This window comes from Pseudoalteromonas sp. CH_XMU1449-3 (assembly GCF_037027245.1).
GTDB lineage: Bacteria > Pseudomonadota > Gammaproteobacteria > Enterobacterales > Alteromonadaceae > Pseudoalteromonas > Pseudoalteromonas shioyasakiensis.
In genome coordinates this window covers 1-57,671 of the sequence record NZ_JAYMDY010000001.1, presented here as the reverse complement: position 1 = coordinate 57,671, position 57,671 = coordinate 1, and the positions used below count along the sequence as shown (strand labels likewise).

The 57,671-nt window shown below is 41.3% G+C and carries 53 protein-coding genes (1 of these 53 running past the window's edge); 27 read left to right on the top strand and 26 right to left on the bottom strand.

The window, feature by feature from the left end:
* Positions 1 to 598: the 3' portion of a methylenetetrahydrofolate reductase gene (locus WA256_RS00265; RefSeq protein ID WP_335988146.1), read on the top strand. Its footprint begins 359 nt before the window's first position; the window shows 598 of its 957 coding nt (coding positions 360-957); its start codon lies off the left edge, out of view; its stop codon occupies positions 596 to 598.
* Here WA256_RS00265 and WA256_RS00260 read toward each other — a convergent pair.
* The 3 genes from WA256_RS00260 to WA256_RS00250 form a co-directional block, all read right to left on the bottom strand.
* Positions 595 to 1,563, bottom strand: a complete 969-nt coding sequence (locus WA256_RS00260; protein WP_335988144.1) for a sensor domain-containing diguanylate cyclase — start codon at positions 1,561 to 1,563, stop codon at positions 595 to 597. The genes WA256_RS00265 and WA256_RS00260 overlap by 4 nt on opposite strands.
* A gap of 48 nt (positions 1,564 to 1,611) precedes the next feature.
* Positions 1,612 to 2,847 carry a DEAD/DEAH box helicase gene (locus WA256_RS00255; protein ID WP_175080314.1) on the bottom strand — a complete coding sequence of 412 codons (1,236 nt, stop codon included), beginning with the start codon at positions 2,845 to 2,847 and terminating at the stop codon, positions 1,612 to 1,614.
* A gap of 94 nt (positions 2,848 to 2,941) precedes the next feature.
* A complete protein-coding gene (locus WA256_RS00250; protein ID WP_130166539.1) occupies positions 2,942 to 3,643 on the bottom strand; it encodes a DUF3581 domain-containing protein in 702 nt (233 codons plus the stop codon).
* Positions 3,644 to 4,181: 538 nt separating this feature from the next.
* On the opposite strand from WA256_RS00250, the gene WA256_RS00245 reads away from it, so the two are divergent.
* Genes WA256_RS00245 through WA256_RS00235 form a run of 3 tightly spaced genes read left to right on the top strand, consistent with a single transcriptional unit; the run spans position 4,182 to position 6,459 of the window.
* A complete protein-coding gene (locus WA256_RS00245; protein ID WP_062564876.1) occupies positions 4,182 to 4,583 on the top strand; it encodes a DUF3019 domain-containing protein in 402 nt (133 codons plus the stop codon).
* Complete coding sequence (locus WA256_RS00240) at positions 4,583 to 5,272, top strand: response regulator transcription factor (RefSeq protein ID WP_054560845.1); 690 nt, start codon at positions 4,583 to 4,585, stop codon at positions 5,270 to 5,272. The genes WA256_RS00245 and WA256_RS00240 overlap by 1 nt, the downstream gene beginning before the upstream one ends.
* Positions 5,269 to 6,459 (top strand): ATP-binding protein, encoded by a 1,191-nt coding sequence (locus WA256_RS00235; RefSeq protein WP_335988135.1) that lies wholly within the window; start codon positions 5,269 to 5,271, stop codon positions 6,457 to 6,459. Before WA256_RS00240 ends, WA256_RS00235 begins: the two co-directional genes overlap by 4 nt.
* Here the strand turns inward: WA256_RS00235 and WA256_RS00230 are convergent.
* Entirely contained in the window at positions 6,443 to 7,285 is an 843-nt protein-coding gene (locus tag WA256_RS00230; protein WP_335988133.1) for a MipA/OmpV family protein, read from the bottom strand. The genes WA256_RS00235 and WA256_RS00230 overlap by 17 nt on opposite strands.
* 332 nt (positions 7,286 to 7,617) lie before the next feature.
* Positions 7,618 to 12,939: a S8 family serine peptidase gene (locus tag WA256_RS00225; protein WP_335988130.1), complete on the bottom strand. Its 5,322-nt coding sequence runs from the start codon at positions 12,937 to 12,939 to the stop codon at positions 7,618 to 7,620.
* Between the two features lie 262 nt (positions 12,940 to 13,201).
* On the opposite strand from WA256_RS00225, the gene WA256_RS00220 reads away from it, so the two are divergent.
* Positions 13,202 to 13,330, top strand: a complete 129-nt coding sequence (locus tag WA256_RS00220; RefSeq protein ID WP_269407463.1) for a hypothetical protein — start codon at positions 13,202 to 13,204, stop codon at positions 13,328 to 13,330.
* Positions 13,331 to 13,454: 124 nt separating this feature from the next.
* Here WA256_RS00220 and gltX read toward each other — a convergent pair whose 3' ends face one another.
* The 4 genes from gltX to proB all read right to left on the bottom strand — a co-directional run bounded on the left by gltX (position 13,455) and on the right by proB (position 17,585).
* On the bottom strand, positions 13,455 to 14,939 hold the full coding sequence (gene gltX / locus WA256_RS00215) for a glutamate--tRNA ligase (protein ID WP_054551203.1): 1,485 nt from the start codon (positions 14,937 to 14,939) through the stop codon (positions 13,455 to 13,457).
* A gap of 80 nt (positions 14,940 to 15,019) precedes the next feature.
* Positions 15,020 to 15,379, bottom strand: a complete 360-nt coding sequence (locus WA256_RS00210) for a glutathione S-transferase N-terminal domain-containing protein (protein ID WP_054560852.1) — start codon at positions 15,377 to 15,379, stop codon at positions 15,020 to 15,022.
* Positions 15,380 to 15,445: 66 nt separating this feature from the next.
* Complete coding sequence (locus WA256_RS00205; RefSeq protein WP_058585731.1) at positions 15,446 to 16,417, bottom strand: GGDEF domain-containing protein; 972 nt, start codon at positions 16,415 to 16,417, stop codon at positions 15,446 to 15,448.
* Positions 16,418 to 16,481: 64 nt separating this feature from the next.
* The gene (gene proB / locus WA256_RS00200) at positions 16,482 to 17,585 is read right to left on the bottom strand and encodes a glutamate 5-kinase (RefSeq protein ID WP_054560854.1); all 1,104 of its coding nucleotides are present in this window, start codon (positions 17,583 to 17,585) and stop codon (positions 16,482 to 16,484) included.
* Positions 17,586 to 17,970: 385 nt separating this feature from the next.
* Between proB and WA256_RS00195 the strand changes: the two genes are divergently transcribed.
* Entirely contained in the window at positions 17,971 to 18,918 is a 948-nt protein-coding gene (locus tag WA256_RS00195; protein WP_335988120.1) for a DMT family transporter, read from the top strand.
* Here the strand turns inward: WA256_RS00195 and WA256_RS00190 are convergent.
* The 3 genes from WA256_RS00190 to pdsO are packed head-to-tail and all read right to left on the bottom strand — an operon-like array spanning position 18,825 to position 22,164.
* Positions 18,825 to 19,412 (bottom strand): class GN sortase, encoded by a 588-nt coding sequence (locus WA256_RS00190; RefSeq protein WP_119852359.1) that lies wholly within the window; start codon positions 19,410 to 19,412, stop codon positions 18,825 to 18,827. The two genes, WA256_RS00195 and WA256_RS00190, sit on opposite strands and share 94 nt — an antisense overlap.
* A complete protein-coding gene (locus WA256_RS00185) occupies positions 19,400 to 21,400 on the bottom strand; it encodes a marine proteobacterial sortase target protein (RefSeq protein ID WP_335988116.1) in 2,001 nt (666 codons plus the stop codon). Before WA256_RS00185 ends, WA256_RS00190 begins: the two co-directional genes overlap by 13 nt.
* 26 nt (positions 21,401 to 21,426) lie before the next feature.
* Positions 21,427 to 22,164, bottom strand: a complete 738-nt coding sequence (pdsO, locus tag WA256_RS00180) for a sortase-associated OmpA-like protein PdsO (protein WP_054560857.1) — start codon at positions 22,162 to 22,164, stop codon at positions 21,427 to 21,429.
* Between the two features lie 219 nt (positions 22,165 to 22,383).
* Between pdsO and pdsR the strand changes: the two genes are divergently transcribed.
* From pdsR to WA256_RS00160, 4 genes are all read left to right on the top strand, one after another.
* Complete coding sequence (gene pdsR / locus WA256_RS00175) at positions 22,384 to 23,073, top strand: proteobacterial dedicated sortase system response regulator (protein ID WP_054551197.1); 690 nt, start codon at positions 22,384 to 22,386, stop codon at positions 23,071 to 23,073.
* Positions 23,073 to 25,199, top strand: a complete 2,127-nt coding sequence (gene pdsS / locus WA256_RS00170; protein ID WP_335988114.1) for a proteobacterial dedicated sortase system histidine kinase — start codon at positions 23,073 to 23,075, stop codon at positions 25,197 to 25,199. Before pdsR ends, pdsS begins: the two co-directional genes overlap by 1 nt.
* Before the next feature lie 113 nt (positions 25,200 to 25,312).
* On the top strand, positions 25,313 to 25,483 hold the full coding sequence (locus WA256_RS00165) for a hypothetical protein (protein ID WP_156426462.1): 171 nt from the start codon (positions 25,313 to 25,315) through the stop codon (positions 25,481 to 25,483).
* Positions 25,484 to 25,533: 50 nt separating this feature from the next.
* On the top strand, positions 25,534 to 25,743 hold the full coding sequence (locus tag WA256_RS00160) for a hypothetical protein (RefSeq protein WP_054551195.1): 210 nt from the start codon (positions 25,534 to 25,536) through the stop codon (positions 25,741 to 25,743).
* A 211-nt stretch (positions 25,744 to 25,954) separates the two neighbouring features.
* Here the strand turns inward: WA256_RS00160 and WA256_RS00155 are convergent, their stop codons facing one another.
* From WA256_RS00155 to WA256_RS00140, 4 genes are read right to left on the bottom strand one after another with little or no spacing between them, the layout of a single operon-like run.
* Positions 25,955 to 26,455 carry a DUF1543 domain-containing protein gene (locus WA256_RS00155; protein WP_105181249.1) on the bottom strand — a complete coding sequence of 167 codons (501 nt, stop codon included), beginning with the start codon at positions 26,453 to 26,455 and terminating at the stop codon, positions 25,955 to 25,957.
* An 8-nt stretch (positions 26,456 to 26,463) separates the two neighbouring features.
* Positions 26,464 to 27,807, bottom strand: coding sequence for a sigma 54-interacting transcriptional regulator (locus WA256_RS00150; RefSeq protein ID WP_335988107.1), 1,344 nt, complete (start codon positions 27,805 to 27,807; stop codon positions 26,464 to 26,466).
* A gap of 2 nt (positions 27,808 to 27,809) precedes the next feature.
* On the bottom strand, positions 27,810 to 28,337 hold the full coding sequence (locus tag WA256_RS00145; RefSeq protein ID WP_335988106.1) for a hypothetical protein: 528 nt from the start codon (positions 28,335 to 28,337) through the stop codon (positions 27,810 to 27,812).
* 1 nt (position 28,338) lies between these two features.
* Positions 28,339 to 29,796, bottom strand: a complete 1,458-nt coding sequence (locus WA256_RS00140; protein WP_304636796.1) for a HAMP domain-containing sensor histidine kinase — start codon at positions 29,794 to 29,796, stop codon at positions 28,339 to 28,341.
* A gap of 312 nt (positions 29,797 to 30,108) precedes the next feature.
* Between WA256_RS00140 and WA256_RS00135 the strand changes: the two genes are divergently transcribed.
* The 5 genes from WA256_RS00135 (at position 30,109) to WA256_RS00115 (ending at position 32,882) form a co-directional block, all read left to right on the top strand.
* Complete coding sequence (locus WA256_RS00135; protein ID WP_335988101.1) at positions 30,109 to 30,336, top strand: EF-hand domain-containing protein; 228 nt, start codon at positions 30,109 to 30,111, stop codon at positions 30,334 to 30,336.
* Positions 30,337 to 30,345: 9 nt separating this feature from the next.
* Complete coding sequence (locus tag WA256_RS00130; protein ID WP_054551189.1) at positions 30,346 to 30,573, top strand: hypothetical protein; 228 nt, start codon at positions 30,346 to 30,348, stop codon at positions 30,571 to 30,573.
* 103 nt (positions 30,574 to 30,676) lie between these two features.
* Positions 30,677 to 30,910: an EF-hand domain-containing protein gene (locus WA256_RS00125; RefSeq protein WP_054560866.1), complete on the top strand. Its 234-nt coding sequence runs from the start codon at positions 30,677 to 30,679 to the stop codon at positions 30,908 to 30,910.
* 4 nt (positions 30,911 to 30,914) lie between these two features.
* A complete protein-coding gene (locus WA256_RS00120) occupies positions 30,915 to 31,148 on the top strand; it encodes an EF-hand domain-containing protein (RefSeq protein ID WP_054560867.1) in 234 nt (77 codons plus the stop codon).
* A 93-nt stretch (positions 31,149 to 31,241) separates the two neighbouring features.
* Positions 31,242 to 32,882, top strand: coding sequence for an amidohydrolase (locus tag WA256_RS00115; protein ID WP_335988093.1), 1,641 nt, complete (start codon positions 31,242 to 31,244; stop codon positions 32,880 to 32,882).
* A 2-nt stretch (positions 32,883 to 32,884) separates the two neighbouring features.
* Here the strand turns inward: WA256_RS00115 and WA256_RS00110 are convergent, their stop codons facing one another.
* Complete coding sequence (locus tag WA256_RS00110; protein WP_063529621.1) at positions 32,885 to 33,115, bottom strand: YgjV family protein; 231 nt, start codon at positions 33,113 to 33,115, stop codon at positions 32,885 to 32,887.
* Positions 33,116 to 33,383: 268 nt separating this feature from the next.
* Between WA256_RS00110 and WA256_RS00105 the strand changes: the two genes are divergently transcribed.
* Together WA256_RS00105 and WA256_RS00100 are read left to right on the top strand one after the other, a co-directional pair.
* Entirely contained in the window at positions 33,384 to 34,040 is a 657-nt protein-coding gene (locus tag WA256_RS00105) for a Crp/Fnr family transcriptional regulator (RefSeq protein ID WP_054560870.1), read from the top strand.
* 361 nt (positions 34,041 to 34,401) lie between these two features.
* A complete protein-coding gene (locus WA256_RS00100) occupies positions 34,402 to 36,321 on the top strand; it encodes a hypothetical protein (protein WP_335988089.1) in 1,920 nt (639 codons plus the stop codon).
* A gap of 214 nt (positions 36,322 to 36,535) precedes the next feature.
* On the opposite strand, the gene WA256_RS00095 is transcribed toward WA256_RS00100, so the two are convergent.
* A complete protein-coding gene (locus tag WA256_RS00095) occupies positions 36,536 to 37,102 on the bottom strand; it encodes a phosphoribosyltransferase (RefSeq protein WP_054560872.1) in 567 nt (188 codons plus the stop codon).
* A gap of 207 nt (positions 37,103 to 37,309) precedes the next feature.
* Positions 37,310 to 38,605 (bottom strand): aminopeptidase PepB, encoded by a 1,296-nt coding sequence (gene pepB / locus WA256_RS00090; RefSeq protein WP_054560873.1) that lies wholly within the window; start codon positions 38,603 to 38,605, stop codon positions 37,310 to 37,312.
* Between the two features lie 149 nt (positions 38,606 to 38,754).
* On the opposite strand from pepB, the gene sfsA reads away from it, so the two are divergent.
* From sfsA to mdoH, 10 genes are all read left to right on the top strand, one after another.
* The gene (gene sfsA / locus WA256_RS00085; protein WP_335988802.1) at positions 38,755 to 39,474 is read left to right on the top strand and encodes a DNA/RNA nuclease SfsA; all 720 of its coding nucleotides are present in this window, start codon (positions 38,755 to 38,757) and stop codon (positions 39,472 to 39,474) included.
* 252 nt (positions 39,475 to 39,726) lie between these two features.
* Positions 39,727 to 40,170, top strand: coding sequence for an RNA polymerase-binding protein DksA (dksA, locus tag WA256_RS00080; protein ID WP_054551179.1), 444 nt, complete (start codon positions 39,727 to 39,729; stop codon positions 40,168 to 40,170).
* A gap of 20 nt (positions 40,171 to 40,190) precedes the next feature.
* The gene (gene gluQRS / locus WA256_RS00075; protein ID WP_335988083.1) at positions 40,191 to 41,135 is read left to right on the top strand and encodes a tRNA glutamyl-Q(34) synthetase GluQRS; all 945 of its coding nucleotides are present in this window, start codon (positions 40,191 to 40,193) and stop codon (positions 41,133 to 41,135) included.
* 292 nt (positions 41,136 to 41,427) lie between these two features.
* Complete coding sequence (pcnB, locus tag WA256_RS00070; RefSeq protein ID WP_335988800.1) at positions 41,428 to 42,714, top strand: polynucleotide adenylyltransferase PcnB; 1,287 nt, start codon at positions 41,428 to 41,430, stop codon at positions 42,712 to 42,714.
* Positions 42,715 to 42,716: 2 nt separating this feature from the next.
* Positions 42,717 to 43,205 (top strand): 2-amino-4-hydroxy-6-hydroxymethyldihydropteridine diphosphokinase, encoded by a 489-nt coding sequence (folK, locus tag WA256_RS00065; protein WP_335988081.1) that lies wholly within the window; start codon positions 42,717 to 42,719, stop codon positions 43,203 to 43,205.
* A 29-nt stretch (positions 43,206 to 43,234) separates the two neighbouring features.
* Entirely contained in the window at positions 43,235 to 44,029 is a 795-nt protein-coding gene (panB, locus tag WA256_RS00060; protein ID WP_063530220.1) for a 3-methyl-2-oxobutanoate hydroxymethyltransferase, read from the top strand.
* A complete protein-coding gene (gene panC, locus WA256_RS00055) occupies positions 44,030 to 44,881 on the top strand; it encodes a pantoate--beta-alanine ligase (RefSeq protein ID WP_335988077.1) in 852 nt (283 codons plus the stop codon).
* A gap of 96 nt (positions 44,882 to 44,977) precedes the next feature.
* Positions 44,978 to 45,178 carry a hypothetical protein gene (locus WA256_RS00050; RefSeq protein ID WP_372799652.1) on the top strand — a complete coding sequence of 67 codons (201 nt, stop codon included), beginning with the start codon at positions 44,978 to 44,980 and terminating at the stop codon, positions 45,176 to 45,178.
* 346 nt (positions 45,179 to 45,524) lie between these two features.
* Positions 45,525 to 47,243, top strand: coding sequence for a glucan biosynthesis protein (locus WA256_RS00045; RefSeq protein ID WP_063530218.1), 1,719 nt, complete (start codon positions 45,525 to 45,527; stop codon positions 47,241 to 47,243).
* Positions 47,215 to 49,212: a glucans biosynthesis glucosyltransferase MdoH gene (gene mdoH, locus WA256_RS00040; protein WP_335988072.1), complete on the top strand. Its 1,998-nt coding sequence runs from the start codon at positions 47,215 to 47,217 to the stop codon at positions 49,210 to 49,212. The genes WA256_RS00045 and mdoH overlap by 29 nt, the downstream gene beginning before the upstream one ends.
* Before the next feature lie 30 nt (positions 49,213 to 49,242).
* On the opposite strand, the gene WA256_RS00035 is transcribed toward mdoH, so the two are convergent.
* The 7 genes from WA256_RS00035 to epd all read right to left on the bottom strand — a co-directional run bounded on the left by WA256_RS00035 (position 49,243) and on the right by epd (position 57,372).
* The gene (locus WA256_RS00035; RefSeq protein ID WP_063530216.1) at positions 49,243 to 50,211 is read right to left on the bottom strand and encodes a PstS family phosphate ABC transporter substrate-binding protein; all 969 of its coding nucleotides are present in this window, start codon (positions 50,209 to 50,211) and stop codon (positions 49,243 to 49,245) included.
* Positions 50,212 to 50,302: 91 nt separating this feature from the next.
* Positions 50,303 to 51,634 carry a phosphate regulon sensor histidine kinase PhoR gene (gene phoR / locus WA256_RS00030; RefSeq protein WP_058585754.1) on the bottom strand — a complete coding sequence of 444 codons (1,332 nt, stop codon included), beginning with the start codon at positions 51,632 to 51,634 and terminating at the stop codon, positions 50,303 to 50,305.
* A 56-nt stretch (positions 51,635 to 51,690) separates the two neighbouring features.
* Positions 51,691 to 52,380, bottom strand: a complete 690-nt coding sequence (phoB, locus tag WA256_RS00025; protein ID WP_054551169.1) for a phosphate regulon transcriptional regulator PhoB — start codon at positions 52,378 to 52,380, stop codon at positions 51,691 to 51,693.
* A 146-nt stretch (positions 52,381 to 52,526) separates the two neighbouring features.
* Positions 52,527 to 53,477: a porin gene (locus WA256_RS00020; RefSeq protein WP_287243528.1), complete on the bottom strand. Its 951-nt coding sequence runs from the start codon at positions 53,475 to 53,477 to the stop codon at positions 52,527 to 52,529.
* Positions 53,478 to 53,876: 399 nt separating this feature from the next.
* Positions 53,877 to 54,941, bottom strand: coding sequence for a class II fructose-bisphosphate aldolase (gene fba, locus WA256_RS00015; RefSeq protein ID WP_187490641.1), 1,065 nt, complete (start codon positions 54,939 to 54,941; stop codon positions 53,877 to 53,879).
* Positions 54,942 to 55,137: 196 nt separating this feature from the next.
* Positions 55,138 to 56,313 carry a phosphoglycerate kinase gene (locus WA256_RS00010; protein ID WP_105174837.1) on the bottom strand — a complete coding sequence of 392 codons (1,176 nt, stop codon included), beginning with the start codon at positions 56,311 to 56,313 and terminating at the stop codon, positions 55,138 to 55,140.
* Between the two features lie 42 nt (positions 56,314 to 56,355).
* Complete coding sequence (epd, locus tag WA256_RS00005) at positions 56,356 to 57,372, bottom strand: erythrose-4-phosphate dehydrogenase (protein ID WP_054551164.1); 1,017 nt, start codon at positions 57,370 to 57,372, stop codon at positions 56,356 to 56,358.
* Positions 57,373 to 57,671: the final 299 nt, after the last annotated feature.

Below are 57,671 nucleotides of genomic sequence, written 5' to 3'. Positions count from 1 at the left end.
AAAAAACTTAGTGTTAGTGGGTAGTCCATCATCTCATGGCGATATCAAATTAAGCCTACCTGATGCATATAAAGCGCTTGCTAAGCAGAACAATGATGTATTTTTAGGTGGCGTTACTATTGCAGAGCGTCATGCCAGCAAACGCAATGAACATGAGCGTTTAGTTGAAAAAACAGCACAAGGTTGTAAGTTTTTCATCTCACAAGCGGTTTACAATGCTCAAGCAACGATTGATTTAATCACCAGCTATGCGCGTAGCTGTAAAGCACAAGGCACAACACCAAAACGCATTATTCTAACGTTTACCCCTTGTGGTGGTGAAAAAACCTTAGAGTTTATGGAATGGTTAGGTATCTCAGTACCAGAAGCAACTAAGTACCGTATGTTAGATTCGGCAAATACATTGAGTGAATCAGTGCGTATTTGCCGTGAGAATCTCGACTTAATTTTACAAAGCTGCGCACATTTAGATGTACCGCTAGGTTTAAATATTGAGAGCTTAACCAATCGTAAAGAAGAAATTGATGCGTCAATTAACCTTTATCGTTTACTTAAAGCAACCATGGAATTAAACCTAGCTGAGAAGCAAATAGCTTAACGTGCAGCCTTAGAGGCTTGCTTTTTCTCATACATGTCTTCATCTGCTCGTTTTAATAGCTCAGCAAAGTTTTCTTTTGGCTGAGCTATTACCCCTGAACCAATACTTAAGCTCGTGACAGGAATGCCCCGCTTCTCTAAATTAGATTGATAGGTGGTGTTGAGCTTATCAGTGATGCTGTCTATGCAATCACCGGGCTGAACTTGCAATAACGCAATAAACTCATCACCCCCTAAGCGGCCGATAATATCGGTTTCACGTAGGCATTCTTTCATCGTGTCAGCTAAACAAATCAGTGCGAGATCGCCCACTTCATGGCCATACGTATCATTGAGTGGTTTAAAGCTATTTATATCGATAAATAAACAACTAATATCAAAACCAAGACGTTTCGATATATTTAATTTATGTTGGCAAAGTAGGTCTATTGCACGGCGGTTATAAATATTAGTGAGTGAATCGAGCATAGCAATTTCACGCATCTGCGTAAAGTTGTCTAACAGTGCAAGGTCATCTTCAACCATATCGCGAAGCTGCTCGATTAGTTCTAAAAAGTTCTGTTGATAATGGGTTTGTTTAAAATCCATAACACAAAAGGTGCCAAACGGATCACCACTTGGCCAGCTAATTGGCACCCCAAGATAAGACTCAAAACCATCTTTTACCAGTGGGCTGTCATCCCATTGACTATCTTGACTGGCGTGATCAACATAAAGCGGTGCCATGTCACGCAGTACTTTTTTGCAGAAGATATTATCGTCGGCGCTTAATTCAGCCCCGGCATCATAGGGATTTTCTTGTTGCTCACTGGAGACGATAATACGATATACATCATCTGTTTTATGAACGATGAAGCCTGCGGGAGCAGAAAACAACTCGGTCATGAGATTAATTGTTTTCTGCCACTTTTCTAAGGAGAACTGTTTATCAGCGCGGCGGAACGTCCATTTATTCTCTTCTAACATACTAAACTCTCAACTTTAGCCGGAGGATAGTATAAATATATGCCAGATTTAGGAACGTCTCCTACTTTTTTGCCCTAAAATACGTTTTTTATCACGAGAGCGGCGTGCCTTATTAGTATTTTTACGAACTTGCTTTGGCTCTTTGGTTAAATCAGGCTCATACCCTGGTAACCACTGCGGCGTGAGCCTTGTGTCGAGTAAGATATCTATTTCGTCCAATAGCCACTGCTCATCGATGCTAACCAGCGACATCGCCATCCCTTTCTCGCCAGCACGCCCTGTTCGACCAATACGGTGTACGTAGTCCTCAGCCACATAAGGCAACTCATAGTTAATCACATACTTGAGTGAGGCAATATCAAGACCTCGGGCAGCAACATCTGTCGCAACCAGTACTCTTGTCGCACCTGATTTAAAATTTTGCAGTGCTTTATCACGCGCACCTTGGCTTTTATCGCCATGAATAGATTCGGTTTTTAAGCCGTCTTTACACATTTCTTTAGCAAGCACATCGGCGGTTTGTTTAGTACGAGTGAATATCAGTACTTGCTGCCAATTTTTCATGCCAATCATGTGTGATACCAGCTCGCGTTTACGGTCTTCATCAACCGCATATACTAGCTGCTCAACTTCAACCGCTGCTGAGTTGCGTTTATTCACTTCAACTAATTTAGGATCATTTAATAACTGCTTACTGAGTTTAAAGATGCTGTCGTCAAATGTGGCTGAAAAAAGTAAAGTTTGACGTTCTTTTGGCACATGGCGCAAGATGCGTTTAATTTCGTCAATAAAGCCCATATCAAGCATGCGATCAGCTTCATCAAATACCAAGGCATTAATACTTGAAAGCTTAATACTGCCCTTGATCACATGATCAAGTAAGCGCCCAGGTGTTGCCACTACAACCTGCGCTCCTTTTATGGCTTTAATTTGTGGGCCAATACTAGCACCACCATAAGCCAGTGCTGCTTTTATTTCAGTATGCGCTGCATAACGCTCTACACTTGCAAATACTTGCTGAGCGAGCTCACGGGTCGGCGTTAAAATTAGGACTTTAACGGCATCAGGGAGTACTTCAGCAGATAACAAATTATGCAGTAGTGGTAAAACAAACGCGGCGGTTTTGCCCGTTCCCGTCTGTGCACTGCCCATTACATCAGCACCCGCTAAAATAAGGGGGATTGTTTGCGCTTGAATTGCTGTGGGAGTGTGATAATTCTCTTCTTGCAAGGCTGTTAGCAATGCAGGGGCAAGATTTAATTCTGAAAAGGTCGCTACTGACATAGTCTGAAGTACATTTGGCTATAAAAGCGCTATTGTACGCGGAAGATCAGCAACAAAAAAGCGCAATGAGCGCCCTTTGTAGCAATTGTAAAGATTACGCTGGTTTAAGTGATTCTTTACGTTGATTATAAAAACTAATTAGGTCATCAACTGTTGCTTGGCAATAATCACGAATGCCAGACACAAGCATGTGTTTTTCACCCGACCCTACTTTTTCGCCATTTTCTAACAGGTTGAAGCGAAGCGTGATTTTGCCGCGTTTGCCAGTAAACTCAAAATCAGGCTCAGCAAATTGTAATTCAGGTGCGCTGATATCAAGGCGGTCAAGGTTAATCAGCATTGATTCGTAAATCACCATTGGGCGGGCTGGGTTGATCATCACATCCTGCTTCCCCATCAATGGAATAATCACGTGCGGGAAAGTCGTGCCAGAGAACTCAACATAGTTTTTGATTAAGCTATTTGTTAACTCAGGACATTGGCTAACAGCCCCTTCTCGTTTCACTTTTAGCATGACTTTTTCGCCATCGGTGATCGCAAACTCATCAGCCCCTTCAGGGAAAGTCAGCTTTGAATTTTCATCAACCATGCCTGCAAACGTGAATTCCATTTTTTCACTGATGCCATAGCGGTTTAAAACCAGCGAAAAAAGTAAATCGCCCGGCACACAAAACTTTTTGGCATCTTTATCATGTAACGGATTGAAATCATCAGCCACTAACTTGGCAAAACGACAGCCTTGCTCACGTGAGATAGAAACGTAATCAGCATGTTGCTGATAATAAGGACTTAACATAATTGTTCACTGCTTAAACTACTTATAACCTGACTATACTACCAGAAAAAATGAAAATAGAGGTCGAATCTGTTAATTATTAATCACGCGCTCAGCATATGTTTAAATGCATGAGCTAAAATAGTGGTTTTGATAGGCTAAATTTAAATTGTATCAATTTGTACGAAACAATTAACAAATAACGCAGAATAGTAAAGACTAAGGCCCAACTAAATTTAGTGAAAAACTATTAGCTAAAACTAAATATAAATTCAGTTTCCCTTTTAAAACAACAAGCTAACTTTAGAATATAAAGAAAATACGCCAATAGGTTGAAATTACTGGCTTTGCATAGCACCTATTTGTAGCTATAACGATAAATGAGGTATGATAGACACGCTTTTTTATCGTGTAATCGCCACTCATAGGCTGCATAAATAATAATTAAAAAAAACGGCAAAAAAATGAGTACTCAAAGTGAGTTGGGCAGGTTACATCAGCTTTCGATGGTTATTGTTACTTTGAAGAAAAGACTTCTAAAAAACAGAGACTTGGTTAAATGATAAACCGATTTAGTTGGCTATTACTGTTTTTTTGTCTTTGCTTTTCGTCGCTTTGTTTAAGCGATGACAGTCCCGAGCAACCTTTTTTTAAAGTCTCACCCACCGTGTGTGTGACAGATGCAAAACAAAAAGCCTGTGAGTTTAATATACAGATTCATTTTCGTGTTGCTCCCTTTAAAGAACTTTGTTTAGAAATAACTCAGCGTCCTCAGTATACGCAGTGTTACAAACAAGGTGGTTTAATTATCGAGAAATTAACGGTTAAGACTGAGCATCCGCTTACAGTGAAATTAATTGATCCATTAAGCAATCAAGTTGTTAAGCAACAACTACTGTCAATAGCAAGCTATGAAGCTAAAGATTACCGAATAAAACGGCGCTTTGGCTGGAGTTTATAATGCAGCATATTTTTTTAATTGAAGATGATGTGAAATTAGCAAGCTTAATACAAACGTTTTTGTTAAAGCATGGCTATACCATAGATGTATTTAATACTGCCGAGGCGTACCGTAGCAGTGAAATCACCTTTATGCCTTCATTGATCATTTGTGATGTGATGCTACCGGATGGCAATGGCTTTGAGCTAATTTCTCAATTGAAAGAAAAGTACAGTTGCCCTGTTATTTTTCTAACGGCTCTGGATTCTGTGCAATCACAAATCAAGGGCTTAAACCTAGGTGCTTACGACTACCTTGTAAAACCCATTAAGCCTGAACTGTTACTCGCCAAAGTTAAAACGATTATCGCCCACACTGTTGGCCAAGATAACTTTTCGCACCAAATTGATATTTTGCGTATCGATAGTAAAAAACGCGATATCTATTTTCATAACACAGCATTGAATCTCAATGAAAGTGAATTTGAGATCATTGCCTACCTTGCGAAAAACACCCCTGAACCGGTTTCTCGTGAGGTATTATTCAAGCATGTTATTGGCCGTGAGTATGACGGACTTGACCGAGCGATTGATTTAAAAATTAGCCGTTTACGTAAAAAGCTTAAAGAAACCATTAGCGAGCAAAAAGAAACGCTAGATATCAAGTCTGTACGAGGTAAAGGATACAGCTTGGATATTTCAAAAATATGAAGCAACAATTTTTTAAGCTGTACTTAATTATCACGGTAAGCTTAATTGCCTTAGTTTTAGCTTTTGGCCAGCTTTATAATCAGTTTTTTTCTGAGCAGATACCGAGTGTGCAAATAAGTGTTGCTGAACTTGCTCAAATAGCTGAGCAAAAAGAAACGAGGATCAGCTCCTTTAACCAAAACGAACTTTTTTTACCTGCTTCATTACAAGCTAAATTCGATAAAGATGGCATTATCAGCGTCACCGAAAACAATCAGCAGTATATATACCTCAAAGGCAATAACGGCAGCATCCAAAAAGTTGGCCCCATTTCTTTGATTTCGCAAGCCAAAACTGACTGGCTTGCTTTTTTTGCGTTTTACTTTTTACTTGGTTCGATGATCTTATTATTCATTCGCCCAGTATTTCGCGATTTGAGCTTATTACAACGCGCAGCTCATCGCTTTAGTAAAAAACCGCAACGCATAGAGCTTGATATAAAACCAAATTCATCTATTGCGCCATTAGCCAGCACCTTCACTCATATGTCTGAGCGCATCAATAAGTTTGTTCAGCTACATAATGACTTATCGCGTATTATTTCTCATGAAATTCGCACTCCCCTTACCCGTATGCGATTTGCTTTGTCGATTGCCGATTTGGAATCTCAAGAAAGTAGCCAAATAGAACGCGATATCGATGAGATTGAATTACGTCTAGAGCAGTACTTATCGTTCGCTCGCTTAGAGCACCAACAAAGTGTGTTTAATCAGGAGAAAGTTAACTTAGCTAAACTGATCAACACAGAAATTGCTAAATTTGATTTATACAAAGAACTCAAATTCATTCCTGCGCTTGAAGTAGACACAGCCTATTGCGAAGCAAGCTTTATGGCAATCGCGGTACAAAACTTACTGATCAACGCCACAAAATACGCAAAACACACTATCCATATAAGTAGCACAGAACAAGCGGGCTATTACAGTATAAGCATTACAGACGATGGACCTGGCTTACCAATTAATGCGGATGCGTTAATTGAGCCTTTTAAACAAGGTGAAGGAGATAAACTAGCGAGTGGTTATGGATTAGGACTTTATATTGTGTATCGTATTGCCAGTTGGCATGGCGGTAAAATTAGCTTGGCTAACAGTTCGCAAACAGGCGGTGCAGAGATCACCATTCGTTGGCCTAAAAGTGGTAAGTAATTCCCGTAAAACCTGAGAAATAACCGTTTTTATTGATCATATGTGAGTTAGCTAAGTTACTATCAAGCCATGTGTGCTTAAGTTTGAAGTCAAGGCTGAAACTGTCGCTAATAGGATATTCGTAACTTACTTTTAAGTAGTAGTTCGTGGCACTTTCTAAATTGTAGCTTAGTAAACGCGTTTTGCTTTCTGATGGACTCACCCTGTAGTAATAATCGATCAGCTCTTCATTTTTATAATTAATACCCGCCTCAATGCCAGCAGTACCAGAAAACAGTTCAAATACTTGATAGCCGTTTAGCAAAATTTCATAACCATTATGAACATTGGTTACATCATGGACATACGCAGCACTTAACCAGATATTATCATACACGTTTACTGCCGATGACAGCCCCGCCATGTAAGAAAGGTCACGCTCTATAGGCGTTAGGTTAATCGGTGATGCGGTAGGTAATGTAGGTCGCCCAGAGCTCGAACGAACAACACCGGTGGCATAGAGTTTATCTACCCCATCCAGCTCAAAGAAAAAACCATCATCATTAAAGCGCCCAAGTAAATCAACGTAGAAGTTCTCTGTTTCATAGAGGCTATAGCCAACAGAGAAATCATCGAAATACCAGTTATCACCGTAATAAGCAAAGCTTGGCAGAATTGGCGAAGTGACATCGTCTGCATCTAGTACCGGGTTTTCAATGCCCCCGTAACCCACAGTGATACTGGCATGTATTGTCGACTTTTTAATTAATTGAGGTTGTTTAACATCAGCCTGCGCAAACGCAGTGGATGCAGTTAAACAACATACTAAGCCAAACAATTTCTTCATTAACGCAATTCACCTTTATGTCATAAATAACAATTACTATGACAACTTAATACTACCAAAGAGTCTTTAGTCTTTACTTAATCCGGGACGATCATATCGCTTGCGCGCTTTATTGTATAATTTTTTTGACCAACAAAGCGGCGTAGACTGTTAATTTACGCCCTATCTTCAAACTAACACACTGAAAAAAATATAAAATAGCCTGTACATTTTGCTACATAGGTTTTCAGTTGTTAGTTATTCTTTTTGGTTATTAAAATATACAACACGATTTTCTAGGCCAAAAAAAAGGGCCCGAAGGCCCTTTGTCACATAACATACTTAGGGAGTACTTAGCCTCGTTTTACGCGGCGACGAACACCTGCAAAACCAGCTAATAGAACAGTTAACCAAGCAAGTGAACCACTTGATGATTTCGCTTTTTCTTCAGGAACAACGGTTGTCTCTTGTGCCGTTACCGTCACTGCTACACCTAGCTCCATCGGTTCAACACCATCACTTACCGTTACAGTAAACTGATGCTCACCAGCCGTTAAACCTGATACTTCAGTGATTGCTGATGTTGGACTTGCGATTGTACCTGGGCCTTCCCATGAGAAAGTTAACTCATCGTTATCTAAATCATGTGATGCTGATGCATCTAGGGTAATAACGCTGCCCTCAGTCACTTGTTGAGCACTCGCCTCAACGGCAACGACTGGTGCATCGTTAACTGCTTCAACCGTTAACATAAAGGTTGTACTTGCAGCATCTGATGGGTATTCAATATCAGATACCATTACAGTTACTTCGGTCTCACCAGAGAAGTTATCATTTGGTGTAATCGTTACTGTATCGCCATCAACTTCATAGGTTACGTCGTCAGAAATTACCGAGATTTCATTCTTCGAGTTCTTTTCATCAATGTGATGAACATCAAAGCTAATCGGTGTTTCTTCTGTTGTTACCATGTCATCAAGCGCTACCACTGTGATGTTGCCAGGAATGGCCAGTGTTGCTGTTGAAGTCATGTCATTCAGACCAGAGATTGCTGCTTTAGCTACAACTTCAAGTGTTTGACCTGCTGCAGACGGCGTAACTTCAGCCCAAGCAGTCACTTCAAATTGTGATGACTCTGGACCTACATAGTCCATACACACCACGTAACCATCGCTGATAACTTCATCTAGATTGTTATAAGCGATTTGGATACCACGGTAGTTTTCAAGTGGACCATATTGATACTGTGCACCACGGAAACCTTGCAGGCCAATACTACCGGCAGGACGTGTAGACCCATAGTCTAGGTTATCGTATGCATAGTAAATTTCATGCTCACCTTTACCAAAGCGTGTATTTGCATTAAACAACACTTGGAAGTCAAATGAGTTATCACGTTTAGTGTAAGTGTATTTGCCCGTTGTACGGTCATATACAGGGTTATCGTAGTCTGATGCATTATCCCACTCAATAATACCCCAGCCAGTTGAAGTACTTGCTAGTGAAATACCTTCATTTGACGATAAGCCAACTGACATTACAGAGCGTAATAAGCCATTATCAGTGAACTCCCAGCCACGCCATAATGGACCCATGTTCTCATATGGGAATGAGTTATAAGGGAACGGGTTATGTACTGGGTAGAAGTAACGGCTACCATTAGTATTTACTGTACCCATACCACGAATTTGAATAATCGAGTTTTGGATATTAGTATTTTCAGCATTGTTATAAAGGCTAAATGTGTCATATGCGCCATTATAGAAACTTGCGATTGGTAATGAATAACCACTGCGAGAGTTATAAAGGTTGTTCTCATCGAAACCAGATAGAATTGGCGTGATACCAAACTCTGATAAATCGACATAACCACCTGGGTTAGAGTTACCAAAATCAGGCGTACGACACATTTCATCAGTGATGTTATCTGTCACGATATAATCAGGTTCAACATCACGAGTATCCGCTTGTGTGCCTGTTACAATCACTTTACCGTCAGCAATTTCAACGTTGATTTCTGATGCTGTTGAAACCATGACATTTTCTGCTTTGATATCCAAACCTGCAGGGATATCAAGCTCTAGTGAGAACTCACGGTCTACACCTGAGTTATTCGCTAACACTTCAAATGTGTATGGCACCATATCACCCACTTTTGCACCTGTGTATGGCGCATCAAGGTGTGCAACATCATTGCCACGGTTAAGCTTAAATGGAATAGAACCTAGGTTGCCATGGTTCACAGCCGATGTACCTACATCTAATAATGAGTAGTACACGCTATCGGCATCAAGGTCCATGTCCCAGTCGACTGTCATTTCAACAGTATTTTGACCATCACTTCCTGGCAGACTTGCAGTCATACCTGATGCAACTTGGTCTGACACAACCGCTGTAGCAAGCTCAAAGGTTTCTTCAACTGCATCAACAGACGATTGATTCGTATTATAAGCTACAACCCAATACTCACCTTCTTCAGGGTTGTTTATATTACAGAAGTTTTTATAAATCTTATGGTTAGATACACATAAAATTTCATCTTGTGGCTGAACAATACCATCACCGTTGTAGTCTTTACCTACGTATAAAATAGGGTTACCTACGTTCAAGGTGCCTTCAAGTTCTGACTCAACACCGACTGTTTCAGCAATAAAACGTTTAGAATTAGCTGGCACAGTAACAAACTTAGTAAATGTTGCTTCATCTAAAATATCTGCCGCATCTACATCATCAGTGCGATTCATAGCCCAAGGGAAAGTACGGTCATCGTCTTTTGGTAAAGTTACCGTAGTGATATCTGCTTTAACTGGCTCATATGCACGAGCTACAGGTGCTTCAACGCTAGGTAATACAATACCTTTAGCAACATAAGTCCCTTCATTTGAATGAGCTGTCGTCTCTAATGATGATGGTAAGTTACCACGATCATATTTAAACGCCACAGGCCAATGCGCATCAGGGATATCTGCTTCTTCAGCTTGGAAAACAAGGTTTGTATGCAACTCAACTTCAGAGTTACTGAACCAATCTTGAGTATCCATGATTGATGCTTTAACAATGATTGTTTGTGTTTCACCTTTTTTCAGTGTGAAAGTTTTCGGGAAGATATCGATGTTCACACCATTTTGTGCTGTTTGTGTGTTTACATCAAATGCCCAGTTTTCAACATCTTCGTGGCTTACAGTCCAAGTACCATCTTCTGTTGCTTTAATTGTACGAACCCACTGACATTCAGGTGCACATGAGAAATTAACAAGGTTTGGTAAGTTAAGTTTATGTGGCGTACCACCATTGTATGGATCAGCAGCTAAGAAGTTATCAGCGCTTTCATCCATTACAAAACCCGCTTTAGCAGCAAGAGCAACATTGATACGACCTGCGCCAGAGCGATAGATTTTCGCATCAGCTACAACATCACTTTCGCTGTTTAAACGGTGATATTTAACCACGTTTTCAGCAGTCATTGATAATGCAGATTGAATTTCAGCTGCGGTCCACTCAGGGTGAATTTGACGTAGTAACGCCATAGAACCTGCAACATGCGGTGATGCCATCGATGTGCCGCTAATTGCAGCGTAATCTTGACCATGCGGAGTCACAAACGGATGCTCATCAGAGTAAGCCGCGTAAATATCAACACCTGGAGCTGCAAGCGTTGGAGCAAGTACTTCAACATTAGAATAAGACGGGCCTCGTGATGAGAATGTCGCTAACCAATCAGCATCTTCAGCATCAACACGACGTTCAATCACTGTTGGCTTAATAGTGATCATGTGACCAAGTTCTGAGTAGCTATCTACCCAATCTTCTAAGCCATCTTCTGGATAAACACCATTCCATTGGTCATAAGTAAAGTGAACACCTGGTAATGAATAACCTTCTGCTACAGTACCTTGGTCTCTGTTGCGGTTAAACATGATGAAACCATCTGCACCACCGGCTTTTACGTGATCAACTTTTGCAGTACGCGCATTGGCTGCTGAATCGTTTGGATCGTGACGTTGACAGATAACAATAACATTGGTGCTACCATCAGCCGCACCTGCGATTTCAGTACCATCTTTGTAGAAGTTGAAGGTATTTTCTGGGTAATCTGCCGTACAGTAACCGTTGTAATCTTTAAAACCATTGACGTCTTCATAGTCTTTAGCCCAAACAACAACACCGGTAATTTCTTCGCTGTTAATTGAACCACCAACAAGGCCAGTTTCAGACCAACTAGGTACTTCTGAACCCAGAGTTTCGTCAGCAAAGCCAGCAAACTCAACGGCAGTTTCAACTGCTACAGTACGACCATGCGTTGTTGCTGCAACTTGTGCAAGCCAAGGCGATGAATTATCTAAATAACCAAAACACTCAGCCGCGCCACATGCTTGACCACTGTTACCTGCTGCCGCGGCAACGTTAATGCCCGCTTCACGCGCTGCTAAGAATGCAAGTTGTACTGGATCGGCCCACACATTTGAATCGGCTCCACCTATTGAGAAGTTGATTACATCAACACCATCAGAAATTGCATCTTCAATACCGGCTACGAGCGCTTCGCCAGGACAGCCTGCGTATTCGTCACTTGATGGGTAACATACTTGATAAGCAATGATATTGGCGTGCGGTGCAACACCTGAGATTTCAGGGAATAAACCTTCTTTTAAGATATTACCATCGGTGTTTTCACCAAAGCTCGGAAGCATAAACGGTACATCTTTAACGACGTTACCAGCTGCTGTTGAAGCAACGTGCGAACCGTGACCTTGGTAATCTTCACCAATTGCAGGCCAGCCTGGGATCATGGCATCAAACGCATCCGTGATCACATCATAAGAACGCACACCGATTAATTTATTGTTACATTGGATTTCTTCAGGCTCTTCAACACAGTCACCTACATAAACACCTGCACCGAACGGGTTTTCATGCTCGTAACCATCGCCGCCAACAGCTGCAAATGAAGGGTGATCTGAGTTAATACCGGTATCGATGATACCAACGATTTGGCCTTCACCTTTACCCTTGATACCACTAGGAACGCTTGAGCCATCCCAAATTTGATCCGCACCGATATGCTTAGGGCCTTCATCAGAAAGAAGATCATAGTTTTTCGAACGCATTACAGAAACAACAGCACCAAGCTCTGCAACGCGCATCGCTTCTTGCTCAGTCATTTTTACAGAGAAACCATTTAATGCTTTAGTGAATTGACGACGCATCTCAGTACGACCAGTCACCGCTGTCACGTTTTGCATTACAGTACGTTGTTTTGAAAGTAGTTTATTTTGATACTCAGTTACGGCAGAGACCGCTGCTTGACCTTTTTCAAATACTTTTGAAACGCCTTGTGCTTGAAGTGTTTGTGATAATGGCGAGGTTAAATCGCGGGCTTCAAGTGCCACTGAGTTATCACGTAAACGAATAATATAAATATGTTCACCATCAATGCCTTCTTCAGCAAATTTATTTGCTTTGCTATTTAGCTGAACATTTAGACCATCGTTTTGTAGCATGTTGCTAGAGTCACCTTGGTTAAACTCTTTGCTAAACGCTTTTACTTCTTCAAATGTGATATTAGGTGCTTTTAATTGGTGTTTAACTTGATTGTTATCTACACCCACTGCATGAGCAGCACTGGCACTATAGAGAGCTGCGGCAACAGCAATCGAGAGTGTTTTCACTTGCATAAAGTATCCCCTGGATAGTTAGTTAGAGTAATTATTCAAGCTACGTGAAAATCCATTTCACTGCTTGCGACTACAATATAACCACAAGAGGTTTTAAAAATGTCGTACATTCGTGTAGCGTTTTGTACACACTGTTAACATTAAAGTTACTACAGAAGCATCAATATTTCGTTTTTTCTTACAATATTACTGAATATAAAAGAAAAGTGGCGCTTAATACTTAGCTGATGTTGAAGGATTTAGTTGTCTTGGTGAACGCTCAGTGCAATCTGGTGGCTACAGCCCGACTGAGATAAATAGTATAGCTATTGAGCAACTAAAACTTGAAGTAGTAAATAGAGGTGGCAATGGCTACTGGATTGAAAGCTGTAAAGACTTTACCAGTGACTAAAGGTAAGACATATAGTTATTGAGGACGATTTCGCTTTATTTATTACTAAGCAGGCACTTTTAACAGCTACAGCTAAAAACAAAAAACCGAGCATAGAGCTCGGTTTTTGGAAGTTTTATCACGATTATGCTTGTGGATAATCGCGGTATGCACGCTCAATTTTTTTCGCTTGCTTTTTAGACACACCAAGGTGTGCTAGTGCAACACGTAAACGAGCACGTGATAAGTCAGAACCTAAAATTTCCATCGCATCAAGTACTGAAGTTGAAGATGTCTTACCTGTGATAGCCACAAAAATTGGCTCAAGGAAGTCTTTAATCTTCAATTCATGGAAAGTCGCCACTTCTTTTGCGATAGCAAAAATCGCTGGCTTTTCCCAACTGCGTAAACCTTCTAATTGCCAGATGAAGAACTGTAATGCTTGACGGATTACATCTTCATCAGCTTTACCTGCTGTTAATAGAGCAGGATCATAGCTTGGAATACCACCGACAAAGTGACCGGCAAGGTCAACCATATCAGAAAGCGTATTAATACGCGTTTTTGCTTCTGGTAATACTTTAGCGAATAGCTCAGTATTAAACTTCCAATCAACAAAACGTTGCATTAGTTCAGCATCAGATAAGTTTTCACGGATCCACATACCGTTTAACCAGCTAAGCTTATCGATGTCGAAAATAGGGCCACCAAGCGACACACGTTTCATATCAAAGTGTTCAATCATCTCTGCTAACGTGAACTTTTCACGCTCATCAGGCATTGACCAACCCATACGGCCTAAATAGTTTAATAGTGCCTCTGGTAGGTAACCCATTTCTTTGTAGTAGTTGATTGAAGTTGGGTTTTTACGCTTCGATAATTTTGACTTATCTGGGTTACGAAGTAACGGTAAGTGGCCTAGTACTGGCGCTTCCCAACCGAAATCTTCATATAACTTTAATAGCTTAGGCGCTGAATTGATCCACTCTTCACCACGGAAAATGTGGCTAATTTGCATGTGATGATCATCAACAACGTTGGCAAGGAAGTAAGTTGGGAAACCGTCAGCTTTAAGTAGCACTTGCATGTCTACATTTTCCCATGGGATCTCAATTTCGCCACGTAGATAATCGTTAAACTTGAACGTGCCTTCGCTTGGGATCTTCATACGGATTACGTAAGGCTTACCCGCTTCAAGATTTGCTTTAATTTCATCTTCAGAAAGATTTAAACCACGACCATCGTATTTAGGGCGTAGGCCTTCGGCCATTTGCTCTTCACGCATTTGGTCTAGTTCTTCGCTCGTAGCAAAACAGTAAAAAGCTTTACCCTGTTCAACTAACTGATGCGCAAATTTCTTATATAAATCGCTACGCTCAGATTGACGGTATGGACCAAACTCACCGCCTACATCTGGACCGTGATCCCAGTTTAAGCCTAACCATTGTAAGCTATCCATAATAGCTTGCTCTGATTCTGGCGTACTACGAACTTGGTCTGTATCTTCAATACGTAACACAAACTCACCGCCTTGCTGCTTAGCAAAACAGTAGTTAAATAATGCGATGTATGCAGTACCTAGGTGCGGGTCACCAGTCGGTGACGGAGCAACACGGGTGCGAATTGTCATGGTTATATCTCTCAAAAGACAATTAAAAATTTGCCCAAATGCTAGCACAGCACGGGCTATAATCGAAGTGAAAAGCCGCTTTATGCAGCGACTTTATCTAAATAAGCAATGATATCGTTTGATTCATACAACCAAGTTACTTGGCCGTTTTCTTCAATACGTAAACAAGGCACTTTCACTTTGCCGCCCTGCTCTAATAGCTCTTGGCGAAATTGCTCGTTACCTTTAGCGTCACGGGTTTCAACTGATAGACCTTGGCGTTTAATAGCACGACGTACCTTCACGCAAAATGGACAGGCTTTAAATTGATAAAGCTTAAATTGTGACGTCACTGAGTCAAGCGCTGCTTGCTCTGCTGCCGGACGCTTTTTACTGCGTGGTGTGAATACAAAATCAAAAAACAAAATGATGCGGCCTAACAACCAACGAACAAACTTCATTTTACCTTCTCATGTGGCTCTAAAAATAGTGGGCAATTTTAACACAGCTAAGCGCGCTGCAACACCTTAAAACAGCTCTATAGAATCATCTTGAGGTTTGATTTGTTGAATATCTAACTCTGAATAGGCAGTGACACAATTACGACCACTGTTTTTAGAATGGTACAAGGCCTGATCGGCTTTTTGGACTAGGCTGGCAACCATTTCAAACTCGTAAATTGGCATAAAACCACTACTCACAGTTAAGTTACCAACTTGAGGAAAGGGGTATTCTGCCACACAGCCTCGAAAACGATTTAGGGCATTACGTGCATCGAGTTCGTCACTTGCTTGAAATAACACAGTAAACTCTTCGCCGCCGTAGCGAAAAACGTAATCTTCAATTCGAAAATTATTTTTTAATAGCTGCGCTACTAACAAGATCACTTCGTCGCCAATAACGTGTCCATAGTTGTCATTTACGCTTTTAAAATGGTCAATATCGACCATCGCCAAATACCAATGACGTTGCTTTGACTCATGGCTTTCATGATCTACAGCGGCATCGGCTGCAATTTCAATCACCTTTTTATCAAAGGTTTGCCTGTTTAAAAGCTCTGTTAAAGGGTCAAGTTGCGACTTATAAAGTAACGACAGTTGATTCGCATAGATATTTAGCATGTAGATGGCGAGCATGCTACAGCGCTCTGAGAGCTCTTTTTCAGACTCAATGACCAGTACACCAACCACATTGCCCATGTAATAAATGGGCACATAAGTAGAAATAAAACCGTAGTTGCGACTGATGCGAATTTTATTGCGGCTGACTTTTTCGATGAGCTCATTGACTTCGTGCTCACTGAGCTCTTCGATAACCGAATCTTTATTTAGAAGCCTTGCAGGCAGGCCAGGTTTAAAAAACTTATTGATGTAAATAGCAAAACGAGAAAACTCATCTAATTCACTAACGGCATTAATGAGCGCCTGATCGAGCTCAGGCTCTTCTTCTTGTTGGGTGATTTCTACAACCCAGTCATGTCCGCAAGCGTTAGCCGCCATCTAAAAAGTCCCCAAAACCGCTTATTACTTTAGTTTAGTTAACTTTATCAGAATTACTAAAAAACTATAACAAAATCATATCATCTCGGTGAATTACTTCGCTGCTTGGTGCAAATGCAAGCAACTGGGTAATTTGCGACGAATGACAGCCTTTAATTTGATCTATTTCTTGATGGTTAAAATTAACAAGGCCTTTGGCTATACATTGCCCTTGACACGTCACTACTTCAATCACATCACCGCGTTCAAATTGCCCTCGCACAGTTTTTACGCCTTTTGCCAGTAAGCTTGCACCACGCTCTTTAAGTGCAAGGCTTGCGCCATCATCAATCACTAATTGCCCCGTGCTTTTAGGTCCTGCAAGTAGCCATTTTTTGCGGCCATCTTTTGGTGCGGTGAGTTTTAAAAAGCGTGTACCAGGGAGCTTGTCGGCCATGCAATTTAAAATCACATTTTTACCTGCCCCTTTGGCAATAATGACCTCAACACCAGCGCGACGTGCAATATCGGCTGCTTGCAGTTTGGTTGCCATACCACCGGTACCTAGGGTAGTGCCACTGCCACCAGCGAGCTCTCTTAGCTCATCATTAATATGCTCAACTTCGTTGATAAGTGTCGCATTGGCATCAGAGCGAGGATCGCCTGTAAATAGGCCTTCTTGGTCAGTTAACAGTAACAGCTTTTCTGCATTCGCTAATATCGCGACTAAAGCAGATAAGTTATCGTTATCACCTACTTTAATTTCGGCGGTTGCCACGGCGTCGTTTTCGTTAATAATTGGTACTACATTGTGCGCAAGTAGCGCATTTAAGGTATCGCGGGCATTTAAGTAACGTTCACGGTCTTCTACATCGGCGCGGGTCAGTAGCATTTGTCCAACATTCACACCATACAAAGCAAACAGACTCTGCCAAATATGAATAAGCTGTCCTTGGCCGATTGCGGCAAGCATTTGTTTTTCAATCAAAGAACGACCACAGGGGGTAATGAGTTGCTCGCGACCTGCAGCAACCGCGCCGCTTGATACTAAAACAACCTGATAACCCTGTTTTTTTAATTCACAACATTGGCGAACAAGTTCAACCATGTGTGCTTTATCTAATTTGTCGGTACCGCCTGTCAGCACGCTTGTGCCCAGCTTTACAACAACGACGTGTGGCCTTTGCATTTGATTCTTATATTCTGTAATTAAAATTGAAAGTTTATACCCAAGCTACCTCAAGATGCAGAATTCAGCGTTTCACAGGTACTTAATATCAAGGCGTTACTTTGCAAGAATGGCAGTCCCTTTTAAGAAGTAACAACGATGAGAGTAAGTGCCTGTGAAGCGCCCAAAGGGTTGGTTTAAAAGCGATTTATACTGCGTTATTGATTTTAACAATAGAACCACTATTACTTGCAATCAATGCCTTGCCTAAATCGCTTTTAATTCCAACTGAAACTCGCATATTGAGGTAGTTTGGGTATATATATACCAGCTAACAATTTTTGAACAAGTTAAAAAAATTCATGCTAGGATCGCGCTCTCGTTTTTTTACTCAATAGCGACACCTATGCCAGCCAGTTTATGCTTAATTATTGCGACCTTTTTATGGGGTAGCTCTTACATTGCTTTAAAGCATGCAATCAATGTTTATGACCCTGTGTTAGTGATTTTTTTAAGAATGCTAACCACGTTATTGATTAGCTTATGTTTATGGCGCTATATAATCCGCTTTGAGTTTAAACAAGGTGACTGGAAGTACTTAATTGGTATGTCACTGGCCGAGCCTTGCTTTTATTATTTATTTGAAGGGCATGCTCTTGAATACACTTCGGCATCGCAAGCTGGGGTAATAGTCTCTTGTTTACCTATTATCGTCGCTATTTTGGCGTTCTTAATATTAAAAGAGTACATCAGTAAAGCCATCGTCGTTGGTTTTACCTTGTGTATTGGTGGCAGTATTTTATTAACGCTATTATCACCAAGCACTGAGCAAGCCCCTAACCCACTGCTTGGTAACTTTTTAGAGTTGATGGCGATGGTGTGCGCGGCGTTTTATACCGTGAGCGTAAAACACCTAGTAGCTCGTTACTCACCACTTACTTTAATTGCAATTCAAGGGTTTAGCGGTAGCTTATTCTTTGCGCCTTTTTTATTTTTCATTGAACTACCCAGCGAAAATCAGCACGACTTAAGTGCCTTACTGAGCATTTTATATTTAGGCTCATGTGTCACTTTAGGCGGCTATGGCATGTACAACTACGCCATTAGTAAGGTGTCGGTATTAACTGCTGCTGCTTATTCAAACCTCATTCCAATTTTTGCGTTAATTTTGTCAGCTATTTTACTTGGCGAAGTACTCACACTATGGCAATGGGTGAGTATTGCAGTGGTATTCGCCGGTGTTATTGTTAGTCAACGTCATCAAGAGCTGAAAGTTGACGTAGACGACGATAATTTATCAGCCGACACCAATAGCCTAAACTCTGTCCCTGAAGCTAACGAGTCAAAAGGGTAACAGGTTAATAAATAAAGGCCTGATTGTGCTAAAAAGCCCTGTTCGCTTTGATGAATAACATCAATGCTACGAACTTGATAGTGCTCAATCTGGCCACTTTGCAACTGCATACTGAACTGCTCACCCACTGCGACATGTTTTAGAAATGCAAAGTGGGTGTCGTTATGGCCAGCTATTAACACCCCTTTTGAGCTGCCAAGTTCACCGCTTGGCAAAAAATGCCCGGGGGCAAACGCGAGGTTTCGCCCCGATGCACCAGCAAGCACAGTCAATTCTTGCTGCTGGCTTGGCCAATTTATGTGTGCAGTGACATAACCATCGGCGTAAAACCAAGGCCTTACTTGCTCATTAGGACTTTGCAAAGCTTGCTGCCAAGCAGACTCAATCAATGCCTGTGCCAGCCACGCTTTCGCCTGCATATATCCACCATTAACAAATAGTGCGATACCAAGTAAGGCGCTGCATAATGGCAGCGCTTTTTTTAGCGTCGCCATTGCCATAACCATGAGAATGTAAGCAGCAACAACCCAAGTAGCATAAACACTCGACTTTGTCCGTCGGTTTGTGGCAGTGTCATGCCGTTAGGAAGCTTGTTTCGTACTTGCATTGAACGCTCTGCAATCTCATTACCCGCGTAGTTATCAACTGCAATAAAGGCCGTAAAAGGGCTAAGTAAATGATGCTGAAGTGCTAATGCTTCGACTTCTGCGCGTACCGCCTGTTTTTCGTTATAAAGCAGCAATGACTTAATTTTTTGTCTGGCCCAGAGTCTAGCGATACCTTCGCCGTGTGCAGCATTGGCAGTTGCTAAATTAATCGTCATTGGCCCTGTGTTTGTCTGCCCCTTTAATGTTAAGTGCTGACTGCCATCAAGCTTCACAGCAACCAAAACCGGCTCTGAAAAATACAAGTCAGGTAATGGCGATGGCCAATACTCAAGGGCTGCTTTGTCGCCTTCAAGAGCAAGCTCAGTAACTGCTGGATGCGCCAGCTTATCAAAAAGTAGCTGCATTTTTGGCTGTACTTGGCTGGTGCTACTTATAAAAGTAAATGTACCACGACCAATGTCAGCAGCTCTGGTCATAAAAAAGCTATTAGGCGCGCTACCAATACCGATGGTAAAGAGTCGGCTGTCACCTAAATCTGTTTGAATTTGTTTAAATAGCTGCGTTTCGTTACCCACACTGCCATCGGTTAAAAACACCACTTGGCGTACAAAGCCATCATGCTGTTTACCATCAAGTACCTGAGTCAGTGCTTTTGCGATTTCAGTGCCGCCATCAGCTTGTAAGCCATAAATAAAGCGCTCTGCACGGCGAATGTTAAAGTCATTGGCAATCATTGGCGCGTCACTTAATACCGACACTTCGTTGTCAAAGCCGATGATGTTAAAACTGTCATTTTCATCCAATAACGATAGAGCATAAAACAAGGCTTGTTTAGCCTGCTCCATTGATTGACCATGCATTGAGCCGGAGGTATCAACAACAAACACCATTTCACGAGGCAGACGGGCTTGCGAGGTAAAGTGGTCGCTTGGCGGTACTAACATCAGTAAACCATATTCTTGCCCTGCTACTGTTTCGGTAAAAAATGCAGCCTGAGAGTGAGCTTTATCAAGGGGTTTAAATGTCAGCTCAAAATCTCTATCCATTGGAACATCACGATTAAGTGATAATTGATAGCGACCAAAACTTGGATTATCGATTTGCATGCCCGCTAAATTAGCGCTGATATCACTGAGTTCAAGGCCAATATCCATCGCAATTGCAAGGTTTAGGCTCGCATCAGACTCTTGGCTTTGTGTACGATGAAAAACAGGCTTTAGCCACGCTGATGCCACTTGAGCTGTGTTAGCTGTTGCGTCGTTCTGTTGTTCAGTGCCTTTTGTTTCTAGATTCGCTTTTTGCTGTAGTTCTGCTGTTAAAGGTTCGTAGCGCGGCGTAATAGTGGTTGGAAAACGCAGTGAAAACACACCATCTCGAAAACCGATTATCTCTTGGTATTGCAAGGTAATTTCAATCTCTTCCCCTGCTCCAAGGTTTGCCACATCAGTAGAGAAAATATTCGCACGTTGCTGACGAACTAAAGCGGCGCGTTTACCCTGTTTTTGAGCTTGCTCAAATTGCTGTTCAGCCTGCTGTTTAAGGGCAATGTTACCGGTGATAATGCGCTCACCAATTTGCATTTGCATGGCATGAACTGCACTTTCATCAGGTAACGGAAACACATAGCGTGCATTAACCGCAAACGGGTGCGGGTTTTGATAACGTTGTTTAACAACAACATGATTAATAAGCCCAGTGAGCGTCATAGTGACATCGTTTTTCACTAATAAGCCCGACGACACTTGGCTATTTGAATCATCATAAAAACGCAGTTCGGCACTGGAATTGGCTGCAAATGCAGGGTTAATTGCATAGCCTAATAAGAGGATAAAAAGGCTCCCAAAAAGGAGCCTTTTGGTACGGTTACTCAACATAATATGTCACTCCATCGACCGATGAATTAGTGGTTACTTTGTGCTGTACGTAAGCTGCTTTGTGACACGGGGCGTGTCGTTAAGGTTACGCGGCGGTCAAACACGTTGTCTTCGTAATTATTTGAATCGGCAACACTTTGCTGCTCACCAAAGGCAGTAGCGGTTAAGCGCGTATGAGGTACACCTTGTTTAATTAAGTAGCTTTGCACTGCATTTACACGCTGTTTTGAAAGCATTAAATTAGCCAATTCATCACCACGCTGATCTGCAAAGCCATTTAAGTCGATAGCCAAATTTGGCTGGGCAATCAATAACTGTGCGACTTTGTCGAGTTGATTAGCAAAGTGTGGGGCAATTTCGCTAGAGCCGGTTTTAAACTGTACCGTCATCGCCAATAAGGTGTTCAATTGGGCTTGTAGTAACTGCTCTTTTTCGTCAGCTAATAATTCAAGCTGCTCACTTAGTGCTGCGTTATCGGCAATCACTTGTTGGTAATCAGCGGTTTGCTCCTTCATTACAACTAATGCGTGAGCTTGTTCATCAATGGTGTTGTCTGCCGCTTCTTTTTCGCCAATTAAGCCACCAGCAAACGCGCCAATAAATGCCCCTACTGGGCCGCCGACTATGCCACCAACAACTGCGCCAGCACCTAAGCCAATGGCTGTTTCTTTTGGTGTTTCTTGTTTACTTTGACTCGCAGCATCTGCAAAAGGGGCTACAGATACAGCAGATGTGATAACAGCGGCAATAATTAATTTTTTCATGGTTTAATCCTTTTTCTACTTAATTGCTTGGCAACATTGGTTGGTGTTGCGAACTTGGTATGGAGCTATTAAAACAAGTCGAAATGGCAATAAAGGGGATCAAAAAAGGCAAACTGCTGAGCAATTGTGGCAGAAAAATGGCAATCGCGTTTTTGCCAGTACGTAAGGCAAAAAATTAGGTATAGTTCGCTATAGAAAGAATTTAAGTAAGTATTAACAATGAAGAAAATAGCAATCGTTGAAGATGAAACAGCAATCCGCGAAAACTACACAGAAATGCTCAGCGCTCAGGGCTATCAGGTTGTAGGCTTTGCTGACAGAGCGAGTGCTGAACTGGCATTTAGTCAATCTTTACCCGATTTAGCCATTGTTGATATTGGCCTTGGCCATGAAGTGGATGGTGGTTTTTTACTTTGCCAAACATTACGAAGTCTATCTAAAACCTTACCGATTATATTTTTAACCGCCCGCGATAGCGAAATTGATACCGTATGTGGCCTGCGCATGGGTGCTGACGATTACTTAACCAAAGACATCAGTATGGCGCATCTTGCTGCTCGCATTGGTGCCTTGTTTAGACGCCTTGATGCCTTTGATCAACCCGCCGATCAAACCGCTCTTTTGCATCGCGGCCCGTTAAAGTTAGATACTCAGCGCATGCAAGTTTTTTGGCAAGAGCAACTGGTTGATTTAACTGTGACAGAATTTTGGATGGTACATTCGCTTGCACAGCGCCCTGGCCATGTAAAAAGCCGCAACGAATTAATGAGTGATGCCAAGATTTATGTTGATGACAGCACTATTACTTCACACGTAAAACGCATTCGTAAAAAATTTATTGCTTTAGATGGTGCATTTGACTGCATTGATACCGTTTACGGTATGGGTTATCGCTGGGAGCAAGCTTAATGCTGCGTTTGGGGCTTAGAACTAAGTTTATTTTCTTATCCTGCTTTTTATTTTTATTGCCTTGGCTTGGCTATGAATATGTTTGGGAAATGGAAAAGTTCTTAAGGCAAGGGCAAGAAAAAACCTTAGTGGGCACCACCCGCGCACTTGCAACAGCATTACATGAGCGCCCTGCTTTGTTTGACTCGCAAACCAACTTTTTAGATCAAGTTGTAAAAGGCCGAGATTTATATGCCTATAATCTAAATAACCCGATTCAACTTGATGGTAAATTGTCGGAGTGGCAGCCTTATCAAAGCTTATTTTGGCATTATGACAAGCGCTACTTACAAGGGCTAAGCAATGAGCATCAAGAAAGTGATCTAAGTTTTGATCACATGGTAGGCAAGTACGAAAACTACCTTTATGCGGCATTTAAAGTCACTGACAGCTCACTGGTGTATCGTGCTAAAAATGTGCTTAGCTTTACCCGTAATGATCACTTACAGATCATGTTAAAAACACCAGAAGGTGAATTTAAAAGTTATGTGGTGGCCGCCCGTCAAGATGGCTGGGTTAATGCCTTTGATGCCACAACACAAGAGCCTGTCACTAAAATCCAAGGCTATTTTAAAAGCACCGACACGGGCTACAACATAGAGCTGCGTTTTCCGCTTTCGATGCTAGGTAATAAGCTTGGTTTTGCGATTGAAGATTGGGATGAAGACAAAGTTGAGCCTCAGCTTATGTCGACCTCAAACCTACAAAACCCCAATGATATCGGCTCTGTTTTAGTACCTTCGCCAGAAATTAACCGTATTTTGAAAGGCATGGGCCACAGTGGCAGCCGAATTTGGGTCGTCGATAACCATCATCGTGTACTTGCGCAATCAGGCTCAATTCATCATGCCGATGGCGTTTGGGCAGACGGCTTAAAAGAGGAGCCTGCAACAACCTGGTGGCAACGCTTTGAGCAAGATTACTTACACCCACTTTACTATAAAATTTTAACTCGCCCAGAAAATGAATTTATTGATACCTTACATGATGTCGCAGCGATGCAAGGTACTCACATAGCCAGTGCTTTAAATGGGAAACCTGCATCATCATGGCGCTTAACTCCAGATAACAAAGCCGTTATTTTATCGGCGGCCTACCCTATTTGGATCCAAGACAAAGTCATTGGTGCAGTAATCGCAGAAGAAACCACCAATGGCGTGCGCACCCTACGTAATAAATCGTTAGAGAAGCTCTTTAATGTCATTTTAGCAGTGATGCTTGTAGGCACTGTGACGCTATTCTTTTTTGCTTCAAGAATTTCCAGCCGTATTCGCCGCTTACGTGACAACGCCGAGCAAGCCATTGATGCCCAAGGGCGGATCACCGGCAAAATTACTTATGCCGATTCGAATGACGAAATTGGCGACCTTTCTCGCAGCTTTGCCAACATTGTTAGCCGTTTAAGTGGTTATACTGATTACTTAGAAAATATGTCATCACGACTCTCCCATGAACTTCGTACGCCCGTGGCTGTTGTGCGCTCATCGCTTGAAAATTTACAAATGCAGCCGCAATCTGAACTGAGTCAAAAATACCTCGACCGTGCCAGTGAAGGGGTTGAGCGGTTAGGTAAAATTATTACCACCATGAGTGAAGCAACGCGCCTTGAACAAAGTATTCAAAGCGCCGAGGCAGAAGAGTTTGACCTGACCAAGGTGATCACCGGCTGCATGCAGGGCTATCAAATAACCTATGGTGAAAGCCTATTTACCTTGTCGCTTTGTAAAGAGCCGTTAAATGTTAGTGGCGCACCAGAATTTATTGCCCAATTACTCGATAAGCTCATCAACAACGCACTTGAGTTTAAAACCTCGCAAAGCACAATTTCAGTCAGCTTAACCAAGCAAGAGCACCATGCATTATTAACAATTAGCAACCAAGGACCTTTGCTCCCTGACGGTTTAGTTGAACACATTTTCGACTCAATGGTCTCGGTGAGAAGTCAGCAACATCAGCAGCAGCCACACTTGGGTTTAGGTCTTTATATTGTAAGGCTTATTTGCGATTACCATCACGGTAAAGTATTGGCAGAAAATTTAGATGATGGCACAGGTGTTGTGTTTACTGTGGAGTTGCCTATTAAATAAGCATATTTGCGTTACATATGATTACAGTTTAATGACTGGGTATTCACCGATAATTCAGATTACAGGACGTAATATTTGTAATACAAAAGGCAAATTATTCTTTGGAGGGCATCATGCGATCTGGATTACAACGTGAAGAGATTGAGTTCATTATGGGGCTATTTAGCTATAATGAAGCAACCGATAAACCAGCGGCTCCAAAAAAGCAGCCTGTAAAAGCTGACACAAAAAAAGTTGATACAGCGCAATATAAAGCAAACTACAAAGCAACTTATTTGACCTAGCTAAGGGTAGCTCATTACAATGGCGCACCTTTGGAATATAACGCCTTGTAATGAAAAAACACTCACCTAAAAAAGAACTGATTTTACTGCCCGTTTTATTCGTGGCTATTTTACTTTGTGTTGCAGGTCACTTCCTACTCCAGCCCAACTACCAAGACAGCCATACCGTTGAGTATTTACTCGCTGCACTGCCATTTGCTTTGTTTGGATTGGTGATTATCGCCTTTAAAGTTGCCAGTAAAAACGATAACCAAGAATAGCTTATACCAATTCGCTTAATTAAGTGGTCTATTTTGAGGCAAGAAAACCTCGTTGATAGCAAGGCAAACATTTCGTTATTTAGTTGTGCTCGGCAATTGCTCCTGCATTGCTCTACCTTCTGCATCCATGCAGTCGTAAATCAGAAATTTTTAACGCAGCTAGCGACAGGTTTAATCCCTCAAAATGATTAAGTATTATTGCGGATTGGTATTACAGAACGTAATAGCCAAACCAATCGGGCTTCATTGCTTGTGCTTGCCCGCTTGGCGTTAATTTGATTGATAAGTTGCTATCTAACAAATCAATCGCAAAACAATCGTCTACATCGTGTAAGTCATCTTTATGAAGATGAGTCATTCCCGCCAATAAAGACTCTTTAGCGCGTTGCTTTGCTTCTTCACTGCTACGCGCAACGTACAATGCAAAATCATGTTGCTCCGCAAGACTATCAGCTCGGTAAGCACCTAAATTCACAAAATACAGTTTTTCGGCTTGGTGATGCGCAGTATCAACCACTTCGACCTGATAGCCATCGATGTGCTGAATTCGCATGTAGCTATCCATATGCACATTGTTTTTATCACCCACCCATTGTGCTTTTAGTTTTGAGTAGGTTTGTTCAATGTTATCACCTACGACAAATCGAACGTCGTGCATTTCAATGTGGCAACCTTGAATACGACCGCCCAGATAGACTAAAAAAAGCGCCATGTTTTTCCTTATATTAAGCTTTCAACATTAATGTTGTGCTTTTTGATTAATTTATAAAAATCTGAGCGATTACGTTTCGCAAGCTTTGCGGCTTCGGCAACATTACCCGCTGACATTTTCAGCGTATTAATTAAATAGTCTCGCTCAAATTCTTTTTTTGCATCATTTAACGAAAGTGGCTCAGCAATACTAACATTACTATTTAATGCACTCTCAACTAACTGAGCAGCAATCACTTTACCAGGTGTAAGGGCTACTACCTGCTCTATCACATTTTGTAATTGACGGATATTACCCGGCCAGTCATAGCGCACCAAAGCATGCATTGCATCATTGGCAAACTGCTTTTGATCTTGCCCCATACGTTTAGCAATTAGACCTGCAAAATGCTGTGCTAGCAAACTGATATCTTCTCGGCGTTCACAAAGCGGAGGCAGTTTTAAGTTCACCACGTTTAATCGGTAGTATAAATCTTCACGGAACTGCTGATTATTGATTGCCTCAGGGAGGTTCTTATGAGTCGCCGACACCACCCGCACATCAATTGGGATCTCTTCTTGAAAGCCCACAGGGCGAATGGTTTTCTCTTGTAAAACCCTCAGCAGTTTTACCTGTAAATTTAGCGGCATATCACCAATCTCGTCCAGAAAAAGGGTACCACCTTGTGCTTGTTGAAACAAACCTTGATGGTCTTTGACTGCGCCTGTAAACGCGCCTTTTTTATGCCCAAACAATTCAGATTCTAAAAGCTCCCCCGGCACAGCGCCGCAGTTAATTGCCACAAATGGCCCATCACTAACATGGCTGTGTTGATGTATCGCTTGTGCAAGCAGCTCTTTACCTGTGCCGCTGGCACCGGAGATCAATACATTCACTTGCGTTGGACCAAGCAATTTAACTTGCTCAAGTAAATGCAACATCGCGCCGCTACGGGTGACAATATTGGTTTGTGTGGGTGTTTCATCGCCATGTACACCATGAATCTCGATAGCTTTAGCAAGGCTGTCGAACAGCTCATCTTTATCAACCGGTTTGGTAATAAACGCAAATATACCTTGCTTAGTCGCTTCTACTGCATCAGGTATCGAACCATGTGCTGTCATCATAATCACCGGCATTGAAGGATAACGACTTTGTAACTGGCGATGTAGAGCCATGCCGTCCATTTCATCCATTCTTAAGTCAGTGATTACCGCATCATAGGTTTGGTTTTTTAGTATTTGTAATGCCTCAATGCCACTTTCGACTGTGCTTATCAAATAGCCTTTAGACTCAATTCTAATCGCTAGTAACTTTAATAAACTCGCATCATCATCTACTAATAAAACCCGTGGTTTTGTTACTTCATTCATAGTTACTGCTCCTTGGTTTCTTCACGTAGCAGAAGTTGTTGTTCGATAGTCGCAAGCGACGATAAGGTTTTTTCCATTTCATCACTTAGCGCTTGCTTAGCTTGTTTTGCCGCTAAATTCTGTTGTAAATATTGCTTTTGTAACCATAGATACTGCTTAATATCATCTGGCCAATAAAAAGCATGGTCACTTTTTTCAAGCTGACTAAGGGCTTTTTCTGGCTCTGAAGCAGCGAGTAAGCAAATCGACTCAAACAGGCGCTTTAGCTCATTTTCGCCAACATAATTTGCTTTATCAGAGCTTGCTTTAAAGCCACCGCACTTGGCAGCATGCCAAGCTATGACTGTACTTGCAGGCGGGTATAACGGCTCACTTTTCGGCCGAGGTTTTGGATTAGGTTGTCCTTGAGATTTCACATCTGCTGTCGGCTCTACTTGCTTTGGCTCAACATGCTTTTGCGTTATCGTGCACCCTGTTATAAAAAGTGTGCCTATAACAAGCATAAAACTGGCTTTATTCGCTAAGCCCATATCAGTTAACTCCTTGGGTTAATTGAATTGGTAAAATGGCTGTAAATACACACCCTTGTGGCTCATTATCTGTAATAGAGAGCTTACCGTTTAATTGTTCAACGGTTTCTTTAACTATGGTTAAACCAAGCCCGCTGCCCATTTCAGTATGTTGTTTTGCATTCTTACCTTGGTAAAAAGCCCCAAATACAGCGGCTTTTTCAGTATCCTCTATCCCTACTCCTAAGTCGCTGACACTCAAAATTAACTGTCCCTGTTTTAAGCTTGCTTTTATTGTCACTGACTCATGTTCCGGCGAAAACTTTAACGCATTTGAGGTAAGCTGAATAAGCACCATTTCAAGTAGCTCAATAGAAATAAACAAGGCTTTATTTGGTAACTCGTTCACCCATACAATGGATAAATCACGCGCTGATAATCGGTGCTCAAAATGACGCTCAATTTTATTCATCATCAAGTTAAAATTAAGCTCGCTTAGGCTTTGCTTACTCGTGCGAATAGCGTTGTAACTCAGTAGGCTTTCAATCATGGCTCTGAGCCGCACCATACTTTGTGTTATTAACTCAAGAACGGCTTGTTGCTCGCTATTGATTGGGCCAACAATTTCATCTGCAAGTAAGTCTGTGCCTTCAACCATCGAAGCAAGGGGGGTTTTTAATTCATGTGTCACATGGCGTAAAAATGTATCTTTTTGCTGCTCAAGCATATGCAACTGCGCTTGAACCCACTCAAGTTTATTACCTAATTCAACTAACTCTGACGAGCCGCGAACTTGAATTTTTTGCTGCCAATGGCCTTGCCCTAGTTTATCAATCACATGTGTAAGCTCCCTGAGCCGTCCGCTGATCCGCCAAAGAAACCCGCCTCCAACCAATAACGTGAGAGGAATTAACGCAACTAACCAATTAATAAATGAAGTTTGGAGTGCTTTTAATTGCTGCTGATTTTTTGTGATGCGTAATTCATTTTGCTCTTTGAGCCAATTTGTTTGCTCACTGATAAGCTTGCTGGCAGGAGCAAATAACTCACCGTCTTGCTTTTGCTCTATCAACAAGTGCTGTTGTGCAAATTGTAATACCTCAGCCAGTTGCCGCCACTGTGAGACATAATCAGCGGTTGGGCTTAAAAATATAAGCTCATCAATACTTTGCAGTGAAGATTGCCACTTATTGGCAATCAAGCTATCGAGGGATTCACTTTTAAGCACCCAATTTTGTCGAGTTGCCCTTTCTAAGCTATTTAAGTCTTGTTTGAGGTTATTAAATGCTTTAGTGATTTCGTAATTGTCACCGACGATTTCTTGAGTCACCGCTAGCTGCTTATTAAGCGCATTTAAAAATAAAATCACCACCAAAGATAACGGTAGTAAAGACAGCAAAATACTACAGACGAACTGGCCAATAAGACTAGGTCGCCAATTGAGTAACTGTTTTATTTTTATCGCTACTGTATTTTGCATATTCACTCTCAACATAATTGCAGATGCTGATTATTAGTGAACAAACTTAGACACTCGCTGAATCCGACCTTAAAAAGTACTGATTTTTACCCAAAAACCGATACAAAGTTGCTATTTGGCAACATGCTAACTAATTGAAATAATAAGGATAAACTTTTAACACCTGAAAATCGTTGCAAAAAAGACACAACACCCTGTAACTATTTCGCATTAAAAACCACATAAAAACAATAAATCATTGATAATTAAAAACTTTTAATTTTGGCACTAATTTTGATTAGTATTAAGCAAATTAGTTATTTAGGACACAAAATGAAAGTAACGGCCCAGGTAGCCACCCTGCTTTTAAGTCTCATCTCGGTAAGTAGTTATGCACTAGATTTGCAAACAACGTTTAACGAGCTTGATAAAGACAGTAATGGTTTTTTGAGTGAAGCAGAAGCATCTGAAGATGCATTATTACATGGCAACTTTACGCAAATTGATAGTAACCAAGATGGCCAAATTTCATTTTCTGAGTTTCAGTCGTTTATTCAATAGGAGATTGTAATGAAACAACTATTAGCTGCATTCTCGCTAATGTTTTTAGTTATCAGCGCCACCGTTTTAGCATCACAAATGGATGTTCGATTTGCTAAATTTGATACAAACGCCGACGGCGAGATTTCATTAACTGAAGCAACCAAACACGATAACCTACTTAAGCAATTTGCCGATCTGGATGAAAACGGCGATCAGGTTCTGTCTGAACAAGAGTTTGAAAAATTTAAACCTTAACGGCTTAAAGTGCTTGCCATAATCCCAGAGGGAATGTGTAAACGGATTTAAATTTTGGGAGTTAAATTATGGCAAGCACTTTTATTTATAAAGGAGAGTAATTATGAGAATTTTCTGGCTTGCTTCATGCACCTTAATTACTATAAGCTTCAATAGCTTAGCATTGGATGTAAAACAACGATTTGATCACCTTGATAAAGATAAAAATGGTTTTTTATCTGTGCAGGAACTGTCTTCTCAACCGCACTTGCAAAAACGCATAGCACAGTGGGATACAGATAAAGATCAACAAATCTCGCTCCTTGAATTTAAACACTATTTAACAAACAAGAGTTAAAATAATGTCAAAATTAACCTTTGCCAGCCTAATTTTATGTGGTGTATTTAGCACAATAAGTTTTGCTGCAGATAGTATTGGTGAAAAATTTAAACAACTTGATCGTAATGACGATGGTTACCTGACTCGCTCAGAGTCTGCGAGAGACCCTGCTCTGTGGTCACGTTTCAAAAACTACGACAGCGATAAAGATAATAAATTATCGCTTAGTGAATTTAAGGTCTACGCAAGCAAATAAAGCGTTACAATTAACTATTTACTTGCTGCTGAGTTGCAGTTTACTGCAACTCTGATACTGTTTTCATAAATCAATAAAAACTATTAGAAGATTATGAAACTCATCATCAGCTTACTAGCAACAGCTTCACTTAGCTGCTTTGCCAACACCACTGTTATTTATAATATAAATGGCTACACGCCTACCTACAAAGGCGAAACCCAACACTTTTCTGCACTGGTTTTTAAAGACGGTAAAGTCGTAAAAACAGGTACTGACTCAATTAAAAATAGCTTCCCTGACGCCACCGCAATTGATGGCAAGCAAGCCACGTTGTTACCTGGCTTAGTCGATGCTCATGGCCATGTAATTGGTTTAGGTAATAACCTTTCACAACTTGATGTCAGAAATACGAACTCGGCAGATGAGGTTGGCAAAATGCTGGCTGAGTTTGCCAAAGATAAACAAGGTTGGATCATTGGTCGCGGTTGGAATCAAGAGCAGTGGCCTGGCGGTGAGTTTCCAACTGCAGCTGATTTAGACAAATATGTAAAAGACAAACCTGTGGTGCTTTCTCGCGTTGATGGCCATGCTGTGTGGGTTAACTCAAAAGCCATGGAACTTGCAGGTATTGATAAACAAACTCCCTCTCCTGCCGGCGGTGAAATTTTAAAGTTAGATTCTGGCTTACCTTCAGGGGTATTCATTGATAAAGCCGAAACGCTTGTTACCCAACATGTACCAAAAGCAAGCCATGCCAGCATTAATACAGCATTAGATAATGCAGGTAAACATCTACTAAGTTTGGGTATTACATCAACCCATGATGCCGGTATCGATTACGACACGTGGCAAGTGTACAAGCAGCGCTCTGAGCAAAAGTCCCTTCCTGTCAGAATCGTTGCCATGCTAAGTGCTGCCGATCCTCAACTAGAAACCATGCTCAAAGCTGGCAAATATAAAGACATGAATGACATGCTGTCGATTCGAAGTGTCAAAGTGTATGCGGATGGTGCTTTAGGAAGTCGAGGCGCAGCCCTTATTGAGGAATACGCAGATCGTAAAAATCACCACGGCTTAATGCTTGAAACCCAAGAAAAGCTTGAACAGCTATTCAACTTAAGCTTTGCTCATGGCTTTAGTGCGAACACCCATGCAATTGGTGATAAAGCCAATCATGTTGTGCTAGGTGCCTATGAAAATGTGTTTAAAAAAACCGGTGGGATTTTACTGCGTAACCGAATTGAACATGCACAAATTGTGACTCCTGAAGATATCCCTCGTTTTAAAACGTTAAAAATTATTCCATCAATGCAGCCTGTTCATGCAACCTCTGATATGCATATGGCAGAGCAGCGCCTAACTGAAAAACAACTTGAAGGGGCGTATGCTTGGAAAACCTTTTTAGCGCAAGGCTCAGTGATTGCAGCAGGTTCTGACTTTCCTGTAGAGCTTGCTGATCCGTTTGATGGCTTATATTCAGCCATTACACGAATGGATCATAATCAACTTCCTGAAGGTGGCTGGCGACCACAAGAGCTGCTATCGCGTGATGAAGCTTTGCGTGCATTTACTTTAGGTGGTGCTTATGCTGCACATCAAGAATTTAAGGTAGGTAGTTTAGAGCAAGGAAAGTGGGCTGACTTTATTTTGATTGATAAAGACTATTACAAAGCCCCAGTTTCTGAGATCCACGATATAAACGTGACACAAACTTGGATTGCGGGCGAGCTAAAATATAAAAAAGAGGAATAATATTACTCGGCGTCAGCTTTTTGCTGACGCTTTAATTTAATGATGTGGAAAATATTCACAAACGCCAGTAAACCATTAGTGAAGGCCACCGGAACGGCACCTATTGCCAGCCCGTAGAATGTAAATGCAATACACCCTGCTAGGTTGAGCCAGCGTAGTTTTACTACATCGCTCATTGTCAAAGAAGCAACCAACAATGCTGACGCTAAATAGCCTAAATATTCCCAACTCAATTGTTCTCTCCTAGGCTTTAGGTTAGCATTGGAGCTTGTCATTTTTTTTGACGCACTCAGTGCTACTTTGACAATAAAATAAAAAAGCTAACTTACTAAAAACCTTGTAAAGCTTAAGAATAATCTTGGCTTTAAAATCATTACACGGGAAATGAAGGTATCAGTAACGTGAATAACCTTACTAGCAAGTTAGCGTAAATTCTTAGAATCTTAATGCTAACGTCATTAAGATGTAATAAATAGGACAATTGTCCGAAGAGCGGCGTTAATGTTTCAATATCATTTTTCAAGCTATCTTGTTGACCAATTACTGACATTTGCTGGCAGTAGTTTTCAACAAGCTAAAAAAGAAGTGCTGATCCATCAAGATCAACCCTTGTCAAAACTCGTATTAGTGAGAAGCGGCACAGTGTCGTTCAGCTATGACGTGGGTAATGGCCGACGCCTTCTTTTGGGCCAGCTTGATTGTAACAACACACTGATTGGTGAGATTGAAGCACTGAATAACTACCCGTGTATTTACACTGTTACGTGCTTTAGCGATGTAAGTTATAACCTAATTGAGCTTAAACATTGGCGCGCACTACTCTTAGAAAAGCCAGAATTAAGCTTATACACAGCACAAACAATTGCCGCTAAGTTCCAAGAAAATCAAAAAATAAACTTAGATAAGCTGCTATTACCACTTAGCTACAATATAGCTAAAGATTGCTTATTAAGAGCAGAAAACAGCAACCCAACACTACTGCGTGCCTACCCTACCGTAAATGCTGAAGCTGAGCGCTTTGCCACCACAGAAAGAGCTTATAGACGAGTAGTTACAGAACTAGTTGAAAAAGGCTTAGTGCAGCGAAGCAATCAAGGTTTACAAGTAGTAGATATCGACAAGCTTAGCGACTACGTAGAAAGTTTTGCGCAGTTATAAATGTGTTACAAATTTTTCTTAAATGCTTTAAAATAATATTACCAAACTGAAAAGCAAAGTCAGCACAAGTTCAGTTGGATAATCTATAAATATTCATAGAGTTAAGCTTCTTTACTGCAAAGCTCTATATTATAATTTTGCAAAGCGGTGTGTTATCAGCTGTTGCACTTGAAAGATAAGACAGAACTTTCTTATTTTATTAATGAAAGTATATATAATGTTCACTTGACGTATATATAATGTACGCTTATCCTTCAATAACAGATAACCATGTGTGGCGTTTTTTCGGTGCACAAACCGGTACTATTTGCTCTAATAAAAGTCTGATTACTTTACGAGAAAGGAAAGAAAGGTAACGATTATGGGAAACAATGAATTTAAACTAACCAAGCTAGCGCTAGCGTTAGGTGTCACTTTAAGCTTAAGTGGTTGTTTGAGTGATGACGACAAAAACGACACAGTGCCTGAGCCACCAGTTCCAACACAAGATGTAGCAGTTCCACCTACGGCAGCTGAGACTCAAGCAGGTGCTATCTCTGTTAGCTTAATTGATGCTACAGGCGAATTGCTTGATGAATCAGTGACGGCAACCATCACATTTACATCTTCTGAAGATGGCTTACTAAGTGTTGCTGGTGATGCACTTTCTGATGAAGACAAGTCAACTACGGATGGAGCTTTCAGCTTTACTCTTGAGTCGATCCCTGCTGACGGCGTAACTTACGATTATGTTGTTTCTGCTGAAGGATACTTAAATAATTCTGGCTCATTCACAGTAACAACTACCGAAAACGTAGCAGCTGATGAAATCCGACTAACGCCACGTAATTTAGCTGATTCTGATGTTCCTATTGTTGCGGAAACAAAGTCATTAGAATCTTTAGTACCTGAAGGTGAAAATACAACTGTAGCCTATGATCCAACAACCGGCTTAAGTGTTTCTGGTGATAAAGAAGAAATTGAACTTCCTCAATCTGTAAACAAAGCAGGCGTTGCTGTTGGTGGTACTACTGTTAAAATTAAAAACGGTACTCAGTTTTTAACTGCTGACGGTACAGCTTTAGAAACAGTGCCTGAAATCACTGTGGCTTACTTTGCTAACGAAGCAACACGTAATGAAACTGAAGCTGATAGCGCTACAGTTGAAAATTCATCTCTTGATGCATTTCCTGGTGGTTTAGCCCTTTCTGTTGCAAACCCTGATGGCTCAGATTCAAATGTTTCTGGTTCATTTACATCAGGTGGTTTCGTTGCGATCGAGCTTACTGATGATGCTGGTAATAAAGTAAAAACATTCGGTGAAGGAAACTCTCTTACTGTTGCAATGCAGGTCGATCAGAATACTTCAAACCCATGTCCAGTTTCAGTTCCGGCTGGTACAACTGACCTTTCGACGTATGCAGAAGCTAATGGCTACAGCATGGGTGTTTGTACGTTAACTTCTCCAACAGCTCGTAAAATCGCTGTAGGTGATGTATTCCCAGTTTGGAGTTATGATGAAGACGCTGGTAAGTGGTCTTTTGAAAGCTATGGTGAAGTTAAAGCCAATGATAGTGCAGACACGTTTGACGTTTCTGTAGACGTTAATCACTTATCTTATTGGAACTTAGATTACTTCAACAACAATCAATGTTCTAGCGTATCATTCGATATTGTTGACAGTAACGACCAACCAAATGCAGGCCGATATAGTCTAGTAATTGAGAATAACGGTTTCCGCCGTAATGTTCGTAATTTAAGAGCTAATAGAGGCGATTATTCACAAGCTAATATAGCTAATCCTCCTGGCTTCCCTGTAACATTGAAAATACGTCAAAAGGGTGCAAACGTTTTAGCCGGTTTAGCAAGTGATGCGGGTACTACTGCTACGAAATTGAGCGTTAGTAATATTTGTGATTTAGATGGCGAAACTTTAAAGCTAACTACTTCAAACCCTGGCATTATTTCTAAGCAAGTTACTACTCAGTTAGTTTGTAGTAACACTGAAGACTTTGATGTTAACGCTGATCCAGTTCCTACACCTACATATTCTCGTCTATTCTCAGGTAATGCACTTGTAAATACTTACTATGGAGAAGGTGCTACATTTAATGTTGCTTTAGAGGAAGGTTCAAGCTATTCAATTAGATATTATGACTATGGTAATAGACAATGGCTTTCTCAAGATTTAGAGGTAAACACAACACCTGTAACTCTTGATATTCCTACAGTTTGTGAAGTTGTTGAGCAACCAATCACTGGTGGTACAGGTTCATCTGGCTCAGGCGGTAACGGTGGCTAGTCCACAACGCTAATAAAGCTTTTAAAACCGCGCTTATGCGCGGTTTTTTATTGCCTTTAAAAAATATACATAAACACCAAGTTTCTCTTCTGATAAGCATCAATGCATTTACGCTGCTTAAACTACCACTATTATCAATGGGGAGTTTTACGCTCTTAATTTAAGACAATAAAAAAGGCTCACTAAGAGCCTTTTATGAAAAATTTGGACAAGGTTACTTTTCAAGTAAAATGTCGTGGATGTTCGCTAAATCAGATTTACCTTCGATAATTTCGTCTGGCGTTAGGCCTGAAAGCTCATGAGGGAACACTAACCACTCTTCAGACTCATGAATGAAGTAATCTGGCACCATGTCTACCTTTGAGTTCTTCGGCTTGTAATATGGGCATGCAACGCGAATATCACGTGGTAGGTTTAAACGCATTAATTCCGAAAGCTTTTCTTTTAATGCAAAAATACTGCGGCCAGAATCGAACACGTCATCAACGATTAGTAATGAATTGTCTGCATTGGCATTTTCAATGATGTAATGCAAACCGTGAACTTTAATCTCTTTAGATTGCTGGTTAATACCGTAATACGAAGAAGTACGCACTGCGATATGGTCAGTTTCTATACCTTTGTAATCGTAATATTCTTGAACTGCGATACCAATTGGAGCACCACCACGCCAAATACCAATGATGAAATCAGGACGGAAACCATCTTCATAAACTTGTGCCGCAACACGAAATGAATCTTCAAGAAGCTGCTGCGCAGTGATATAGCACTTATCTGACATAAATAGAGACCCCAGTGTGAATTGATCATTCAAGTGTAGCTAATTTAATAAAAACTAACCACAGGTTGAGAAAATGTGGGGCGTGATTTTATACTAATTTACTCAAAAAAGCTTGTATCAGTTTGTAAAATTACCCTTTAGATTAAAAAAGCCCCTTAACTTAGATAAAGTTAAGGGGCTTTTAATTAACTAGAAAAAGGTAATTGCTTATGCTTTTTCTAGTAAAGTTCTTGCAACGGTACGCATACCTTGTGTTGTTGCTCCTGCAGCCCACTCGCTTGTGCTACCCATGTTAAATGCAGCAGCAAGGTCAATGTGAACCCAACCTTTACCTTCATTTGGCACAAAGCGTGATAAGAAACCAGCCGCATTAGAAGCACCACCGTAGCCACCACCTTTTTGTGGACGACTGTTTGCCGTATCAGCATATGGCGACGGGCAATTTTGTTGGTGCCACTTTTCAAGTGGTAGTGGCCAAGCAGCTTCCATTTCTTGCTCTGCAAAGTCTTGTACGTCACGTACAAGCTCTTTATCAAGACCAAACAATGCATTGTACTCTTGGCCTACAGCAACAAGCGCAGCGCCTGTTAAGGTTGCCGCATCAATGATTAATGGCGCGCCAGACTCACCTGCTGCCATTAAGCCATCAGCTAGTACTAAACGACCTTCAGCGTCGGTATTAACGATTTCAACAGTTGTACCATTTTTATACGTTAAGATATCGCCAAGTTTGTAGGCGTGGCCTGAAATTAAGTTTTCAGCACAGCATAAGAACAACTTAATGCGTTTGTTGATACCACGGCTAATAGCAAGTGCTAAACCTGCAGTCACAGTTGCTGCGCCACCCATGTCGCATTTCATGCCTAACATGCCTTCACTTGCTTTGATTGAGTAACCACCTGAGTCAAACGTAATGCCTTTACCAACTAAAGCGGCTGCAACAGGCGCGTTTTCATCACCAGTTGGGTTGTAATCTAATGCTAATAATACTGGTGGACGTTCACTACCACGGCCTACCGCATGGATACCAATCCATTGTTGCTCTAATAAAGCATCACCTTTAATAATTTGGTAGCTTACGTGCTCAGGTGCTAGTGACTGAATAAACTCAGCTGCTTTACCAGCTAGGCTCTCTGGGAAAATATCATCAGCTGTGCCATTGATCATTTGACGAGCCCACGTCGCAGCTTGCTTTAAAGAAGCCAATTCTTTGCCGTCTGTTTTTGCATTTTCAACAAACTCAATAGCATCTAAATTCTTTGGTGAAACAAAGCCTTGGTAGAAAGCCCATTGTGTTTCTGTACACCAAACATCGCCCACTAAGGCAATATTTTTTAAGCCTTGATTAGCTAACGTACGTGCTGCTTTTTGTACGTTTTTAAGTGTATCTTGCTCAGTTAAATGAACAGTTGCGCCTTGTTCAGTAAAAGAAAGAGCGGCTTTTTCGCCCCAATGCGCGGCAGCGCCCTGCTCGCTAAGTTGAACTAGAAATTTTTCTGACATGTTAGAATACTCTTTGCGCTAAAAATGTTACTCGAGTTTACTACAGCCAACGTCAGTTCCCAACAGCTTGCGATAAATAGCATTATGAGATGTGGTTCAATCCTCGTAATGAATCACTTACAATAAAGAAAAACGAATTACTAAGAGCCATGAAGTTTACTCCCGCATTACAAACAGCTACCTTAATTAAACGCTACAAACGTTTTTTAGCCGACTTAAAAACTGCCGATGGCGCAGAGTTTACAGCTCACTGTGCCAATACTGGCAAAATGACGGGCTGTGCAGAGCCTGGGTTTAAAGCTTTTTATTCAACCAGTGATAATGCTAAACGTAAGTTCCCTCAATCCTTGCAATTAACTCAGAACCAATTCGATCACTTAATATGTGTTAATACCGCGATTGCAAACAAAGTTGTGCAAGAAGCCTTAAATGCAGGCGCGATTGCTGAACTTGTTGACTATCAAACAATTGCTGCAGAAGTAAAATACGGCCAAGAAAATAGCCGTATCGATTTTTTATTAACAGGTGAACACAAACCCCATTGCTATGTAGAAGTAAAATCAGTGACATTGCTTTCGCAAACAGACCCACAATCTGGGCAAGGGTATTTTCCGGATGCAAAAACTGAGCGAGGCCAAAAACATCTGCGAGAGCTAATAGAGATGGTGCAACAAGGACATCGTGCAGTGCTATTTTTTGCAGTTTTACATGAAGGTATCAATCAAGTGAGTGCGGCAAAACATATCGACTCAAAATACGCCCAACTTTTAACTGAAGCTATAGATAATGGTGTTGAAGTGATTGCTTATAAAGCAAAAATTTCGGCAGAAGAAATTAAGTTGCAAGAAAAATGTGATTTTCTGAACTAAGCTACTCTTTTACTAAAACGACAATAAAAGCACTATTTTAGTTGTATTATTTTTTTTTGCCCATATAACTTAGCAAATTTAAAAAATTTATGGATAGTTAAGGGCTTACAAAACCGCCCATAATTATTTGAGCAATCATTAGCGCAAGGTCAAGAGGATTAATTAAAAATAAATTTGCCTCAGTCTAATGATTCTGCTATTTATAGCCGCCGGCTAACGCTGGGCAAAATATTAAGGATTTAGGAGAAAGTTATGCCAGACCAAAAAAGACTAGGGTTATTGGCTCAGGCCGGGTTAGAACCATATCAGGAACAGCCAGGTGAAGAGTATATGAATGAAGCACAACGTGCTCATTTCAAAACAATTTTAGAAGCTTGGCGTAACGATTTACGTAACGAAGTAGACCGTACTAAATCGCATATGCAAGACGAAGCAGCTAACTTTCCGGATCCAGTAGACCGTGCAGCACAAGAAGAAGAATTCTCATTAGAACTTCGTACTCGTGACCGTGAGCGTAAACTGATCAAGAAAATTGAAAAAACGATTCAATTAATCAAAGAAGACGATTTTGGTTTCTGTGAATCATGTGGTATCGAAATTGGTATCCGCCGCCTAGAAGCGCGTCCTACAGCTGATTTATGTGTAGACTGTAAAACGCTTGCGGAAATTAAAGAAAAGCAATCTGGACGCGGTTAATTACATCCTTTAATTAGCCCATGTCTACCACAGCCGTTAACACGCCAATGCGTGAATATCGTGGCCGCTTTGCGCCATCCCCTTCAGGGCCATTACATTTTGGCTCACTTATAGCGGCTGTGGGTAGCTTCCTTGATGCAAAAGCCAATCAAGGAAAATGGCTAGTACGCATTGAAGATATCGACACAACGCGTGTTGTAAGCGGTGCTAGCGACGATATATTACATACCTTAGAGGCTTACGGTCTTTACTGGGACGAGCCTGTCATATACCAAACCCAGCGTCATGAGCAATACCAAGCCATTGTTGACGAGTTAATTTCGCAAAACCTTGTTTATGCATGTCATTGCACGCGCAAAGAAATTAAAACAATCGGTGGAATATACCAAGGCCACTGCCGGTATAAAAACCACGCTTTAACTGATTCAGCGCTACGTTTAACCCAGCAATTTGCAACCAGTCACTACCATGATTTAATTCAAGGTGAAGTGTATGTTGATAGCCAACTTGCCAAAGAAGATTACTTAATAAAGCGAAGCGATGGTTTATTTGCTTACCAACTCGTCGTAGTCGCCGATGATATTGCACAAGGTATTACAAGAGTCGTTCGCGGAGCTGATTTACTCGAACCGACCGCACGACAACTCAGTTTGTTTAAGCAGTTAAATAAACCGGCCCCAGAATACGCCCACCTACCTTTAGCAGTAGCTAAACCCGGTTTTAAGCTATCAAAACAAAATTACGCTCCGGCAATAGCAAAATCAGATCCAAAGCCCGCGTTGTTCGATGCTTTGCGCTTTTTAGGCTTAAAGCCAGAAAGCTCACTTTTATCGTTAAATATCGATCAGATGTTAGCTTGGGCTATTGAAACTTACCGCCTTGAACACATACCAAAGGTGCAAGAAATACAAGTTAGCGAGGATCCAAACTCTCCTTTTTGTAACTTTGTTACTATTGAAAAATAAATTGCCAATTTTAAAGGCCGAGTAACTTAATTTTTCAGCCCTGCTGGTATATGATAGCGACCCAAAGTGTGCGAATCATCAACACCTTAATTTAGCGCCATTTAAAACACACTGATTACACGTCAATCTCACATCGGCGAAGTATCAAACAAACGCTATACTTGATGAGTCGCAAAGTCCGCGTCGTAGGAGACAGATTATTATTTCTAAGCTTTTTCAATTTTGTCGGCAGATTATTGGCCCAAATACCACGACATCAAGTGATGCTTTGCCAACGAGCGAGTTACCTTTGGTGATCGAGCGCAGTGAACATGGTATTTCGCGCAAACAATTTAGCCCAAATGCAATCAAAGTATTGTACCGCCTTAAAGAAGGTGGTTTTGATGCCTACCTTGTAGGTGGTTGTATTCGAGATATATTGTTAGGCCAACAACCCAAAGACTTCGACGTTGTAACAAACGCAACCCCTGAGCAAATCAAAAAGCTATTTCGTAACTGTCGCCTAATTGGTCGCCGTTTTCGTTTAGCCCATATCGTGTTTGGTCGAGAAATTATTGAAGTGGCGACCATGCGTGGCCATCACGAAGCCGAAGAAAGCAAAAATCAAATTAGCCAATCAAGTGAACACGGCCAACTCCTGCGTGACAATGTCTATGGCAGCATCGAAGAAGATGCCGAGCGCCGCGACTTTTCGATTAATGCACTTTACTACTCAATTAACGATTTTTGTATTTATGACTATGCCAATGGCATTAGCGCGATAAAAGCAAAACAAATTGAGCTAATTGGCGACCCAGAAACACGTTACCGTGAAGATCCTGTGCGCATGTTACGTGCAGTGCGTTTTGCCACCAAACTGGGAATGAGCATTGCACCTGGCACCGAAAAGCCAATTAAAGGCCTTGCTAACTTACTTGATCATATCCCGCCTGCTCGTTTGTTTGAAGAATCACTCAAATTGTTTTTAAACGGCAAAGCTGAAGAAAACTACTTAATGCTACGCCAATATGGTTTATTCAAAGCATTATTTCCTGCACTTGATAAAATCTTAGATGCCAACCCTGAAAGCTTTGAGCATACGTTTATCCTGCAAATGTTTAAAAACACCGATAAACGTATTAATGCTGATAAAAAAGTCACCCCAGCCTTTATTTTTGCAGCCTTATTGTGGTTCCCATTGCAGAGCATTGCGAAGAAGTTACAACAACGCGACCAACTTTCAGAGTACGATGCATTTGCACAAGCAATGAACAAAGTGCTGAGTGAAAACGCGCAACAGGTAGCAGTACCAAAACGCTTCACCTTGGGTGCACGCGATATTTGGCATATTCAGCAACGCCTTGATAAACGAGGTGGTCAGCGCGCTTATAGGCTCACTCAACAGCCTCGATTCAAAGCCGCTTATGATTTCTTATTACTGCGTGTGCAAGCTGGCGAAGAGCAACAAAAAGAGCTTGCTGATTGGTGGACAACCTACCTAAGCCAAGACATCAATGGTCAAAAAGAGATGGTTAAAAATTTAGGACACCAAGGTGGCCCTAAGCGCCGTCGTCGCCCACGCAAGAAAAAAGTAGACTAAGTATGCATACCGTTTATTTAGGTTTAGGTGCCAACTTAAACACACCACGTAAACAAATTCATGCTGCTGTCACGGCCCTAAAAGCATTAAAAGATGTTGAGTTTGTTTGTGTATCCCATGATTACGCAAGCAAACCCATGGGACCACAAGATCAACCCGATTATGTAAATGCAGTTGCGTGTGTTAAAACTGCACTTAAGCCAGAGCAGTTGCTTAATTTAACTCAAGCCATTGAGCTTGAGCATGGCCGTGTTAGAAAAGAAGAACGCTGGGGTCCGCGTACCCTTGATATAGATATTTTATTGTTCGGTAATGACGTGATAGACACCCCTCGCTTAACTGTGCCTCATTATGGCCTAACAGAGCGAGAGTTTGTTGTTTATCCCTTGTTGGAAATTGCACCAACACTTGTACTACCGAATAATCAATCACTTGCTGATATAACAAAAACGTTGCCTTTAAACGATTTACAACAACTCCCTCAGCAGTAATCAACCAAGGCTAAGCCTTAGAGGAAATTATGTCTAAAATCACCGTTTCAACCTTGAATAAAATGAAACAAGAACAACAAAAAATCACCGCATTAACGGCTTACGACGCCAGCTTTGCTAAATTGTTTCATGATAATGGCGTCGAGGTGATTTTAGTCGGTGACTCACTAGGCATGGTATTGCAAGGTGCTGATGACACCCTTGCTGTAACCAATACAGATATTGCATACCATACTCGCTGTGTGCGTGCCGGTAGCCGCGAATTATTTGTGATTGCTGACTTACCATTTATGACCTACGCCAACCCAACTGATGCCTGTAAAAATGCAGCAGAGCTGATGCGTGCTGGGGCAAACATGGTTAAGCTTGAAGGTGGCGAATGGCTGCACGACAGCATTCGTGCGATGACCCAACAAGGTATTCCAGTATGTGGCCACCTAGGCTTAACACCTCAGTCAGTGCATGTTTTTGGCGGTTTTAAAATTCAAGGTCGTGAGCAATCTCAAGCCGATAAAATGGTCAGCGATGCGAAAGCTCTTGAGGCGGCAGGTGCACAGTTACTTGTTTTAGAATGTATTCCAAGTGAGCTTGCTAAACGTATTACTGATGAGCTAAACATTCCTACCATTGGTATTGGTGCAGGTAATCAAACTGATGGGCAAATCTTAGTAATGCACGACCTAGTTGGTATTTCGGCAGGTTATATCCCTAAGTTTTCAAAGAATTTTTTATTAGAAACCGGCAATATGCCAGCAGCAGTGCAAAAGTATTGTGAAGATGTAAAAAGTGGTGCTTTCCCAAGTACCGAACACGAGTTTAAATAAATGCAATCAATCACTGAAATCAAATCGTTACGCAGCCAAATCAAAGCTTGGCGTCAAGCGGGCCTGAGCATTGCGCTAGTGCCTACCATGGGCAATTTACACCAAGGTCACTTTTCACTTGTTGAAAAAGCCAAAACATTGGCTGATAAAGTGGTTGTGAGTATCTTTGTAAACCCGATGCAATTCGGTGCCAATGAAGACCTTGATAGTTACCCGCGTACACTAAACGAAGATAAACAAGGTTTAGCAGATCTTGGTACTGATATCGTGTTTACCCCATCCGTTGAGACGATTTACCCAAATGGTTTAGGCGAGCAAAGCTTTGTCGATGTACCGGGTGTTTCTATGGGTTACTGTGGAGGCTCGCGTCCTGGTCACTTCAAAGGCGTTGCAACCGTTGTCACTAAGCTATTTAATTTAGTACAACCTGACTTTGCTTGTTTTGGTGAAAAAGATTTTCAGCAGCTACAGGTTATTAAAGCCATGACGCGCGACCTATCTATTCCAGTTGAAATTATTGGCGTACCTACTTGCCGCGAAATCTCTGGTTTAGCAATGAGCTCTCGTAATGGCTATTTATCTGATGAGCAAAAAGACACCGCAAAAGTACTGTTTGCCACACTAAATAATACTGCAACTGCACTTAAACAAGGCAGCACAGACATTGCAGCACTTGAGGCAGATGCAAAAGTACAGCTTGAAAAGGCTGGACTAAAACCTGACTATTATTCGATTGCAGAGCGCTCAACACTAAAACCAGCCACCGCGGCTGATAAACAACTTGTTATTTTAGCTGCTGCTTATTTGGGCTCAGTACGTTTAATTGACAATTTACAAGTTGAGCTGGATTAAATAGCAACAATCTGGGTAAGATGGATTGCAAAGAAAAGACATAAACTAGGGATAAGCATGAAAAAATTACCAGCAATTACAGCAACATTGTTTGCTATGACATTACTGTCTGCCTGCTCAAACAAAATTGACAACCCAGAAATGCAGCAATGTGCTCAGCAAAACTATCAATGCGAAGCGAGCTGTGAACAACAAAGTACTGCAGATGGCTTAGTTCATAAAGTCTGTAGCAACAAGTGCATTGAAGCTTACAACCAATGTAAAGCCAATGCAGAAAAGTTAGGCGAAGTTAAATAACAACGACTCGCTTTTTAAGGCACTGAAAACCTATTCGGTGCCTGCACTCCCCCTCACGATTACAATTTCACTCGCACAATTAAGCCTCTGGTAATTTTGTTCATATTTTTGTTTACCCTTTAAGCTATTCATATTAGGGCAAGCTTTCGTTCATTAAACTTCTCCATATTGGTGACGAATAAACAACTGCAACCGTGTAATTGTTTCGCACTAATTTCAAAATTTTACTCTTCGCATATAGCTGCACCAACTCAAAGCCATTGAGATTGTTAGTTTTTATTTTGGGTCCAGTAATTGCTATGAGATATGAAAGAATTAACGTGATTTACGGCTAAAGGAAAATTGAATGAAACCAGAAACCCGAACTAAGCTCTTCAGCGCTATTAAAAAGAAGACCTTCTTGGGCGTATTATTAGCCATCAGCGCAGGTCATAGTTACGCAGTTGAAGAACCAGATCAGCCAAAAGCAACTGAAACAGAACAAACAGCCGCTGAGGTTCAAGCAACCGAAAATGAAAAACAGCAAGTAAAGGATAGTGCTGCGGTTGAGCTTAAGCCTGCAATGATCACGATTCCAGAAGAAAAGCTATTTGAAGTTATCACTGCACGTGCGAAGAAATTAGCCTCTGAGCCGTATGTAGCCCCTAAAGAGTTAGAGCTTGAAGCATTAACTAGCATTGGTTATCAGGACTACCGTGCAATTCGTTTTCGTACTGAGCAAGCAATTTGGAAAGATCAAAGCCTTTATGAGGTGCAGTTATTCCACCCAGGCTTCTTATATCGCTCACCGGTTGCAATTAATACTCTTGAGCAAAATGCCGAAGTAAAAAGTTTACCTTTTAAAACGGATTACTATCGTTACGATGCAACCGCTGCACCATTAGAGCAAGAGATCAGCACCGCTATTGCCAATACGCAACTTGGCCATGCTGGCTTTCGTTTGCATTTTCCACTGAACAACAACCAGTACAAAGACGAAGTAGCTGTGTTCCAAGGTGCTTCGTATTTTCGTTTAGTTGGCCCGCATCAAGTATATGGTCTGTCAGCTCGAGGTCTTGCAGTTGATACAGCACTGAGCTCAGGCGAAGAATTTCCTGTTTTCAAAGAGTTCTGGTTAGTAAAACCTGCACCCGAAGATACTACCATCGTGCTTTATGCATTATTAGATAGCCCTTCAGTGTCAGGAGCCTATCGTTTTGAACTAACACCTTCTACTAACACTGAAGTAAAAACCGAGATGCAAATTTTTGCCCGTAAAGACATTAAAAAGCTCGGCATAGCCCCGCTAACAAGTATGTTTTACCACGGTGAAAATAGTACTAAGTTTTTTGATGATTACCGCCCTGAAGTACATGATTCTGATGGCCTATTAATGCAATCAGAACAAGGTCAATGGATTTGGCGTGCACTGAATAACCCAAAAAAATTAAGTGTCACTTCGTTTAGCTACGAGAACCCTAAAGGCTTTGGCCTTGCACAGCGAGACCGAGACTTTAATAACTACCTTGATACCGAAGCGCATTATCACAACCGTCCGAGCATGTGGATTGAGCCAGTGGGTAATTGGGGTAAAGGGCGTGTTGAGTTAGTAGAAATCCCTACAGATACCGAAACCAACGACAATATTGTTAGCTATTGGGTGCCAGAGCAGCCTATGAAAGCTGGTGACAGCTTAAGCTTTAGTTACAAGCTTTCGACTTTCAATGCCACGCTTGCAACTCAAGATAAAGCGAGTGTGTTAAGAACCCGAATTGGTAGTGCAGCATTACCTGGTGAAGACAATCCACCACCAAAAAGCCACCGCCAATTTACCGTTGATTTTAGTGGGGAAACCATTAATCAACTATCTGCTAATTTTGCCATGCAGGCGGATCTTACACTCTCTGCTGGGCAAATAAGCGATAAGACGGTACAGCAGTTACCAAACAATCAAGGATGGCGCGTAGCATTTAAAGTGGCGCCAGAGGGAGATAAGCCTGTTGATATGCGCTTATCGTTAAAACTACGTGATAAAGAAATCAGCGAGGTATGGAGCTATGTCTGGTATCCAAACGACGTCCAATAGTAAAGCATTAAAGGCAACAGCAATGCCATTTAAGAAGACCCGCGCTTGGCTTTTTTCGAGCCTAGCGCTTACCATTACCGCCTATGGCGTGTGGATCATGTTCGATATTTTAAATTCAAACGGCATGACACCGCTTGAGTACGCTTTACTGGCATTATTTACAGTTACCTTCGCGTGGATTGTTACAGCCTTTTGTAGTGGCTGTATGGGCTTTATCTTGCAATTATTTCGTATTGACCCGTTGACCTTAAAACGTCAAAAGCCAATCGAGATTAATCAGCATGCCTTGAGCCAAACTAAAACAGCCATTGTTATGCCTATCTACAACGAAGATACAGAGCGTGTCATCGCCGGTTTTGAAGTAAGTTTACGCTCGCTGGCTAAAACAGGGCAAATGCCGCATTACGACTTTTACTTGCTAAGTGATACGCAAGACCCTGAAATTGCACGTAATGAACTTAAAGCGTGGAATGCACTTACTGAGCGCTTAGGTGATTTAGCAAAGCATACTTTTTATCGTCGCCGTGAAGATAATAAACACCGTAAAGTGGGTAACTTAACTGATTTTTGTGAACGTTGGGGTAGCCAGTACGATCACATGATTGTGCTTGATGCCGATAGCATTATGACGGGTCAATGTATGCTTGAACTGACTTCTAGCATGATCAGCAATCCAAAATCAGGCTTGATCCAAACGATCCCTATTCCAGTTCGCCAAGACACGTTTTTTGGTCGTTTTTTACAGTTTGCATCAATTTTATATAGCCCAATGCTGGCAACTGGTTCTGCTTTTTGGCAAACAAACCAAGCAAACTACTGGGGCCACAATGCGATTATTCGCGTTGAAGCATTCACAAAGTGCTGCGGCCTACCTGTTTTAAAAGGCAATGCCCCATTTGGTGGTGAGATCTTAAGTCATGACTTTGTAGAAGCTTCTCTGCTACACCGAAGTGGTTGGGATGTGTTGCTGCTTAGCGATGTTGAAGGTAGCTATGAAGAAGTGCCAAGTAACATACTCGATTACGCGATTCGTGATAGACGTTGGGTGCAAGGAAATATCCAGCATTTAGGTTTACTGCCTAAATCAGGCCTGAAGCTAATGAGTAAAATGCACTTTTTATTTGGTGCCACAGCTTATATTTCATCGTTGATTTGGTTATCTATGCTGGCATTAAGTACCTTAGATGCAGTAACTCGTGCACTTAATAGCGACGTGTACTTTAATCATGCTTATCAACTTTTCCCAACCTGGCAAATTGCTAAAACGGATTTAATTGATTCGTTGTTATTTATTACAGCTGTATTGTTGTTACTGCCTAAATTAATGGGCGTAATTGTGACTTTAGTGCATCGTAATAAAGCCTTTGGCGGTACGATGAAGTTAATTGCCGGTTCACTCATCGAAACTATTTTTGCGATTGTGATTGCCCCTTTAATGATGGTGTTTCATAGCTACTTTGTAGTGTGCGTATTTTTAGGCAAAAAAGTTAGCTGGGATGCACAACCTCGCGAAGGCAGAATGGTGCCGTGGAAAGAAGCGATTGGTTATACGTTATTTTCGACTATTACCGCGATTATCTGGGGTTCGGTTGCCTACTATTACACACCGACTTTCTTTTGGTGGTTATCACCTATTTTAGTAGGCCTTATTTTAGCAGCGCCAATTGTACGCTATTCAAGCAGCATCGGCTTAGGTGTGAAAATGCGTAAAATGGGTTTATTTTTATGCCCAAGTGAAGTTGAAAACGATGATACCTTAGCGGCACTTCGTGTACATCAACAAGAAATTGGCTTGCCAAAAGATGAACACGCTGACTTTAGTGTGCCTGCATTACCCAATGAATACCCAACGGTAATGCCTATTCAAAGCTTTAAGGCACCAAAAAGCGCAAGCAAGTACGTATTGCTCAGCAACGTATTAAAGCCAAGCTCTTTGCCAAAAGCTAAACGAAAAAAAACCGCTCAATGAGCGGTTTTTTCATCTATGTCTGTATGGTTGTTACAGAAGGCCTAGCTTTTTAAGTTCAGCCATTGCCATTTTGCCTGAAAGTGGCACATAACCATCTTTCTCAACAATTTTTTGACCATCTACAGAAAGAACCATTTTTAAGAACTCTGCATCGATTGGTGAAAGCGGCTTGTTAGGGTGCTTGTTCACGTAAACATATAAGAAACGAGATAGTGGATATTTACCTGTTGCTACATTTTCTAATGTTGCATCAACAAAGTTATCGCCTTTCTTAGCAAGTGGTACTGTACGTACACCTGATGTTTTATAACCGATACCTGAGTAACCAATCGCGTTCACAGAAGAAGAGATTGACTGTACTACAGATGCAGAACCTGGTTGTTCGTTTACATTGTTACGGAAGTCACCTTTACAAAGGGCTTTCTTCTTGAAGTAACCGTAAGTACCTGATACTGAGTTACGACCGTAAAGCTGGATATCTTTTGCAGCCCAATCACCCTCAAGACCTACTTCGCTCCAACGGTTAACTTGTTCACTTGCACCACATTTACGTGTAGAAGAGAAAATCGCATCAACTTGGTCAATACGTAAACCTTTGATTGGGTTATCTTTGTGTACGAATACAGCTAGAGCATCGATTGCAACGCGTACTTCAGTTGGCTTGTAGCCGTAACGCTTTTCGAATGCTTCGATTTCTTTTGACTTCATACGACGGCTCATTGGGCCGAAGTTTGCTGTACCTTCAGTTAATGCTGGAGGAGCAGTTGAAGAACCCGCTGCTTGGATTTGAATGTTTACGTTTGGATAGAAGCGTTTGTACTCTTCTGCCCAGAACGTCATCATGTTTGCAAGAGTGTCAGAACCAACAGATGAGAAGTTACCAGAGATACCACTTGTTTTAGTGTACTCAGGCATATCTTTATCAACTGCAGCTGCTTGTGCTGATACAAATGTTGTTACAGCCACACCCATTGCGGCAACGAGATTTTTGAATTTCATAGGGGTTACTCCGATTTGTTCGTCCCATTTCCTAACTGCGGTCTACTCTAATGACACTAGATGACAGTTAGATTACCCTTAAATGACATTTTTATGACTTTGCGGTTTTTTTGGTATTACCTGCAATACGCACGACTTTTTCGCTACCAAATGCAAACGCAAAGGTCGAGCCTTGTCCTAATTTACTGCTGATATCTAAACGACTATCATGCCTTGTAAGTACATGTTTTGTAATAGCTAAACCTAATCCAGATCCACCTGTCGTACGGCTACGCGCTTTATCTACACGATAAAAACGCTCGGTTAAACGGTTAATATGCTCTGCGGCAATACCATCACCATTATCGGTCACACTAAATGCGGCTTGGTTATTTTTAAGCTGCCAATCAACCACAATTTTGCCACCTGGCTTGGTGTAATGAATGGCATTAAAAACAAGGTTAGAAAAGGCACTACGTAATTCGTCTTCGGCCCCTTTAATGTCTAAACTCGCATCAACATTAAATATAAGCTCATGGCCTTTGTCTTGGTTCAATGACTGTGCTTCGGTTTGAATATAGGTAAGTAGCTGCGGTACATTGACAGGCTTATCGTTATCTTGACGACGTGCCCCTTCAATACGCGACAACGACAGTAATTGATTGACCAAGCTATCCATACGCTTACATTGCTCAAGCATGGTTGTTTGCGCTTTTTGCCACATTGCAGGAGGTGGTAAGCTATCTGAATCAAGCATCTCTAAGTAACCGGTTACCACAGTAAGCGGTGTTCTCAGCTCATGAGAAACATTGGCCACAAAGTCTTTACGCATCTGCTCAAGTTGCTTTAAGCGAGTTACATCACGCACCACCATCATCAACTGTGAACTTGCATAGGGCATAACACGAAACTCTAAGGTTTGATCGTAGCTGTGGCCACCATCAAGCTCGAGCGGTTCATCGAAACAAGCTTTATGCATGTACTTTGCAAACTTAGGATCGCGAATAAGATTATCTAAGCGTTGCCCATGATCGGTAGGCCACTGTAAACCTAAAACCTTTAAAGCCAATTGGTTACACCAAATAATGCTAAGATCTTTTTGTAATACGACAACCGCATCAGGCACAGCTTCGGCACCATCACGAAAACGGCGTATTAAGTCTGCCAGTTCATTGCGTTTTTTACGGTTGCGGTGTTGTAAGTGATAGATCCCTTCAAAGACTTGCTCCCATGCTCCCTCCCCTTCGGGTGGGTTAAAACTACGTTGATTAAGGAGCCAATCGCTGAGGCGATATAATTGATGATAATGCCAAATTAAAAGTGCAAAAGAGCCTAAAAATAAAAGCAAAAAAGGCGCACCTACAAGTACGCCAACTAATAACAAGGGTAAGAAATACATAAACAGGCGTTTTGCTAACGCCTGTTTATTCACTACTCGATACATACACTCACTTTACCTTAAGTATGTAAATTAGCTTGTTAAGGTCATTGCCATGACACTTATAATTTACTTGAAAAACGATAGCCTGCACCGCGAACGGTTTGCACTAAACGGTCATGCCCTAATGGTGCAATCGCTTTACGTAGACGGCGAATATGTACATCAACAGTACGGTCTTCTACATATACATTTGTTCCCCATACATGATCAAGTAATTGTTCACGGCTGTAAACACGTTCAGGATGCGTCATGAAGAAATGTAGTAATCTAAATTCAGTAGGCCCCATATCTAATTCACTACCTTCTGATGTTACACGGTGTGAAATTGGGTCAAGGCGTAAGCCATGAACTTCAATGGCTTCTTCTAATGAGGTTGGTGAAACACGGCGAATAACCGCTTTAATGCGCGCCATTAATTCTTTAGGAGAAAATGGTTTGGTTACGTAATCATCAGCACCTACTTCAAGGCCGCGTACTTTGTCTTCTTCTTCACCGCGAGCAGTCAGCATAATGATAGGAATCTGACGAGTATATTCGTTTTGCTTAAATTTCTTAGCAATTTGAATACCGCTACCACCAGGTAACATCCAATCTAATAAAACCATATCTGGGTATGGTTCAACCATAGCTTCAATCGCAGAGTCATAATCTTCTGCTTCAATTGCTTGAAAACCATTTTGCTCTAAAACAAAAACCAGCATCTCTCTGATAGGCGCTTCGTCATCGACGACTAGTACTTTACGTGACATTCCAATTTATCTCTTTCGTTAGCGAACTGGTTTCATTATTATGACTAAGTATGACATTTTTATGAAAGTCTAACGAGTAATTGAAAAAGCGCAAAAGAATCAAAGCAAAAATAGCCATTTTTTACGCTTAAATAGTAAATTTCGGATTAAAAGTCATACCTTAAAGTGACTGCAAGATGATCTTCATCAGCATTATTATCTAGTGAAAATTGCGTATACCACATGTACATACGTGCTTGTTTTGACAGGCTTCGTTCAACACCAACAGAAGTACCGCTACCCGAATCTTTCAATTTACCAAAGCTGCCATCAGTATCTTGATATTGCGCCAGCAACTTATATTTATCTATTTTGTAAGATGCGCTCACTAAAAAGCCATCTTCTTTGTCAGAACCTGTGACTTTTTCGCTTTGTTGATACATACCGCCTAGGGTTAAATCGCCTAATTTGCCTTGCGCCGTAAACCGTGTTGTATCATAACCGGCTACTTTACTGTCGTGGGCAACACTTACAAAGTAAGGCGCTTTTTTAAATTTACTATCACCATACATAAATGCCGCAGAAACACCGGTTTCTTCATCTTGTTTGGAGTTATCTTCAGCAATATAGGTGACCACAAATTGCATATTGCCAACAATTGGCGAACTGTAATGAACCACATCACCAAGGCGATTTTCACCATTGAACAAGGCTTTAACATCACCATTAAAGTCGTTCATTAAATCAATTTTACCCTGCGATACTTTTAACGCCGTATCGTGACGACCAAGCACTACCTGCCCATAGCTGCCTTGTAGTCCAACATATTGATTACGCGCGGTAATATTCTCTTCAGTTTTACCATCGCTATCTTGATCTGCCGCATTTACTGCAAATTCAAACTTATATACGGCTTTTAAACCATCACTTATTTCACCGCTGCCTTTGATCCCCATACGAGAGTTATAGCTCTCAATAGAAGTTTCGCTGCCATCGCCAGTGTCGCTATTAGCAACCCCTAAATGGGCCCGACCATACACATCTACAGCTTCGGCAGCACTATGAAAAGAAATAATGCACATTGCAAAGCTCGACAACATCATGGCAGGTTTATTCATGGTAGCGATCCTCAATTTAAGCAATAACTTAAAAATCGAACATAAAGGGCTTTTGGTCAAGGCGAGGAGGAGATATTTCACATAAAAATCACGGATCACTGATCTACCAACTTAATCAGATCAGGATCAGGTTTTTACTAAGAAGATCAACTTCAGATCAGTTTTTTACTTAGAGAATAAGATAACTTGTTGATTTAATGTTAAGACGCTCAGCATTTCGTTTAAAAGATGAGCAAAGAAAAGCCTGTGATCAGTATACAACTAGTAAAATAATGATCCGTGAAAGCTAAGGTTAGTAAAACAGTGATCCTGAAAAGCGCGAGTAAGTATATCGCTGATCCGCCTTGATCAAGGCAATAAAAAACCGGCAAAAAGCCGGCTTTTTAAATTTTTTATCAATTACTTGATTTGTGGATCAAGTTCACCTGATAAGTATTTAAGATGCATATCATCTAAAGAGATAGGCTTGATCTTACCAGCTTGACCTGCCGTACCAAATGCTTCGTAGCGAGCAACACAGATCTCTGTCATTGCTTTCGTTGCTTCAGCTAAGTATTTACGTGGATCAAAGTTAGCTGGGTTTAAAGCTAAGTGACGACGAATTGCACCTGTTGATGCTAAACGAAGATCGGTATCGATATTAACTTTACGAACACCGTACTTAATACCTTCGATGATCTGCTCTACTGGCACGCCATACGTTTCAGGGATTTCGCCACCGTATTGGTTAATCACTTCTAACCACTCTTGTGGAACAGAAGAAGAACCATGCATTACTAAGTGTGTGTTAGGGATACGCGCGTGGATTTCTTTAATGCGATCAATCGCTAAGATATCATCTGTTGGTGGACGCGTGAATTTGTAGGCACCATGTGATGTACCACAAGCAATAGCAAGTGCATCAACTTTAGTTTTACGAACGAAATCAGCTGCTTCTTCAGGATCTGTTAGCATTTGATCCGTAGACAATTTACCTTCTGCACCTACGCCATCTTCTTCACCTGCTTCACCTGTTTCAAGTGAACCTAAAACACCTAGCTCGCCTTCAACAGACACACCACAAGCATGTGCCATTTCAACTGTTTGACGTGTTACATCAACATTATATTCGTAGCTTGAAGGGGTTTTACCATCAGACATTAATGAGCCATCCATCATTACTGATGAAAAGCCTAACTGGATTGAGCGCTGACATACACCTGGTGAAGTACCGTGGTCTTGGTGCATTACAACTGGAATATGAGGCCATTCTTCAACGGCTGCTAAAATCATATGACGAATAAAAGGGGCACCAGCATAGGCACGTGCGCCTGCTGAACCTTGTACAATTACCGGGCTGTTTGTTTTGTCAGCCGCTTCCATAATTGCGCGCATTTGCTCTTGGTTATTAACGTTAAACGCAGGTACGCCGTAACCATTTTCAGCTGCATGATCAAGAAGTTGTCGCATACTGATTAAAGCCATTTGGTATTCTCCAAATTGTATCGACAGTAGTTTCCTACTATCTAGTTTGAACGGATAAGTTATTTTTTGATGCATCACTGCATCACGAAAAGCTCGCGCCTACCGTAACAGCTGTAAATAAAACGAGGGTGAGAGGTATTTTATTAACAGCTGAACCAGCGTAATTACTTAATAACTACGCTGGTATACGCACTAATTACTTAGCGCGTTCTTCAAGCATAGCAACTGCTGGTAATTTTTTCCCTTCTAAAAATTCAAGGAAAGCACCACCACCTGTTGAAATGTAAGAAACTTTATCGGCAATGCCGTATTTATCAATCGCTGCAAGCGTATCACCGCCACCAGCAATCGAGAATGCACTTGAATTAGCAATCGCATCAGCAATAGCACGTGTGCCGTTACCAAATTGGTCAAATTCAAATACACCTACTGGGCCATTCCATACAACAGTACCCGCATTAGCAATGATTTTTGCTAATTGGTTTGCTGTATCAGGACCAATATCGAAGATCATGTCTTCGTCTGTTACTTCATTCACATCTTTTAGTGTTGCCACTGCAGATTCTGAGAACTCATTACCTACAACAACATCAGTCGGTACCGGAATTTCACCGTTATTAGCTTTTGCCGCAGCACTTAATTTGTTAGCTTCATCAATTAAATCAGCTTCAAATAAAGATTTACCTACTGGGTAACCTGCTGCTGCGATGAAGGTATTCGCGATACCACCACCTGTTACAAGTTGGTCAACCACTTTAGAAAGTGAATCAAGTACAGTTAACTTAGTTGATACTTTAGAGCCACCAACGATAGCAACTAAAGGACGAGCTGGGTTATCAAGCGCTTTACCTAATGCGTCTAGCTCTGCCGCAAGTAGTGGGCCTGCACATGCAACATCAGCAAATAAACCCACACCGTGAGTAGATGCTTGTGCACGGTGAGCCGTACCAAATGCGTCCATTACGTAAACATCACATAATGCAGCAAGCTTTTTAGACAGTGCTTCGTCGTTTTTCTTTTCGCCAGCGTTAAAACGTACGTTTTCGAAAACAACCACTTCGTTATCAGCAACGTCTACGCCTTCTAGGTAGTCTTTTTCAAGACGAACTGTTTGCTCAAGGGCATCATTTAAATAATTAACCACAGGGGCAAGTGAAAACGCTTCATCATATTCCCCTTCCGTAGGGCGGCCAAGGTGTGACATCACCATTACTTTAGCGCCTTTTTCTAACGCTAATTTAATAGTTGGTAATGCTGCACGAATACGTGCATCAGAGGTCACTTTACCTTCTTTTACAGGCACATTTAAATCTTCACGAATTAACACGCGTTTGCCGTTTAAATCTAAATCTGCCATTTTAATGACCGACATGGACTTCTCCTTAGTTAACGATACTAATATTATATTTATAAATTATTGGCTTACAGCCATCATCGCACGCGCGGTGTCGAGCATACGATTAGCAAAGCCCCACTCATTATCGCACCACACTAACAACTTTATCAGTCGTTTATGACTAACACGTGTCTGAGTGCCATCTATGATACAAGAATGTGGGTCATGATTAAAATCTACCGATACCAATGGCTCTTCTGTGTAGCTTAAAATACCGTCAAGACGGTCTTTTGCTGCTAACTTAAGTGCCTGATTGACAGTCGCTAAATTCACATCGGTATTCACTGTTACACTTAAATCCATCGCCGTCACATTGATCGTTGGTACCCTAACAGCAATGGCTTCAAAACGACTATGAAACTTAGGCAAAATACGCTCAATACCACGAGCAAGCTTTGTATCCACCGGAATAATAGACTGGCTTGCAGCGCGAGTACGACGTAAATCATGATGGTACGCATCAATCACTTGCTGATCATGCATCGAGGCATGAATCGTTGTAATAGCCCCAGATTCAATCGAAAATGCGTCATCCAGCACTTTAATTACTGGCACAATACAGTTTGTGGTACATGAACCGTTTGAAACAATCGTATGTTCAGCTTTTAGCTCATCATCGTTAATACCATACACAATTGTGGCATCAACATCAGCATCTGCAGGCTGTGAAAACAATACTTTTTTTGCACCAGCAGCCAAGTGTAGTTCTGCATGTTCACGAGAGTGATACACCCCAGTACATTCAAGAACCACATCAACATCAAGAGTTTGCCAAGGCAGTTCTGCAGGGTTTTCTTCTGCAAATAAGGCTATAGAGTCGTTAGCAACCGTTAAAGTATCTTCGCCAAGATTAACAGGGAATGAAAAGCGGCCGTGAGATGTATCGTATTTAAGGAGATGGGCAATGCCCTTAGGGTCGGCTAATTCGTTAATAGCGACAATTTTGATTTGATCTTCAAGCCCTGATTCATACAGTGCACGGACGATATTGCGCCCGATTCGACCAAAACCATTAATTGCAAGTTTGATTGCCATGAAGAAGAAAATCCACTCTATTTGCTTGCAGATAAAGGCAACTGCCTTTTAGATGGCGGTATTGTAATCGACCTTACACATTATTATAAGAGGTCAAGTAAAATAAAAGTTGCTTAGCATGTTTTAGATGGCGCAGTTTTGGTAATCGACCTTAGACATTTTTATAAGAGGTCAGCCAAAATAAAAATTGCTTAGCATGTTTTAGATGGCGCAGTTTTGGTAATCGACCTGAAGAGTTTTTATAAGAGGTCAGCCAAAATAAAAATTGCTTAGCATGTTTTAGATGGCGCAGTTTTGGT

Bases quoted from the DNA above. Each gene is read 5' to 3' on its own strand.
- WA256_RS00250 (WP_130166539.1), bottom strand. From the start codon at position 3,643: ATGTTAAGTCCTTATTATCAGCAACATGCTGATTACGTTTCTATCTCA.
- WA256_RS00255 (WP_175080314.1), bottom strand. From the start codon at position 2,847: ATGTCAGTAGCGACCTTTTCAGAATTAAATCTTGCCCCTGCATTGCTA.
- gluQRS (WP_335988083.1), top strand. From the start codon at position 40,191: ATGTCTACCACAGCCGTTAACACGCCAATGCGTGAATATCGTGGCCGC.
- WA256_RS00210 (WP_054560852.1), bottom strand. From the start codon at position 15,379: ATGAAGTTTGTTCGTTGGTTGTTAGGCCGCATCATTTTGTTTTTTGAT.
- WA256_RS00240 (WP_054560845.1), top strand. From the start codon at position 4,583: ATGCAGCATATTTTTTTAATTGAAGATGATGTGAAATTAGCAAGCTTA.
- WA256_RS00260 (WP_335988144.1), bottom strand. From the start codon at position 1,563: ATGTTAGAAGAGAATAAATGGACGTTCCGCCGCGCTGATAAACAGTTC.
- WA256_RS00115 (WP_335988093.1), top strand. From the start codon at position 31,242: ATGAAACTCATCATCAGCTTACTAGCAACAGCTTCACTTAGCTGCTTT.
- WA256_RS00245 (WP_062564876.1), top strand. From the start codon at position 4,182: ATGATAAACCGATTTAGTTGGCTATTACTGTTTTTTTGTCTTTGCTTT.
- pdsS (WP_335988114.1), top strand. From the start codon at position 23,073: ATGCTGCGTTTGGGGCTTAGAACTAAGTTTATTTTCTTATCCTGCTTT.
- WA256_RS00155 (WP_105181249.1), bottom strand. From the start codon at position 26,455: ATGGCGCTTTTTTTAGTCTATCTGGGCGGTCGTATTCAAGGTTGCCAC.
- WA256_RS00165 (WP_156426462.1), top strand. From the start codon at position 25,313: ATGCGATCTGGATTACAACGTGAAGAGATTGAGTTCATTATGGGGCTA.
- WA256_RS00035 (WP_063530216.1), bottom strand. From the start codon at position 50,211: ATGAAATTCAAAAATCTCGTTGCCGCAATGGGTGTGGCTGTAACAACA.
- WA256_RS00225 (WP_335988130.1), bottom strand. From the start codon at position 12,939: ATGCAAGTGAAAACACTCTCGATTGCTGTTGCCGCAGCTCTCTATAGT.
- folK (WP_335988081.1), top strand. From the start codon at position 42,717: ATGCATACCGTTTATTTAGGTTTAGGTGCCAACTTAAACACACCACGT.
- WA256_RS00235 (WP_335988135.1), top strand. From the start codon at position 5,269: ATGAAGCAACAATTTTTTAAGCTGTACTTAATTATCACGGTAAGCTTA.
- panC (WP_335988077.1), top strand. From the start codon at position 44,030: ATGCAATCAATCACTGAAATCAAATCGTTACGCAGCCAAATCAAAGCT.
- WA256_RS00230 (WP_335988133.1), bottom strand. From the start codon at position 7,285: ATGAAGAAATTGTTTGGCTTAGTATGTTGTTTAACTGCATCCACTGCG.
- fba (WP_187490641.1), bottom strand. From the start codon at position 54,941: ATGGCTTTAATCAGTATGCGACAACTTCTTGATCATGCAGCTGAAAAT.
- WA256_RS00190 (WP_119852359.1), bottom strand. From the start codon at position 19,412: ATGGCGACGCTAAAAAAAGCGCTGCCATTATGCAGCGCCTTACTTGGT.
- WA256_RS00020 (WP_287243528.1), bottom strand. From the start codon at position 53,477: ATGAATAAACCTGCCATGATGTTGTCGAGCTTTGCAATGTGCATTATT.
- WA256_RS00125 (WP_054560866.1), top strand. From the start codon at position 30,677: ATGAGAATTTTCTGGCTTGCTTCATGCACCTTAATTACTATAAGCTTC.
- WA256_RS00010 (WP_105174837.1), bottom strand. From the start codon at position 56,313: ATGTCGGTCATTAAAATGGCAGATTTAGATTTAAACGGCAAACGCGTG.
- WA256_RS00095 (WP_054560872.1), bottom strand. From the start codon at position 37,102: ATGTCAGATAAGTGCTATATCACTGCGCAGCAGCTTCTTGAAGATTCA.
- pdsR (WP_054551197.1), top strand. From the start codon at position 22,384: ATGAAGAAAATAGCAATCGTTGAAGATGAAACAGCAATCCGCGAAAAC.
- pepB (WP_054560873.1), bottom strand. From the start codon at position 38,605: ATGTCAGAAAAATTTCTAGTTCAACTTAGCGAGCAGGGCGCTGCCGCG.
- epd (WP_054551164.1), bottom strand. From the start codon at position 57,372: ATGGCAATCAAACTTGCAATTAATGGTTTTGGTCGAATCGGGCGCAAT.
- WA256_RS00105 (WP_054560870.1), top strand. From the start codon at position 33,384: ATGTTTCAATATCATTTTTCAAGCTATCTTGTTGACCAATTACTGACA.
- WA256_RS00120 (WP_054560867.1), top strand. From the start codon at position 30,915: ATGTCAAAATTAACCTTTGCCAGCCTAATTTTATGTGGTGTATTTAGC.
- WA256_RS00100 (WP_335988089.1), top strand. From the start codon at position 34,402: ATGGGAAACAATGAATTTAAACTAACCAAGCTAGCGCTAGCGTTAGGT.
- WA256_RS00160 (WP_054551195.1), top strand. From the start codon at position 25,534: ATGAAAAAACACTCACCTAAAAAAGAACTGATTTTACTGCCCGTTTTA.
- phoR (WP_058585754.1), bottom strand. From the start codon at position 51,634: ATGTATCGAGTAGTGAATAAACAGGCGTTAGCAAAACGCCTGTTTATG.
- WA256_RS00185 (WP_335988116.1), bottom strand. From the start codon at position 21,400: ATGTTGAGTAACCGTACCAAAAGGCTCCTTTTTGGGAGCCTTTTTATC.
- dksA (WP_054551179.1), top strand. From the start codon at position 39,727: ATGCCAGACCAAAAAAGACTAGGGTTATTGGCTCAGGCCGGGTTAGAA.
- WA256_RS00205 (WP_058585731.1), bottom strand. From the start codon at position 16,417: ATGGCGGCTAACGCTTGCGGACATGACTGGGTTGTAGAAATCACCCAA.
- panB (WP_063530220.1), top strand. From the start codon at position 43,235: ATGTCTAAAATCACCGTTTCAACCTTGAATAAAATGAAACAAGAACAA.
- WA256_RS00130 (WP_054551189.1), top strand. From the start codon at position 30,346: ATGAAACAACTATTAGCTGCATTCTCGCTAATGTTTTTAGTTATCAGC.
- WA256_RS00140 (WP_304636796.1), bottom strand. From the start codon at position 29,796: ATGCAAAATACAGTAGCGATAAAAATAAAACAGTTACTCAATTGGCGA.
- WA256_RS00195 (WP_335988120.1), top strand. From the start codon at position 17,971: ATGCCAGCCAGTTTATGCTTAATTATTGCGACCTTTTTATGGGGTAGC.
- WA256_RS00150 (WP_335988107.1), bottom strand. From the start codon at position 27,807: ATGAATGAAGTAACAAAACCACGGGTTTTATTAGTAGATGATGATGCG.
- WA256_RS00145 (WP_335988106.1), bottom strand. From the start codon at position 28,337: ATGGGCTTAGCGAATAAAGCCAGTTTTATGCTTGTTATAGGCACACTT.
- gltX (WP_054551203.1), bottom strand. From the start codon at position 14,939: ATGACAATTCGCACCCGTGTTGCTCCGTCACCGACTGGTGACCCGCAC.
- proB (WP_054560854.1), bottom strand. From the start codon at position 17,585: ATGCAAAGGCCACACGTCGTTGTTGTAAAGCTGGGCACAAGCGTGCTG.
- WA256_RS00050 (WP_372799652.1), top strand. From the start codon at position 44,978: ATGACATTACTGTCTGCCTGCTCAAACAAAATTGACAACCCAGAAATG.
- sfsA (WP_335988802.1), top strand. From the start codon at position 38,755: ATGAAGTTTACTCCCGCATTACAAACAGCTACCTTAATTAAACGCTAC.
- pdsO (WP_054560857.1), bottom strand. From the start codon at position 22,164: ATGAAAAAATTAATTATTGCCGCTGTTATCACATCTGCTGTATCTGTA.
- phoB (WP_054551169.1), bottom strand. From the start codon at position 52,380: ATGTCACGTAAAGTACTAGTCGTCGATGACGAAGCGCCTATCAGAGAG.
- WA256_RS00135 (WP_335988101.1), top strand. From the start codon at position 30,109: ATGAAAGTAACGGCCCAGGTAGCCACCCTGCTTTTAAGTCTCATCTCG.
- mdoH (WP_335988072.1), top strand. From the start codon at position 47,215: ATGTCTGGTATCCAAACGACGTCCAATAGTAAAGCATTAAAGGCAACA.
- WA256_RS00045 (WP_063530218.1), top strand. From the start codon at position 45,525: ATGAAACCAGAAACCCGAACTAAGCTCTTCAGCGCTATTAAAAAGAAG.